Source organism: Pseudomonas sp. P2S-1, assembly GCF_057197725.1.
Genome location: NZ_CM170068.1, coordinates 3073981 through 3115000, shown reverse-complemented (window position 1 = coordinate 3115000; position 41020 = coordinate 3073981). Strand labels below are relative to the sequence as shown.

35 protein-coding genes and 2 rRNA genes (2 of these 37 running past the window's edge) are annotated in these 41020 nt (G+C 62.6%); 24 read left to right on the top strand and 13 right to left on the bottom strand.

Annotated elements, in window-relative coordinates:
- Both AC2CQI_RS13670 and rrf read left to right on the top strand, forming a co-directional pair.
- Positions 1 to 443 (top strand): 23S ribosomal RNA (locus AC2CQI_RS13670); it begins 2448 nt to the left of the window's first position.
- Between the two features lie 134 nt (positions 444 to 577).
- Positions 578 to 693 (top strand): 5S ribosomal RNA (gene rrf / locus AC2CQI_RS13665).
- Positions 694 to 793: 100 nt separating this feature from the next.
- Here the strand turns inward: rrf and AC2CQI_RS13660 are convergent.
- Positions 794 to 1093 (bottom strand): hypothetical protein, encoded by a 300-nt coding sequence (locus AC2CQI_RS13660; protein ID WP_484580450.1) that lies wholly within the window; start codon positions 1091 to 1093, stop codon positions 794 to 796.
- 195 nt (positions 1094 to 1288) lie between these two features.
- Between AC2CQI_RS13660 and AC2CQI_RS13655 the strand changes: the two genes are divergently transcribed.
- The 3 genes from AC2CQI_RS13655 to AC2CQI_RS13645 all read left to right on the top strand — a co-directional run bounded on the left by AC2CQI_RS13655 (position 1289) and on the right by AC2CQI_RS13645 (position 5291).
- Complete coding sequence (locus AC2CQI_RS13655; protein ID WP_075803658.1) at positions 1289 to 1792, top strand: sigma-70 family RNA polymerase sigma factor; 504 nt, start codon at positions 1289 to 1291, stop codon at positions 1790 to 1792.
- Entirely contained in the window at positions 1792 to 2745 is a 954-nt protein-coding gene (locus AC2CQI_RS13650) for a FecR domain-containing protein (protein ID WP_484580449.1), read from the top strand. The genes AC2CQI_RS13655 and AC2CQI_RS13650 overlap by 1 nt, the downstream gene beginning before the upstream one ends.
- Before the next feature lie 89 nt (positions 2746 to 2834).
- Complete coding sequence (locus tag AC2CQI_RS13645; RefSeq protein ID WP_484580448.1) at positions 2835 to 5291, top strand: TonB-dependent siderophore receptor; 2457 nt, start codon at positions 2835 to 2837, stop codon at positions 5289 to 5291.
- Positions 5292 to 5409: 118 nt separating this feature from the next.
- On the opposite strand, the gene AC2CQI_RS13640 is transcribed toward AC2CQI_RS13645, so the two are convergent.
- The 3 genes from AC2CQI_RS13640 to AC2CQI_RS13630 all read right to left on the bottom strand — a co-directional run bounded on the left by AC2CQI_RS13640 (position 5410) and on the right by AC2CQI_RS13630 (position 9333).
- Entirely contained in the window at positions 5410 to 7800 is a 2391-nt protein-coding gene (locus tag AC2CQI_RS13640) for a TonB-dependent siderophore receptor (protein WP_484580447.1), read from the bottom strand.
- Positions 7801 to 7876: 76 nt separating this feature from the next.
- A complete protein-coding gene (locus tag AC2CQI_RS13635) occupies positions 7877 to 8821 on the bottom strand; it encodes a FecR domain-containing protein (protein ID WP_484580446.1) in 945 nt (314 codons plus the stop codon).
- Positions 8818 to 9333, bottom strand: a complete 516-nt coding sequence (locus tag AC2CQI_RS13630; protein WP_484580445.1) for a sigma-70 family RNA polymerase sigma factor — start codon at positions 9331 to 9333, stop codon at positions 8818 to 8820. The genes AC2CQI_RS13635 and AC2CQI_RS13630 overlap by 4 nt, the downstream gene beginning before the upstream one ends.
- A gap of 257 nt (positions 9334 to 9590) precedes the next feature.
- On the opposite strand from AC2CQI_RS13630, the gene AC2CQI_RS13625 reads away from it, so the two are divergent.
- From AC2CQI_RS13625 to AC2CQI_RS13570, 12 genes are all read left to right on the top strand, one after another.
- Positions 9591 to 10718: a phosphoribosyltransferase domain-containing protein gene (locus AC2CQI_RS13625; protein WP_484580444.1), complete on the top strand. Its 1128-nt coding sequence runs from the start codon at positions 9591 to 9593 to the stop codon at positions 10716 to 10718.
- Positions 10708 to 11466, top strand: coding sequence for an HAD family hydrolase (locus AC2CQI_RS13620; protein ID WP_484580443.1), 759 nt, complete (start codon positions 10708 to 10710; stop codon positions 11464 to 11466). The genes AC2CQI_RS13625 and AC2CQI_RS13620 overlap by 11 nt, the downstream gene beginning before the upstream one ends.
- The gene (locus AC2CQI_RS13615) at positions 11459 to 12556 is read left to right on the top strand and encodes a cysteine protease StiP domain-containing protein (protein WP_484580442.1); all 1098 of its coding nucleotides are present in this window, start codon (positions 11459 to 11461) and stop codon (positions 12554 to 12556) included. The genes AC2CQI_RS13620 and AC2CQI_RS13615 overlap by 8 nt, the downstream gene beginning before the upstream one ends.
- A complete protein-coding gene (locus tag AC2CQI_RS13610) occupies positions 12553 to 13518 on the top strand; it encodes an HpcH/HpaI aldolase/citrate lyase family protein (protein WP_484580441.1) in 966 nt (321 codons plus the stop codon). The genes AC2CQI_RS13615 and AC2CQI_RS13610 overlap by 4 nt, the downstream gene beginning before the upstream one ends.
- Positions 13502 to 14092, top strand: a complete 591-nt coding sequence (locus AC2CQI_RS13605; protein WP_075803667.1) for a TerD family protein — start codon at positions 13502 to 13504, stop codon at positions 14090 to 14092. The genes AC2CQI_RS13610 and AC2CQI_RS13605 overlap by 17 nt, the downstream gene beginning before the upstream one ends.
- Positions 14089 to 15249 carry a TerD family protein gene (locus tag AC2CQI_RS13600; protein WP_484580440.1) on the top strand — a complete coding sequence of 387 codons (1161 nt, stop codon included), beginning with the start codon at positions 14089 to 14091 and terminating at the stop codon, positions 15247 to 15249. The genes AC2CQI_RS13605 and AC2CQI_RS13600 overlap by 4 nt, the downstream gene beginning before the upstream one ends.
- 50 nt (positions 15250 to 15299) lie before the next feature.
- Positions 15300 to 15749: a tellurite resistance TerB family protein gene (locus AC2CQI_RS13595; protein ID WP_484580439.1), complete on the top strand. Its 450-nt coding sequence runs from the start codon at positions 15300 to 15302 to the stop codon at positions 15747 to 15749.
- Between the two features lie 45 nt (positions 15750 to 15794).
- Complete coding sequence (locus AC2CQI_RS13590; protein ID WP_484580617.1) at positions 15795 to 16793, top strand: TerC/Alx family metal homeostasis membrane protein; 999 nt, start codon at positions 15795 to 15797, stop codon at positions 16791 to 16793.
- Positions 16794 to 16814: 21 nt separating this feature from the next.
- Positions 16815 to 17393: a TerD family protein gene (locus AC2CQI_RS13585; RefSeq protein WP_484580438.1), complete on the top strand. Its 579-nt coding sequence runs from the start codon at positions 16815 to 16817 to the stop codon at positions 17391 to 17393.
- A 245-nt stretch (positions 17394 to 17638) separates the two neighbouring features.
- Positions 17639 to 19777: a catalase/peroxidase HPI gene (katG, locus tag AC2CQI_RS13580; RefSeq protein WP_075803672.1), complete on the top strand. Its 2139-nt coding sequence runs from the start codon at positions 17639 to 17641 to the stop codon at positions 19775 to 19777.
- A gap of 117 nt (positions 19778 to 19894) precedes the next feature.
- A complete protein-coding gene (locus AC2CQI_RS13575; protein WP_484580437.1) occupies positions 19895 to 20638 on the top strand; it encodes a class I SAM-dependent DNA methyltransferase in 744 nt (247 codons plus the stop codon).
- Positions 20639 to 20764: 126 nt separating this feature from the next.
- A complete protein-coding gene (locus AC2CQI_RS13570; RefSeq protein ID WP_075803673.1) occupies positions 20765 to 21631 on the top strand; it encodes a prohibitin family protein in 867 nt (288 codons plus the stop codon).
- Between the two features lie 369 nt (positions 21632 to 22000).
- On the opposite strand, the gene AC2CQI_RS13565 is transcribed toward AC2CQI_RS13570, so the two are convergent.
- From AC2CQI_RS13565 to AC2CQI_RS13545, 5 genes are all read right to left on the bottom strand, one after another.
- Complete coding sequence (locus AC2CQI_RS13565; protein WP_484580436.1) at positions 22001 to 22306, bottom strand: helix-turn-helix domain-containing protein; 306 nt, start codon at positions 22304 to 22306, stop codon at positions 22001 to 22003.
- A gap of 210 nt (positions 22307 to 22516) precedes the next feature.
- Positions 22517 to 23029 (bottom strand): BRO-N domain-containing protein, encoded by a 513-nt coding sequence (locus AC2CQI_RS13560; RefSeq protein WP_484580435.1) that lies wholly within the window; start codon positions 23027 to 23029, stop codon positions 22517 to 22519.
- A 907-nt stretch (positions 23030 to 23936) separates the two neighbouring features.
- Positions 23937 to 25559: a TIGR04141 family sporadically distributed protein gene (locus AC2CQI_RS13555; protein ID WP_484580434.1), complete on the bottom strand. Its 1623-nt coding sequence runs from the start codon at positions 25557 to 25559 to the stop codon at positions 23937 to 23939.
- 158 nt (positions 25560 to 25717) lie between these two features.
- Positions 25718 to 26965: a ribonucleotide-diphosphate reductase subunit beta gene (locus tag AC2CQI_RS13550; protein ID WP_484580433.1), complete on the bottom strand. Its 1248-nt coding sequence runs from the start codon at positions 26963 to 26965 to the stop codon at positions 25718 to 25720.
- Positions 26966 to 27138: 173 nt separating this feature from the next.
- Positions 27139 to 30045: a ribonucleoside-diphosphate reductase subunit alpha gene (locus AC2CQI_RS13545; RefSeq protein WP_075803676.1), complete on the bottom strand. Its 2907-nt coding sequence runs from the start codon at positions 30043 to 30045 to the stop codon at positions 27139 to 27141.
- A gap of 764 nt (positions 30046 to 30809) precedes the next feature.
- Here AC2CQI_RS13545 and AC2CQI_RS13540 point away from each other — a divergent pair.
- The gene (locus tag AC2CQI_RS13540) at positions 30810 to 31535 is read left to right on the top strand and encodes a response regulator (RefSeq protein ID WP_075803677.1); all 726 of its coding nucleotides are present in this window, start codon (positions 30810 to 30812) and stop codon (positions 31533 to 31535) included.
- Positions 31532 to 33142: an ATP-binding protein gene (locus tag AC2CQI_RS13535; protein ID WP_075803678.1), complete on the top strand. Its 1611-nt coding sequence runs from the start codon at positions 31532 to 31534 to the stop codon at positions 33140 to 33142. The genes AC2CQI_RS13540 and AC2CQI_RS13535 overlap by 4 nt, the downstream gene beginning before the upstream one ends.
- A gap of 3 nt (positions 33143 to 33145) precedes the next feature.
- Here AC2CQI_RS13535 and AC2CQI_RS13530 read toward each other — a convergent pair whose 3' ends face one another.
- The gene (locus AC2CQI_RS13530; RefSeq protein WP_075803679.1) at positions 33146 to 33847 is read right to left on the bottom strand and encodes a 4'-phosphopantetheinyl transferase family protein; all 702 of its coding nucleotides are present in this window, start codon (positions 33845 to 33847) and stop codon (positions 33146 to 33148) included.
- A 160-nt stretch (positions 33848 to 34007) separates the two neighbouring features.
- The gene (locus AC2CQI_RS13525) at positions 34008 to 34796 is read right to left on the bottom strand and encodes a dienelactone hydrolase family protein (protein ID WP_484580432.1); all 789 of its coding nucleotides are present in this window, start codon (positions 34794 to 34796) and stop codon (positions 34008 to 34010) included.
- 139 nt (positions 34797 to 34935) lie between these two features.
- On the opposite strand from AC2CQI_RS13525, the gene AC2CQI_RS13520 reads away from it, so the two are divergent.
- The 4 genes from AC2CQI_RS13520 to AC2CQI_RS13505 all read left to right on the top strand — a co-directional run bounded on the left by AC2CQI_RS13520 (position 34936) and on the right by AC2CQI_RS13505 (position 39264).
- Positions 34936 to 35535: an outer membrane protein gene (locus AC2CQI_RS13520; protein ID WP_484580431.1), complete on the top strand. Its 600-nt coding sequence runs from the start codon at positions 34936 to 34938 to the stop codon at positions 35533 to 35535.
- Positions 35536 to 35618: 83 nt separating this feature from the next.
- Entirely contained in the window at positions 35619 to 36296 is a 678-nt protein-coding gene (locus AC2CQI_RS13515) for a response regulator (protein ID WP_484580430.1), read from the top strand.
- Positions 36293 to 37639, top strand: a complete 1347-nt coding sequence (locus AC2CQI_RS13510) for an ATP-binding protein (protein WP_484580429.1) — start codon at positions 36293 to 36295, stop codon at positions 37637 to 37639. Before AC2CQI_RS13515 ends, AC2CQI_RS13510 begins: the two co-directional genes overlap by 4 nt.
- A gap of 296 nt (positions 37640 to 37935) precedes the next feature.
- The gene (locus AC2CQI_RS13505) at positions 37936 to 39264 is read left to right on the top strand and encodes a dicarboxylate/amino acid:cation symporter (protein WP_075803684.1); all 1329 of its coding nucleotides are present in this window, start codon (positions 37936 to 37938) and stop codon (positions 39262 to 39264) included.
- A 149-nt stretch (positions 39265 to 39413) separates the two neighbouring features.
- Here AC2CQI_RS13505 and AC2CQI_RS13500 read toward each other — a convergent pair whose 3' ends face one another.
- Positions 39414 to 39908 (bottom strand): SprT family zinc-dependent metalloprotease, encoded by a 495-nt coding sequence (locus AC2CQI_RS13500; RefSeq protein WP_484580428.1) that lies wholly within the window; start codon positions 39906 to 39908, stop codon positions 39414 to 39416.
- Positions 39909 to 40015: 107 nt separating this feature from the next.
- Positions 40016 to 40615: a Yip1 family protein gene (locus tag AC2CQI_RS13495; RefSeq protein ID WP_075803686.1), complete on the bottom strand. Its 600-nt coding sequence runs from the start codon at positions 40613 to 40615 to the stop codon at positions 40016 to 40018.
- 270 nt (positions 40616 to 40885) lie between these two features.
- On the opposite strand from AC2CQI_RS13495, the gene ttcA reads away from it, so the two are divergent.
- Positions 40886 to 41020, top strand: the 5' portion of a protein-coding gene (gene ttcA / locus AC2CQI_RS13490; protein WP_484580427.1) for a tRNA 2-thiocytidine(32) synthetase TtcA. 690 nt of this gene lie beyond the right edge of the window; 135 of the gene's 825 nt are visible here — the first part of the coding sequence; its start codon is at positions 40886 to 40888; the stop codon falls past the right edge of the window.

Sequence of the window (41020 nt, the reverse complement as noted above, 5' to 3'; positions counted from 1 at the left end):
CCGCCCAAGAGTTCATATCGACGGCGGTGTTTGGCACCTCGATGTCGGCTCATCACATCCTGGGGCTGAAGCCGGTCCCAAGGGTATGGCTGTTCGCCATTTAAAGTGGTACGCGAGCTGGGTTTAGAACGTCGTGAGACAGTTCGGTCCCTATCTGCCGTGGACGTTTGAGATTTGAGAGGGGCTGCTCCTAGTACGAGAGGACCGGAGTGGACGAACCTCTGGTGTTCCGGTTGTCACGCCAGTGGCATTGCCGGGTAGCTATGTTCGGAAGAGATAACCGCTGAAAGCATCTAAGCGGGAAACTTGCCTCAAGATGAGATCTCACTGGAACCTTGAGTTCCCTGAAGGGCCGTCGAAGACTACGACGTTGATAGGTTGGGTGTGTAAGCGCTGTGAGGCGTTGAGCTAACCAATACTAATTGCCCGTGAGGCTTGACCATATAACACCCAAGCAATTTGTGCGTAAGCCGAATTGTGGTGGTGAAGACGCAATGAACCGAAAGTTCGTGCAAACCACAAATGTCACATACCCGATTTGCTGAAGCGTCGAAAGACGATTTGGCACACAGAATTTCTTGACGACCATAGAGCATTGGAACCACCTGATCCCATCCCGAACTCAGCAGTGAAACGATGCATCGCCGATGGTAGTGTGGAGCTTCTCCATGTGAGAGTAGGTCATCGTCAAGATTCAATTCCGAAACCCCTATCTGCGAATGCAGGTAGGGGTTTTGTCTTTTCCGGCCCGAAAAAGGCAAAAAAACACGGGGCCTTGAGGGCCCCGTGAGATTTATACGAATGCCTGGGGCGCAACGCCTCGTGGCAGACGGCAACGATCGGGAAGGGCGGCCAGGCGGGTGCGCCAGTTGGCCCTGAAGCAGAAGGCGGCGGCTTTCGCTTGTACCTGACTCACCTGGCGCTGCTTGCGCAGTTCAGCCAGGGACGGTGCTTTCTTCACCGGCGCGGCCTCCACCTTGGCCAGCGAGCGCTGGCACGATTTGCAATCCACTTCGGCTTCTACCGCGCTGACGCTCAGGCTGTTACCGACGCGACCACAGGCGACGCTGTCGCCATTCGTTGAGTAATGCATTACCAAAACAGTACATCTCCATGCTGCGGAACAAAAAAGCCGGGCATTTTCTCACAGCCGGGCGACGAGATGCCGCGTCCCGTCGGTCTGTACTCATCTTGTTGCAATTGCCAGCGCGGCCTCGGCACAGATAGAATTGATAGCAATTCTTACTTACATTAATGCCGTCCCTTCAGCCGGCGCCCAGTGGTCTCTATGTCGTTGACTGATCGCGCCTCCCATCCGCATATCGAATCCCTGTATTGCGAGCATCACGGTTGGCTGCATGGCTGGCTGCAGCGCAAGCTGGGCAACACCTGCGATGCTGCTGACCTGGCCCACGATACGTTCATTCGCCTCCTGGTCAGACCGACGCGCAGCTTCGGCAGCGAGCCCCGGGCCTTGCTGACCCATATCGCCAAAGGCCTGGTGGTCGACCGCTGGCGACGCCAGGATGTCGAACGCGCCTACCTGGAAAGCATTGCCCACTTGCCCGAGGCGGAAGTGCCGTCGCCGGAAACCCGCTGGCTGATCCTCGAAGCGCTGCAGCGCATCGACGCCATGCTGCGCGAAATGCCCGGGCGCACGCGCCAGACTTTCCTCCTCTCGCAGATCGACGGCCTGACCTATCAGCAGATTGCCGACCAGCTCGGCGTATCGCTGATCACGGTCAAACGCGATATGCGCGACGCCTTCATCGCCTGCCTGAGCGTCGCCTGATGAGTCCCAACATCGACCCGCTGATCCTCGGCGAAGCGGCCGACTGGCTGGTGCAATTGCAATCCGGCGCCGCGACCGAGGCGGACCACCGTGCCATCCAGTTGTGGCGCAACCGCAGCCCGCAACATGCCCTTGCCTGGCAACGTGCCGAAGCCCTGCTCGGTGATCTGCGCGCGGTCCCCGGCAGTCTTGCCAGCGAGACCTTCCAGCGCCTGAACACCAGCAAGCGTATGGGGCGCCGCCAGGCCCTGCACCGCCTTGGCCTGTTCCTGCTGGCAGGACCTGCATTGTGGATGGCCTATCGCGAACTTCCCTGGCAGCAGTGGAGTGCCGACCAGCGCACCGCCACTGGTGAGCAGAAAAACCTCGTCCTGCCGGATGGCACGCAGCTGCTGATCAACACCGGCAGTGCCGTGAACATCGTCTTCGATGCCCGGCAGCGGCGGATCAAGCTGCTGGAGGGCGAAATCCTGATCACTACGGCCAAGGACCCGGTTCGCTCCTTTATCGTCGAAACCCGCCACGGCACTGCACGTGCGCTGGGCACCCGCTTCAGTGTCCGGGTCGATGGACAGCACAGTCAGGTGGTCGTCACCGAAGGTGCCGTGGAAATGCGCCCGGCCCACGCTGACAAGTCGCTGATCGTCAACGCGGGGGAACAAAGCACCTTCAGCAGCGAAGCGCTTGCCGCGGCGCAGCCCCTGGACGCCGCCGCCCTCAGTTGGGAACACGGCATGCTGCTCGCGCGCAACATGCGCCTGGACGATCTGCTCTCCGAGCTTGGCCGCTACCGCTCCGGCGTGCTGCGTTGCCACGACGAGGTCGCCGGGATGACCGTCTCCGGTGCCTTCCCCCTGAAAGACACCGACGCCAGCCTGCGCCTGCTCCAGGACACCCTGCCGATCCGCATCAGCAGCCTGACCCGTTACTGGGTGGCGATCGAGCCGCGCTGAAATAAATCGCGATTGGCCTGATACCTTTTTCCAGCTCCTTCGGTGAGGAAGTGAATCCTCACTTTTCCTTTTGCCGACAGGAGCTTTGCATGACGTCCAGGCCGTTGCAGTCCGTTTCCCGAATCAGCCCTCCACGTGTTGCCATGAAGGCGCTGAGCCTGGCTGTCGCCCTGGCGGCCCTGATCCCTGCCTACAGCGTTACCGCCGCTGAAGCGCAGCAGAACAGCGTCACTCGCAGCTACAGCATCGCCCCGGGTGCATTGGGTGATGTCCTGGCCCAGTTCGCCGTGATGTCCGGCGTGCCCTTGTCCTTCGATGCCAAGCTGCTTAACGACCGGCACAGCGCCGGCCTGCAAGGCAGCTACAGCGTGGAAGGCGGATTCGCACAACTGCTGCAGGGCAGCGGCTACGTTCTGCAAAGCCTCGGCAGTAACGGCTATACCCTGGCTCCGGCCGCCAGCGACGGTGTACTGCAACTGGACGCCACCAACGTCAATGCTTCCACCGGCTTCGCCGACGATACCTATGCCGGTGGTCAAGTGGCCCGTACCGCGCATCTCGGTGTACTGGGCAACCGCTCGATCAACGACGTGCCCTTCAGCGTCGTCAGCTACACCTCGAAGGCCATCGCCGATCAGCAGGCCCGCACCGTTGGCGACGTCCTGCTCAATGATGCCGCCGTGCGCCAGTCGGCCGGCTTCGGCAACTTCTCCCAGGTCTTCACCATCCGCGGCCTGCCGCTGCAGAGCGACGACATTTCCTTCAATGGGCTTTACGGCGTTCTGCCCCGGCAGATCATCAATACCGAGGCGGTCGAGCGGGTCGAGCTGTTCAAGGGCCCCAATGCCTTTATCAACGGCGTAGCCCCACAGGGCAGCGGTATTGGCGGCAGCGTCAACCTGGTGCCCAAGCGCGCCGAGGACACCCCGACCCGCAGCGTGACCCTGGACTACACCAGCGACACCCAGGCTGGCGGACACCTCGATCTCGGCCAGCGCTTCGGCGAGGACAACCGTTTCGGCGCGCGGATCAACCTGGCCCAGCGCGGTGGGGAGACCGCCATCGACGACGAGAAAAAACGGACCTCGCTGATCGCCGTCGGCCTCGACTACCGCGGCGAGCGCCTGCGCCTGTCCACCGACTTCGGCTACCAGAAACAGCGCATCGACAACGGTCGTGCGGTGGTCTACCCCAATGGCACCAAGGTCCCCCACGCCCCCTCGGCGAAGAACAACTACGCCCAGGACTGGAGCTGGTCGGAGCTGGAAGACACCTACGGCATGCTCAACGGTGAATACGACCTCAACGACAACTGGACGGCCTACGCCGGCATTGGCGCCAAGCACACCCGGGAGAACGGCGTTTACTCCTCGTTGTATGTGGGCAACGACGGCAGTGGTCGTACGGGCTTTCTCTATCCGCCCCATGACGAAGACAACAAGAGCGCGGTCGCCGGCCTCAATGGTCGCTTCAACACCGGCTCGGTCAGTCACCAGATGAACCTTGGCCTGTCCGGCATGTGGGGCGAGCAGCGTTCGGCGTACGAAGCGATCCTGGTGGCCAATCGCCCGGTGGGCAACCTATACGACCCGATCCCGGTGCCGCGTCCGACCAATACCTATTTCGGCAGTGATATCCACGACCCGCGTATCGTCGGCAAGAACCGCATCAAGAGTGTCGCCCTGTCCAACACCTTCGGCTTTATCGACGACCGCGTACTGCTGACCCTCGGCGTGCGTCGCCAGACCCTCGAGGTCGATGCCTGGAACACCGCCACCGGGGCGCGCAACAGCAACTATTCCGAATCCATCACCACTCCGGTCTACGGCCTGGTGCTCAAGCCGTGGGAGCATGTGTCGTTCTATGCCAACCGCATCGAAGGCCTGGCCCAGGGCCCGACCGCGCCGCTGACCAATGTCACCAACCCTGGCGAGGTCTTCCCGCCCAAGCGCAGCAAGCAGACCGAGGCCGGGGTCAAGCTGGACTGGGACAGCTACGGCGCAACCCTCGGCGTGTACCGTATCGAGCAGCCCAACAACTCCACCAGCTACACCCCGGGTGTGGCTCTGGGGACCTTCAATGTCGATGGTGAGCAGATCAACAAGGGCGTCGAGCTGAATGTCTTCGGCGAGCCGCTGGAGGGCCTGCGGGTGCTGGCTGGTGCAACCTGGATGGACACCGAGCAGAAGAACACGGCCAATGGCGCCACCGATGGCAACCGCGCCGCCGGCGTCCCGCGCTTCCAGTTCAACCTCGGTGGCGAATGGGATGTGCCGGGTATCCAAGGCGCCGCGCTCAGCGGACGCTTGCTGCGCACGGGCGGTGAATACGTGAATGCGGCGAATACCTTGAGCATTCCGGCCTGGACCCGGGTCGATCTCGGCGCCCGCTATGGCTTCAAGGCGGACGACAAGTACATCACCCTGCGCGCCAATGTGGAGAACGTGGCGAACAAGGCGTACTGGGCGTCGGCGTCGACGGCGAACAACTACCTGACCCAGGGTGAGCCGCGGACCGTGAAATTATCCGCGACCGTGGATTTCTGAGACACCGTCGGGGACCGCTTTGCGGTCCATCGCGGGCAAGCCACGCTCCTACAGGAGTACGCGATAATCTGTAGGAGCGTGGCTTGCCCGCGAAGGGCTGCAAAGCAGCCCCGGCTTTTTAGAATCCAGCGCTGATCGAAGCCACCACCGAAGCCGGCTCTCCCGCATAATTCCCCGAACTGGCAATCGTCTCGATGTAATCCCGATCCAGCACATTGCGCGCATTCAACGACACCCGCAGGTGCTCGTTGATGTCATAGAACAGGCTCATGTCCACCCGCGCATACCCACCCGTGCTGTAGCTGTTGGCCAGGTCGCCATAGCGCTTGCCGGCAAAGAACACCCCGGCACCGGCGCCCAACCCGCGCCAAGGCCCTTCCTGCAATTGATAGGTCGACCACAACGACCCGCTCACCACCGGCACCCCCTCCAGTCGATTGCCTTCCTCCAGCCGGGTGTCCTTCACCAGCTTCGCATCCAGCAATGCGATGTTTCCGATAACGTTCCAGCCATCCTGTAGTTCGCCGCTGACATCCAGCTCCACCCCGCGTACCCGCTGTTCACCCGTCTGGATCGAGTAACTGCTGTCCAGCGGATCGGTAGTGGACAGGTTCTCACGACGAATCTCGAAGGCCGACAGGGTGGCCGCCAGCCGCTCAGGAATCAGCTCGTACTTGGCGCCAATCTCGTACTGCTCGCCCGTCTCCGGATCGATCACGCTGCCATCCCGGGTCAGGCGATTCTGTGGGGCGAAGGAGGTGCTGTAGCTGGCATACAGGGCCAATCTCTCACTGGGCTGCCAGACAATTCCCGCCCGGGGCGAAGTGTCCGACGGATCGATATGGATATCGCTGTAGCTGCCACTGGCGGTGTAGTTGCGGTTGCGCTGGGTGACCTGGTCCCAGCGCACGCCGAGCAACAGCTTCCACTGTTCCGTCAGGTCGATCTGATCCTGCAGATACACGCCGTAGCTTTCCTGATCGAAGCGCGAGTCCTCGCCGAAGGTGAACGGCCCCGGCTGCGCGCCGTACACCGGGTTCCAGATATCGATGGAGGCCACGGAGGCCCGCAGCATGGTCACGGCGCGGCGCCCCTTGACCGTTTCCACGCCACCCAGCAGTTGATGGTGCAACCCGGCCGTGTCGAAGCGGGCGACGGCTTCGAACTGGGCACTGAGGGAGCGCGCGGTTTCGTCGAAGTCGGTAGCGCGCCGCACCAGGGTGCGGCCGTCGGCCTGCAAGGTGCGCTGGGAGATATTCAGCATGGTCTTGTTCGACTCGTCCCAGCGGGTGATCTGGCGCAGGGTCAGCCAGTCGTTGAGGTCGTGCTCCAGGCGAAACCAGGCGGCGCGCTTGTCGCTGTCGCTGTGGGACCACGGCTCCTCGAGAAAAACCTTGTGCCGTGAATCGACCCGATCGCCGATCACTTGTAGTCCGCGGTCGTAGGGCGCGTCGGTCTCGGTGTATTCCAGGCCCATGTCCAGGCGCGTGCTGTCGTCCGGGTTCCAGGACAGGGAAGGGGCGAAGTGACGGCGATGACTGTCACGAAAATGATCGCGGAAACTGCCCTCGGTCTGGTAGGCCATGGCCAGGCTTCCTGCCAGACCGTGCTCTGCGGACAGCGGGCCGCTGAGCCAGGCTTGGCCGCGCTGATAGTCGAAGGAGCCGGCTTGCAGCTTGACCTGCGCCTCGGCCGTCAGCGTCGGCCGGCGGGTCACGATATTGATCAGCCCACCCGGATTGCCTCGCCCGTACAGTACCGAGGCCGGGCCCTTGAGCACTTCGATGCGCTCGACGCCGACCAGGTCGGTGAGGATCTCCGGGCGCACCGCCAGGGAGTTGGTGAGGATCCCGTCGATGGCATAGGTGGTGCCCTGGAAGCCGCGCACGATAAAGCTTTCGACGCTGCCGCCATGGGTATTGCCGCGCTGGATGCTGCTGACGTTGCTCAGGGCGTCGGCCATGCTGTTGGCCTGCTGGTCCTCCAGGACCTGGCGCGGCACCACCTGGATCGACTGCGGGATATCGCGAAGGGCGGCGTCGGTCTTGGTCCCGACCGTGCTGTGCGAGGCCGTGTAGCCGGTTAACGGGCCGATGGCCGAGTGCTGCACACCGTGCAGGCCGGAGATGGTCGTCGCGTCCAGTTGCAGCGCCGAAGATGTGGCGCGCGAGCGCAGGATCCAGGTATTGCCCGTCTGTGGTACGGCCTCCAGCGAGGTGCCCCGCAATAATTGCTCGAAGCCCTGGGCGATGCTCCAGTCGCCTTGCAGGCCAGGGCTGCGCAGGTCGCCGAGCATGGCCGGATCGAGGGGCAGGTTGACTCCGGCGCGGGCGGCGAAGGCAGCCAGGGTTTCGCTTAACGGGCCGGCAGCGATGGCGTAGCGCTGGGTGCCTTCGGCCAGGGCCAGGGGCGCGGCCAGCAGGCTGCCACCCGTCAGCAGCGGTGTGGCGATGGCCCGGGCGAGCAGGGCCAGGCGGAACAGGGAAGAAGTCGGAACGGGCTTGCGCATGGGGGATTCCTGATCGCGAAAAATGACGGTTTCAGGAAGAGGACACCCCGCTCCGGAAAAACCCGACACGGTTTTTTCAGGCGGCTACCAGGGTGACCCAATAGCGTGTCATGTACTGCACCCGCACGGGGAAGGCCAGGGCGAGGGCGGCGAGGGCGGCATCCGTATCAGCCAACTGGAAGGCCCCGGAAATCCGCAGCTCCGCCAGCTCCGGTGCGCAGCGGATCCAGCCATGGCGGTAGCGGTTCAGTTCCTCGGCGAAATCTGACAGACGCATCCTTTCCACGCGCAGGACGCCATCGGTCCAGTCCATCGATTTCACCGGCGTGGTCAGCTTCGTCACTTGTCGGGCGGTCAGGGTCGCCTGTTCGCCGGCGGCAATGCGCAGCCCGCCGTGGCTGGCCTCTCGCGGAGTGGCCATTACCGCGCCTTCGATCACCTTCAACAGCTCGTTCCCGGCCTGCTGGTGCACCGAGAACTGCGTGCCCAGCGGGCGGAACGAACCATGGTCGGTGGTCAGCAGGAAAGGCCGGGGATCGCCGGCGGTCTTCACGAAGACTTCGCCACGGCGTAGTCGCACGCTGCGTATGTCCGCGTTGAAATGGATATCGACGGCGCTGTCGGTATTCAGGTGCAGTTCAGTGCCATCGGGCAGGCTGATGCGCCGGCGTTCGCCGACCCCGGTGCTGGCGTCGGCCATCAAGGTGTCGAGGGTGCCGCTGCGCGAAAGCGTCAGGCCCAGCGCGCCCAGCACCACCAACGAGGTCAGGGCCTTGAGCGCGGTCCGCCGGTCCAGGCTGGCGGGGCGTTGCAGGGTGGAACGGCCGATGGCGGTCGGTATGCAGCGCACCTGGCTGCTGAAGCGGCTCGCCAGTTGCCAGGCGCGTTCGTGCTCGCTATTCGCGGCTCGCCAGCGGGCGCAGTCCGCGTGTGCCTGCGGGTCGGCATCGGCTGCTTGCAGACGCAGGAACCAGTGCGCGGCCTCGTGGGCAATTTCCCGGGAAATGGGCGCAGCGCTCATGCCCATTCACCCGATGCCAGCACGATGCACTCCGCGTAGCCCTGCACCAGCCAGCGCTGCACCGAGCGCACATTGACCGCCATCAGCACGGCGATTTCCTCTTGGGTATGGCCCTCGATCTGCGACAGCAGGAAGGCCTGGCGGGCCTTGCGCGAAAGACGTGCCAGCACCTGCTCCACTGCATTCAGCGCTTCGAGGATCGCCGCATGGTGCTCGGCACTCGGGGCCTCTTCCTCCGGCAGCGTTGCCAGTGCCTCCAGATACGCCCGCTCCAGCGAGCGCCGGCGGTAGAGGTTGGCCAGCAGGCGCCTGGCGATGGTCGCCAGGTAGGCCCGGGGTTCACGCAAGCGCGGCTCGGGCTGTGGTGCGCAGAGCAGGCGCACGAAGGTGTCCTGGCTCAGGTCCGCCGCATCGCAATGGTTCTGCACGCGGCGCTGCAGCCAACCGAGCAGCCAGGCGTGATGGCTGCGGTAGAGCTGTTGCACGGGAGCGTGATGCGGTGGTGGTGGCATAGGGCAGGGCTGGAACTGCTATTTGAGAATGGGTTGCATTCTATGGTCTTGCCGGGAATGCTGGCAATGACCTGTTGCGGCCTTGCCCTGGCGGACGATGTTTATCCCCGGGACCGTTACCGGGGAGGCGGTCCCCACGAAAATCCCCTTTTCGCCACTGTCTTGCGGAATCGTCCTACGGCCCGTCCAAGGGCATACGGCTTACCCTGTTCGCCCGAATGAACGCCGCCAGTGCGTCATCTCCAACAGGAAGCCGTATGGACACCAACGCAGTCGCTCCCACCCTTGGCACCCGGCTCAAGCGCGGGTTGCTGGAGGTCTTCGTCGATGGCGACGCGGACTCGGCGCACGCCCTTTTCGGCATCGCCGAGCGGCGCAATCCCCGGCGCGCGTTCCTCTTCGTTTCCCGGGTGCTGGGTCGGCATGTTCCGGTACGGCCCGCAGTCATGGCGGCCAGCTTCGAACGCCTGGCGGCGGGGATTCCCGCCGACCTGCCCGGTCCGGTGCTGGTCCTGGGCCTGGCGGAAACTGCCGTCGGGCTCGGTGCCGGCGTGCACCGTGCCTACAGCAAGCGCCGTGGCGACAGCGTCTATCTTGTCACTACCCGGCACCCGTTGGGTGGCGAACTGCTCTGTCGTTTCGAGGAGGAGCACAGCCACGCCAGCGCCCACCTGATCCACCTGCCCGATGACCCGGGGCTTCGCGAAGCGGTACTGTCCGCCCGTTCGCTGATCCTGGTGGATGACGAAATCTCCACCGGCAAGACCTTCGTCAACCTGCACCGGGCCCTGGTCGGCGCCGGCCTGTCACGGATCGAGCGGGTGGTCACCTGCGTACTGACGGACTGGTCCGCAGGGGCGGTTGGCGATGCGATCGGCGGCGGGGTGAGCAGCGTCTCGCTGGTAAAGGGCGCATACCGTTTCCATGAAGATCCGGTGGCTGCCTTGCCGGACATGCCCGAGGTCGCTGCGGTGTCCGTGGGTGAGTGGCCCATCGACCCGCGCAACGACTGGGGGCGCCTGGGCGTGCGCCATGTCGACGACAGCCTGGTGCCGGGCCTGCAGGTCCAGGCTGGCGAGAAAGTCCTGGTGCTCGGTACCGGCGAGTTCGTCTGGCGCCCCTTCCTGCTGGCCGAGCGCCTGGAGCGGGCGGGAGCCGAGGTGCATTTCAGCGCGACCAGTCGTTCGCCGATCGCCCTGGGGCATGCCATCGGGCATGCGCTGTCGTTCCCTGACAACTATGGCCAGGGGATTCCCAACTTCCTCTACAACGTGCGCCCCGGTCAGTTCGACCGGGTCCTGCTGTGCAGCGAAACGCCTGCCGCGGCGGTATCCGCCGAGCTGGTCGGGTTGCTGGGCGCCGAGGTGATCGTCGATGGTCACTGAGCGCCCGCTGATATTCGTCGACCTCGACGACACCCTGTTCCAGACCGCCCGCAAGATGCCCGAAGGCGAGCCACGGATTGTCGCCAGCCTGGATGTGCAGGGGCAGCCCAACGGTTTCATGAATCCGGTACAGGACCAGTGGGTTCGCTGGTTGCTGTCCTGCGCCGATGTCGTGCCGGTCACTGCCCGCAGCCGCGAGGCCTGCAGCCGGGTCAGACTGCCATTTCGTCACGGCGCGATCTGCTCCCACGGCGGGAGCCTGCTGCATGCCGACGGCTCGCTGGACAGCGACTGGCAGGGGCAGATGAGCGAGGCCCTGAACACAGTACAGGCGCGCTTGCCGTTGCTCAGTGAAACCCTGCTGTGCATCGGCGAGAAACTGGGCCATTCGCTGCGTAGCTGGGTGGCGGGGGAGGCCGGCCTGCATCACTACGTGGTGACCAAGCACAACGGCAACGACGATGGCGTGCTTGCCGGGGTGCTGGCGCGGGCCCGGGAGCTCGGCCTGGTGGAGGGGCTGCAGGTTCATGCCAACGGCAACAACCTGGCGTTCCTGCCTGTGGGCCTGGGCAAGCGCCTGGCGGTAGCCGAGTGGCTACGTCGCGACCGGGCCTGCCACGGCGATCGTCCGGTCGTGGGCATCGGCGACAGCATCACCGATCTCGGCTTCATGGACCTCTGTCATTTCTGGGCGACCCCGGCGCGCAGCCAGTTGGCCCAGGCCGTGGAGGGCCTTCTCGGTGACTGATGCGATGCCATCCCTGGACACCGTGGGAAGCGGCAGCTATGCCCGCGACGATGTGCATGTGCTCTTGCGCCCGGTGTGCCTGCCGGCGACCGATGTGCGGGAAAAGGAACGCCTGATCCAGACCAACCGCAAGCACTATTCGGAAATGATCGGCCAGGAGCTGGCGCCCGGTGAGCTGCACCAGCAGCTGTACGTGAGCGCGCTGGCGCGCAATGGTGCACGCATGGCCGCCGAGGTCCAGGGGCTGGCGTTGGCCCTGGCCCGCGATTGCGTTGGTCCGGCCATCGTCCTGGTGTCCCTGGTCCGCGCCGGCCTGCCCCTGGGTGTGTTGCTGCGCCGGGCATTGCTGGACCTGGGACGCGAGGTGCATCACTACGGCATCAGCATCGTCCGTGACCGGGGTATCGACCAGGTAGCGCTAGAGGCCATCGTCCTGGCGCATGGTGCTGAAAATATCGTCTTCGTCGACGGCTGGACCGGGAAGGGCGCGATTGCCGGTGAGCTGGAGCGCAGCCTCGCGGGCGATCCGCGCTTCCCCGGCAGGCCGCGCCTGGTGGTGCTCGCCGACCCTTGCGGACGCGCCTGGATGGCGGCTTCGGCCGAGGATTGGGTGATTCCTTCCGGCCTGCTCGGGGCCACGGTATCCGGACTGTTGTCGCGCTCGATCTGGCCCGCTGCCGGGGGCCTGCATGGCTGCCTGATGTACGAGCACCTGCGTGGACATGACGTCACCCGGGCATTCATCGAGCGCATCGAATCGGAGCGCCATGGTCTCGGTGCCATCCAGCGGGCCCGGCCTTGGACGCACGCGCAGCGCGAAGCCCAGCAGGCGGCGGCTGACACGGTGGTATCTAGCTGTTCCGAACGCTTTCGCATCGACAACCCGAACCGGGTGAAGCCCGGTATCGCCGAGGCGACCCGGGCCGTCTTGCGGCGTGTCCCCGAGCGGGTGTTGGTGCGTGATCGCCGCGACCCCGACGTTCAGTTGCTCCTGCACCTGGCCCGCAGCCTGGATGTGGCAGTCGAGGAGACGGGTACCGAACTGGGGCCGTACCGCGCACTGACCCTGATCCGGAGCGCGAATCGATGAGCACGATTTCGCCCTTCGCCCTGGGTGCGACCCTGTATATGCCGGCCACCCGCCGCGATCTGCTGGATGTGGTCCGTGGCCTGCGGATTCCTGGCTTGCGCTCGCTGGTCGTGTGCCTTGAGGACGCCGTGTCGGCAGGTGATGTCGAGCATGGCCTGGCCAGCCTGCGTACTCTTCTGCAGGATCTGGACGCACGGGGTGGCCGCAGTGGACATGGCCCGTTGCTGTTCGTTCGTCCGCGCGATGCGCAGATGGCTGCGCAGCTCAACGACTGGCCCCTGATGACGCATGTCGACGGTTTCGTCGTGCCCAAGCTGACCCTCGTGTCGCTACCGGCCTGGGCCGCTGCGGTGAGCGATCCGCGGCTGTGCCTGATGCCGACCCTGGAGACTGCTGAGGTCTACCAACCGGGGGCGATGGTCGAACTCGGCCTGGCCCTGAAAAGCACGCTGGCCCAGCGCATCGTCGCCTTGCGCATCGGTGGCAACGACCTGCTGGCATGTCTCGGGCTGCGCCGCAACCCGGCGACCACGCTCTACAGCACTCCTCTGGGCTACGTGATACCGATGCTTGCCGGCGTGATGGGGGCCCAGGGCTTCGCCCTGACCGCGCCGGTGTTCGAGCAGCTCTGCTCACCTCGCCTGCTTGAAGACGAACTGGCACTGGACCTGGCCCATGGCCTGGTCGGCAAGACCGCGATCCATCCCAGCCAGATCGGCGTTATCCAGGATGCCCTGCGGGTGTCCCGCGAAGACCTCGACAGCGCGCGCCGGATAACCACCGACGCAGCCCCCGCGGTGTTCCGCCACAACGATGCCATGTGCGAGCCGGCCACCCATTGCCAATGGGCACTCAACATTCTCGAACGCGCCAGGTGGCATGGGCTCAAGCCCGGCGGCCTGTGCGGCAAGCAACAAAAAACAATGACCGACATGGAGCCTGAACATGGCACTCACCCTTAGCAAGAACCAGAGCATTTCCCTGGAAAAAACTGCCGGCAGTGGCCTGACGGCGGTCAGCCTCGGGCTGGGCTGGGACCCGGTCAAGCCGACAGGTCTCTTTTCCCGGATGCTGGGCGGCGGCACGGCCATCGACCTCGACGCGTCGTGCATTCTGCTGGACAGCGCGCTGGCGCAGGTCGATCTGGTGTGGTTCCGCCAGTTGAGCTCCCGTGACGGCGCCGTCCGTCACTCCGGTGACAACCTGACCGGAGAGGGTGACGGCGACGACGAGGTGATCCAGGTCGACCTGCAACGTCTGCCCTCCAAGGTCCAGCACCTGGTCTTCACCGTGAACAGCTTTCGCGGGCAGACCTTCGACAAGGTCGAGAATGCCTGTTGCCGCGTCGTCGACCAGAGTGGGCAGCAAGAGCTGGCGCGCTTCGACCTGGCGGAAAAAGGTGCGCATACCGGTGTCGTCATGGCCAGCCTGAGCCGCAGCGGCAGCGACTGGATCTTCACGGCCATTGGCCGCTGCACCCTTGGCCGGACCGTGGACGACCTGGTCAGCCTGGCCGTCCAGGCGGTGCGCGGATGAGCACGCTGACCCCAGGTGGCAACGTTGCTGTGACGGGCGGGCAACTGCGGGTTGCCGTGCACTTCAGCCCAGGCATCGACCTCGATTGCTCGGCCTTCGCCCTCGACGCCAGCGGCAAGGTGCGGGGTGATGACGACATGTGTTTCTACGGCCAGCCCAGCATTCTTGGCGGTGCCGTGCAGCTCGGCGCCAACGCTGCCGGCAAGGCGCAGTTCGATATCGATCTGCAACGCCTTGACCCGCAGGTAGAAAAGATCGCCCTGACCGCCACCTTTCACGAGAACAAAGGCTGTTTCGACCAGCTCGCCACGCTCGCGCTGAGCGTGACCGGTGGCATCGACGCGCAGATCCCGACCCGGGGGATGAGTGAAAGTGCATTGATCCTGGGTGAGCTTTACCGCCGTCAGGGCCACTGGAAACTGCGCTGTGTCGGGCAGGGCTTTGTCGGTGGCCTTGAGCCGCTGGCACGGCACTTTGGTGTCGATATCGCGACCCCGGCGCCAGCTCCAGTTCCGGCCCCGACGGCAAGCGTCAGCCTGAGCAAGGTCTCCCTCGACAAGACCCGCTCCAGCATCAGCCTGGACAAGTCCCCCACCGGCTTCGGCGAGATCCGCGTCAACCTGGACTGGAACCGCAGCCCTGGCGCTGAAAGAGCCAAGGGAGGCCTGTTTGGCGGCCTGCTGGGCAAGCGCAGCACGGCGGTCGACCTCGACCTGGGTTGCCTGTTTGAACTGCGGGACGGCTACAAGGGTGTGGTCCAGGCGCTGGGTAACAGCTTCGGCGACCTGGTTTTCGAACCCTACATCAAGTTGATGGGTGATGACCGTACCGGCTCGCAGGCGGGTGGCGAGTGGCTGCATATCAACGGCCAGAAATGGAGCGAGATCCGGCGGATCCTGATCTTCGCCTACATCTACGAGGGCGCGCCGGACTGGAAGGCCACCGACGGCGTGGTGACGCTCCACGTCCCCGGCCAGCCGGACATCGAAGTGCGCATGAACGAGGAGGGCGGGCGCCACGGCATGTGCGCGATCGCCCTGCTGGAAAACATCGATGGCGCGGCGAAGGTGTCGCGCCGGATCGATTTCCACCGGGGCCACAAGGACCTGGATCGTGCTTATGACTGGGGCATGCGCTGGACGGCCGGCTCCAAATGACAGTGACCGGGCGGGACCTGCCTGGTGCCGTCCATCGAGGAAAAACCTGAATGCTCGAATGGCTTAAAACCAATGCGGCCAAGGCCCGTGGAACCCTGGCGGCCGAAGTCGCGAAGTACCGCAACCGCACGTTCATGGAGGCCGTCGCCAACGGCTGCGCGCTGATGTCCGCAGCCGACGGCGAGATCAAGTCGCAAGAGAAGCTGAAGATGACCGGCTTCATCAAGGGCTCCGCCGAACTCAAGGTCTTCGACCTCGACGAGGTGATCGGGGTGTTCAGCGCGGCTTGCGGCAAGTTCGAATTCGACTTCCAGATCGGCCAGGCCGAGGCCCTGAAGGCTATCGGCAGGATCAAGGGCAAGGACGGCGAGGCGCGCCTGCTGGTGCGGGTGGTCTGCGCCGTCGGTGCGTCCGATGGCGACTTCGATGCGAAAGAGAAGGCGGTTGGCCGCCTGATCTGCCTGGAGCTGGGCCTGGACCCGGCCGATTTTCAATTGTAAGGAACGCCCACCTTGGAAACGACTCTCGGTTTTCCACCGCTGACCATGGCGGTCTTCGTCGGCCTGGCGCTTGCCGCGCTGTTGCTGGACATGCTCACCCACCAGAACGACAAACCCATCACCCTCCTGCGCGCCTCGCTCTGGTCGGTGTTCTGGGTGGCCATTTCCCTGGCTTTCGCCGGCTTCCTCTACGTCCAGCACGGTGCCGAGATGGCCAGCCTGTTCGTTACCGGCTATGCCCTGGAGAAGGTCCTCTCGGTCGACAACCTGTTCGTCTTCATGGCGATCTTCGCCTGGTTCAAGGTCCCCGACGGCCTGCGCCACCGCATCCTGTACTGGGGCATCATCGGCGCCATCGTGTTCCGTGGCGTGTTCGTCGTCATCGGTACCGGCCTGCTGGCATTCGGGCCCTGGGTCGAGATCCTCTTCGCCCTGATCGTGGCCTGGACGGCGGTGATGATGCTCAGGAGCGGTGGTGACGACGACAAGGAGGAGGACTACTCCGACCACATCGCCTGTCGCTTTGCCAGGAAGCTCTTTCCGGTCTGGCCGAAGCTCCATGGCAACAACTTCTTCGTCAGCCGCAAGACGCTCGAAGTAGAGATTCGCAAACCGGAGCACCAGGGCATGACCCTGGCCGCCAAGGGCGGTCTGTTCGCCACGCCGCTGTTCCTCTGTCTGGTAGTGGTGGAGGTGTCCGATGTGCTGTTCGCCTTCGACTCGGTACCGGCGGTGATCGCGGTCAGCCGCGAGCCGCTGATCGTCTACTCGGCGATGCTCTTCGCCATTCTCGGCCTGCGCACCCTGTACTTCGTGCTCGAAGCGCTGAAGCGCTACCTGGTCCATCTGGAAAAAGCCGTGGTCGCCTTGCTGTTCTTCATTGCCGCCAAGCTCGGCCTCAACGCCACGGACCATCTCTTCCACCACGGTATCAGCATCGACCCGAACACCAGCCTGCTGGTGGTCATGGTCGTCCTGACCCTTGGCATCCTCGCCAGCGTGATCTTCCCGCAGAAGGAAGAGTCGCCGGCCAATCCCCAGTAGCACTCATAAAGGAAACACAACATGGCTGTAAGTCTGTCCAAAGGCGGCAACGTCTCCCTCTCCAAGGAAGCACCTGGCCTGAGCGAAATCATCGTTGGCCTCGGCTGGGACCCGCGCGTCACCGATGGCACCGAGTTCGACCTCGACGCGTCGGTGTTCATCACCGGTGAAAGCGGCAAGGTCCTGAGCGACGCCAGCTTCATCTTCTACAACAACAAGCTCTCCGCCGACGGCTCCGTCGAGCATCAGGGCGACAACCGCTCCGGCCAGGGCGAAGGTGACGACGAGCAGGTCAACGTCAAGCTCACCGGGCTGGCGGCCGAAGTGAAGAAACTGGTATTCGCCGTCACCATCCACGACGCCGAGGCGCGCAAGCAGTCCTTCGGCCAGGTGAGCAACGCCTACATTCGCGTGGTGAACAAGGCGGATGGCAAGGAAATCGCCCGCTACGACCTGTCCGAAGACGCCTCCACCGAGACCGCGATGATCTTCGGCGAGCTCTACCGGCACAACGACGAGTTCAAGTTCAAGGCGATCGGCCAGGGCTTTGCCGGCGGTCTCAAACCGCTGGCCGAAGCGCACGGGGTGAGTATCGGCTAAGCCGTATTCGTCCTGTTGGCGAGCCCCGAATGTCCGGGGCTCTGCTTTACTTTCTCCCGCAACCTTTACCGCCTGTCGTGACTTCCCACGATGCAATGGAACTTACGGATCGGGTGCAAAGAAGAAAATCGCTATCGATCCCATAATATTCATAAATTTGTTCCATAAAGGTTGCCGTTTTAGTCTTTGCCTATCGTCGGTCGCAGCACAGGGCCGGTCTGCTGAGGAAAAAGGAGAAAGCAGCAATGTCGAACCAAGGTAAGTGCCCGTTCCACAACACATCCGGCAGTGGTACCAGCAACCGCGACTGGTGGCCGAATCAACTGCGTGTGGACCTGCTCAACCAGCACTCGGATCGTTCGAATCCGCTCGGGGAACAATTCAACTACCGCGAAGAGTTCAAGAAGCTCGACTACTCCGCGCTCAAAGCCGATCTGAAGAAGCTCCTGACCGATTCCCAGGACTGGTGGCCGGCTGACTGGGGCAGCTACGGCGGCCTGTTCATCCGCATGGCCTGGCACAGCGCCGGTACCTACCGCACCGTGGACGGCCGTGGTGGCGCCGGTCGTGGCCAGCAACGCTTCGCGCCGCTGAACTCCTGGCCGGACAACGTCAGCCTGGACAAGGCCCGTCGCCTGCTGTGGCCGATCAAGCAGAAGTACGGCCAGAAGATCTCCTGGGCCGACCTGATCATCCTCGCCGGCAACGTCTCCCTGGAGGCCTCGGGCTTCCGCACCTTCGGCTTCGGTGCCGGGCGTGAAGACGTCTGGGAACCGGACTACGACGTCAACTGGGGCGACGAGAAAGCCTGGCTGACCCACCGCAACCCGGAAACCCTGGCCAAGAATCCGCTGTCGGCCACCGAAATGGGCCTGATCTACGTGAACCCCGAAGGCCCGAACGCCAGTGGTGACCCGGCCTCCGCTGCGGCAGCCATTCGCGCCACCTTCGGCAACATGGCCATGGACGACGAGGAAATCGTCGCCCTGATCGCTGGCGGTCACACCCTCGGCAAGACCCACGGCGCCTCTGCGGCCAGCCATGTCGGTGTCGATCCGGAAGCTGGCGGTATCGAGTCCCAGGGCCTTGGTTGGGCCAGTGGCTATGAAAGCGGCGTCGGCGCCCACGCCATCACTTCCGGCCTGGAAGTGATCTGGTCGCAGACCCCGACCCAGTGGAGCAACAACTTCTTCGAAAACCTGTTCAAGTTCGAATGGACCCAGACCCGCAGCCCGGCCGGTGCCATCCAGTTCGAAGCGCTGGACGCCCCGGAGATCATGCCTGACCCGTTCGACCCGTCGAAAAAGCGCCGGCCGACCATGCTGGTGACCGACCTGACCATGCGCTTCGACCCGGGCTTCGAGAAGATTTCCCGTCGCTTCCTCAACGACCCGCAGGCCTTCAGCGAAGCCTTCGCCCGTGCCTGGTTCAAGCTGACCCACCGCGACATGGGCCCGGTGGCTCGCTACCTCGGTCCGGAAGTGCCGCGTGAAGAACTGATCTGGCAAGACCCGCTGCCCAAGGCGGTGCACAACCCGAGCGCGGCGGACATCGCCGACCTCAAGGCGAAGATCGCCCAGGCCGGCCTGTCGGTGGGTGAACTGGTCTCGGTGGCCTGGGCTTCGGCCTCGACCTTCCGCGGCGGTGACAAGCGTGGTGGCGCCAACGGTGCACGCCTGGCCCTGGCGCCGCAGAAGGACTGGGCGGTCAACCAGATCGCTGCCGGTACCCTGGATCGCCTGAAAGCGGTGCAGCAGGCATCGGGCAAGGCCTCGCTGGCTGACGTCATCGTGCTGGCCGGTGTGGTCGGTGTCGAGCAGGCGGCGAAGGCGGCGGGTGTCAGCGTCCAAGTGCCGTTCGCACCGGGCCGTGTCGATGCGCGTCAGGACCAGACCGACGTCGAGTCCTTCGAATTCCTCGAACCGCTGGCCGATGGTTTCCGCAACTACCGTGCAAGCAGCAGCGCCGCGACCACCGAATCGCTGCTGGTGGACCGTGCGCAACTGCTGACCCTGACCGCGCCGGAACTGACTGCGCTGGTGGGTGGCCTGCGGGTACTGGGCACCAACTTCGATGGCAGCCAGCACGGTGTGTTCACGGATCGCGTCGGTGAGCTGAGCAACGACTTCTTCGTCAACCTGCTGGACATGAACACTGTCTGGAAAGCGGCGGACGAGACCACCGAAGTCTTCGAAGGGCGTGACCGCAAGACCGGTGAAGTGAAATACACCGCGACCCGCAACGACCTGGTGTTCGGTTCCAACTCGATCCTGCGGGCTTACGCCGAGGTCTATGCCAGCAGCGACGCCAAGGAGAAGTTCGCCAAGGACTTCGTCGCGGCCTGGACCAAGGTCATGAACCTGGACCGTTTCGACCTCGCTTGAGGTGATGTGCTGAGGTAAACCAAGGCCCGGTGAAGTTCTGCTTCACCGGGCCTTTTTTCGTCCGTGCTTCCGGCTACAATGCCGCCCCCTCGAACCCCTTTGAATGCCCAGGTGCCCATGTCCGGCAATGCTCTCTACACCGACCTGTCGGGCTACTACGACCTGATGTGCGCCGATATCGACTATCGCGCGCAAAGCCACTGCGTGCATCGTCTGCAGCAGTTGTTCGGCAATGGCGGCCAGCGCCACCTCGACCTCGCCTGCGGGACCGGGCCGCATGTCCGCCACTTCATCGATGCGGGTTACCAAAGCGCTGGGCTGGATATCAATCAGCCGATGCTCGACAAGGCGGCGTTGCGCTGCCCCGAGGCGCAGTTCGCGCTGGGTGACATGTGCGGTTTCAGCGTGGCGGAGCCGGTGGACCTGATTACCTGTTTCCTCTATTCGGTGCACTACAGCGGTTCTGTTGAACGGCTCAAGGCCTGTATCGCCAGCGTGCATGGGGCGTTGGAGGAGGGTGGGGTGTTCTGTTTCAACAGCGTGGACCGGAGGCGGATCGACAATGGTTCGTTCGTGTCTCACACCGCGATGCTGGATGATGCGCACTTCACTTTCCGCTCGGCCTGGAATTATCCGGGGGAGGGTGAGCGCCAAGCGTTGCGACTGTACATCGAGCGCACGTTGGCGGGGGAGACGCAGGTCTGGAATGACGAGCACCCGATGGTGGCGGTGACATTCGATGAGCTGCGGGAGCTGCTGGCGCCGTATTTCGACGTGCATGTGCTGGAGCATGACTACGAGAAGCTGGTGCCGTGGGATGGCGTCTCCGGGAATGGTTTGTTCGCCTGCGTAAAGCGCTGAAATCAGCGGCACGACACGATTCTGCAAGAAAGCAGGCCCGCACCCTAGTGTGTCGTGGCATGCTCGACCTTGCCGCGCAACGCGGAATAGACAGGTCATTCGATTTACCTTCAAAAGGAACTGAAGATGCAAAACCCCAACCGCCGCTGGATTGCGACCAGTGCTTCCGTCGTTCTGGGCCTGGCCTTGCTCACTGCAATCCTCGGCAGTTTCTACACCGTGGACGAAAAGGAGCGCGGGGTCGTCCTGCGCAACGGCGCCTTCATCGAAGTGGCGGAGCCGGGCCTGCACTGGAAGATCCCGTTCATCGACACGGTGAAGGAGATCTCCATCCAGAACCAGGCGTCCAAGTGGGAAGGTCTGCAGGCCTACAGCCGTGACCAGCAGGCTGCGCAACTGGTGGTGTCGGTCTCCTGGCATGTCACCCCGGGCGAGGTGGCGGATGTCTACAAGGGTTACAGCGACCTCGACGGCCTGCTGTCCCGCGCCATTGCCCGGCAGGTGCCGACCCAGGTGGAAAACGTGTTCGGCCAGTACACGGCGGTCAATGCGGTGCAGAAGCGTGGTGAGCTGGTGGCGGCGATGTCCCAGGCGATCAAGGCGAGTGTCACCGGCCCGGTGGTGATCGACAGCGTCCAGGTGGAGAACATCGACTTCAGCGATGCCTATGAAAAGTCCATCGAAGAGCGCATGAAGGCCGAGGTCGCGGTGAAAACCCGCGAGCAGCAACTGGAGACCGAGAAGATCCAGGCGCAGATCAGCGTCACCCAGGCCCAGGCTCAAGCGGATGCCGCATTGGCCAAGGCCAAGGCTGAAGCCCAGGCGATCGAGCTGCGCGGCAATGCCGAGGCGGCGGCGATCGAAGTGCGAGCGAAAGCGCTGGCCAGTAACCAGAACCTGGTCGAACTGACCAAGGCCGAACGCTGGGACGGCAAGCTGCCGACCACCGTGCTGCCGGGTGGGACCATGCCGTTTATTGATGCCAGGAAGTGAGGCTGGAACACCCGAGTCAGCCACAGGGTTTGTGTTCGGTACGGACCCTGTGGGAGCTGGCTTGCCAGCGATGAGCATGGGTATCTACACATCTATCGTCCAAGCCCAGATGCCGACTCTGCGCAGGACTTGTAGGAGCGTGGCTTGCCCGCGAAGGGCCGCACAGCGGCCCCAAAACCATCCAGCACGAACTGGCTAGTGAATGGTTTTCTGGATTCAGCGCCTGGTTGGCCTCAGTGTCCCAGATGCTCGGCGTGGCAGGTTTTGGGGCCGCTTTGCGGCCCTTCGCGGGCAAGCCACGCTCCTACCTGAACTGCGTCGGCCATCAGACCGAGGTGTGCAGCGATTAGCCCCTTCAAGTCGTACTTTTCAGAAGTCTTTTTCCGAGACTTTACGCAGCCGAACCCGGTGTTCCGTCACACGTGGAGGTACGACGGGAACGCCAGGATCCTGAAAAGCATCGTCCAGCAGACCCAGATGCCACAGGGCGGTCATGTAGCTGCGCATCTCGACATTCGGTGCGCCGGATTCGATCTTGCTCAGCGTTGCAGTCGACAACCCAGTCTGCGCAGCCAGGTCTTTCTGCCGGATTTTCCTTTGTAGGCGCCTGGTCCTGACCAAAAGACCTATTTTCTCTAGCCTGTCGGCGCAGGCGAGGGGAAAAACGCTAATCATAAGAGCTCTTTTAGCATGGCTTAATCACGTTAAGGCTAACTATAGCAGCTCTTAAGAAATGACTTTTTGGCGGCTGTCACAGGTGATGCGGCGCACGCGGTCCCTGTGGGAGCTGGCTTGCCAGCGATTACGATGGTGGGCTCACTACCGCAATCGCTGGCAAGCCAGCTCCCACAGGGACCGCGCAATGCCCTCACCCTATAGCTGACTTCAAAACCGCAAAACCCGCCCCACCCACCCGCGCCACCGAGTCTCCCGCAGGTCAGGCCCCACCTCATCCACCACCACCGGCATATCCCGCAACCTCACCCAAGGCTCGCTCTGCCAGTACAACAAACTCACCACCCGCGCCCCACCCCAGCGCATCTGCCCCAACCTCGGCCCATCATCCCCAGCCGCTTCCTGCCCATCCCGCAACACCGCCACCACCTCATGGGTCAGCCAATGTCGCAACGACCGGTTCTCCGGCACATAGTGATGCGCCAGCAACGTATAGGCCCCGGACTCACTGACCATCAGCGCCTCCACCTCCCGGCCATAGCGCAGCAGCTTCAGCGTACGCCACTGATCCGGATCGAGCCGGCCGATACAGCGCTCATCCACGAAGCGCCCCATCAGGCGACCGAGTTCGCGGGCGCAGAACCAGGCCTGGGATTCGAGCCAGAGGGTATGGAGAGGGCGGTTGTGGCGGGTGAAGAGCGTTGGTTCGTGGAGATCAGTCATGGCTGGCCTCCGGGGAAAGGAGCACAAATAGGAAAGCAGGTTGCGTCCGCGAAAGGTCTGTGAGCATCTGCTGTGTCAGGCATTCCATAAATCTCCGTGTGATGACAGCTTTCTTAGGGCTGGGCGTCGGGAGTTAAGAAACCTCACACGGTAGGCCGGACGTATTCCCCTTGCGGGTCTTGTATTAGTCCACTCCCGACATAACAGAGTTTTTCGCGCGCAGCAGTAAACCACAGGCAAAAAAAAGCCGCATCTGTCGGGAGCGGATGTACCGCCGTGTGTGGCGTTTCTTAGGCGCCGGTAGCCAAATTAGAAGGCGCGGACTCGGGAGTCAAGGCAGAGTTATGTAGGAAATTTCAGAAACTTCAGAGCAGGAGAAAAGCTCCTCCTTGAGCTTCCATGGGCAGCCTTTAGGAGGAACGCTAGCGTGCTCCAGCCGCTGAGTTCGCCTTCCTTTCTCGGCCGCCATTCGTTGAATTCGTTTCGTTGTGTACACAACCGGATTCTCATCGTTTTGCCAGGCACTGGATTGCGCAGCGCCTAGAACCGCGCGGTCTCCGACTGTTTCAGTAAGAAAAGTACAGGTATACAGCCGCCGGGAACCGCCACAAATGGGACATGCTGACGTTTGAAAAGCCATTGTTCTCGGAACTGATAAGCGTTCTTGAGGCTTTTCAGCCATTCCGGTGGTGCAGCCAAAAGAGTTTGCGAACGCATAACCACGCCTAGGGCTTGAGCCAGAGAGGGATGAGTGTGGTCGCAGCGGGCGAAGAAAGTAAGTTTTCAGGTAATAGCCGTGATTGGTCTACCAGCGATGGAAGAACCATTCATTTCGCGAGTGGAGCATCACTGTGTGAGAGCTCAAGTATTAAAAGTAGAATTCATTAAGGGTTTAATTAAATTATTTTTATGGTTGCTTGGGTTTTATTTTTTTCTTTATTAAAATTCTCGGGTCTACCGCGATGGCGGCTATAGAAACTTTATAGTTTAATCCGTGAAGTGTTCGTATGGCATTTTTTAGTGTTACTTTTGAAAAAAATGGAAGCTCGCTGGGAAGGTTTTTGGTGGTTGCGATAGCGTAAACAATTTCGTACCTATTAGGGTCTGGTCGTACCGCTGGGTCCAGAAGTTTTATGCTTTCAGGTAGCTTTGAATTTAACTTCTCCCTGAAGTAAGGGTCTACAATGAATGCTTCTGCTGAAACACACCCTTGCGAGAAGAGATGGCTTAGTGTGCTTGAGCTTCGATAGTATTTCACGTGTATGAGGTCTGTTCCGTTTTTTATTAAGTCGCAAAACTCCATTTTGTCATAAGATCCACCGAATTTAACATTTTTCTTATCGAGCAAGTTGAATGAGGAGTCTGCTGACGCAAGGTGGTCATTGTATTCTTCTTCTCTGTCGTGATTGTAGTCGGGGAGGGAATGGCAGTAACTTGGAATTTTCTCAAGTTGTTGATCGATTCGGCTTATGAAGCTTTGGTTTACTCTATGCCAAACGCCATTTCTCAATATATATTTCTCACTTCCGTAATCCACCTCTGCATAGAGGCATCGGTAAGCCGGCCAATTTTTAACAGCTTGGTATTCGTTGTTGTTTATGTGTATAGGTGTTTGTTTAATGCTCTCGATGCTGAGCGGCTGGCTTTTACTTGCTAGATAGTTGGTTAGGTCATCAAGATTGAGGACTACATGTCTTTCGGTTCGTGAGTAGAGGTCGAATGAATAACCAATATGATTTTCCCAGTCAACTATTTCTGGTTCGCCTAACCAAATATTTGAAAGATTATTTGTCTCGATTTTTTCTTGGAGCTCCATGTCTAATATTTCTATTTCGTCAGAGTCTCGTACCTTAGAAATGTTATCTACCCATTCAAAAGCTTCAGGGAGTTTCTGCTCGTATCTCAAGATTGCTTCAGTGAGAATATCACTTAGAGAATCTAGAGTTGCAGAGACGATTATTGTGAGTGCATCCCTCCCGGTCACATGGCTGCCAAAAGACTTCACCGATGAAGCGCCCGTTACGGCATATAGCATCTCAACTTCGGAGTTCATGTGAAGGTCGAAGATGTCGACTTCCCTTGTGCTCTGGGTCCTGTAGTTTAAAGGATTGTGATCATAACTTGCTTTATCTAGACTTCTAAGTTTTTCTGGCTCTACTGAGTTCAAGGTCACTTTTAGCCCGAAGTCGCGCTCAATGCATTCTTCATTTATTAAGTGGTGGCCGGTGCCAAAGGAGAGTATGAATTTATAGCTATTTATAGTGGCTAAAAAAACGGCTCCTACAGATGATGAGTTACCAAAGCAGTTTTCCCGGACTTCATTCCTCGAGGTGAATAGGCGTGTCCAAGGTGGAGAATGATCTGGAGGAGGTCTTTTTATATAAAGTCTGGCATGCTCAAGATCTTTTACTTCAAGATCAATGGGTGATTGAGTATTTTCCAGTTTGAGAAGTATGTTGTCAGGTGGTGTTGGTTTCTTAATCAAATATATTGAAAGTTTTTCCTTTCTCTCTTTAATTGCTTTCTTCATACGTCATCGTCCCTAATGATTCAGGATAAGATGGTAGCATAATGATGCTTCGGGAAGCTGGCGTTTGCGTTTGCGTTTGCGTTTGAAGCACTTTTTGGAGCAAGAAAAAAGGCTGCCCGAAGGCAGCCTTTTCCATAGAGCAGTGTGATGCGAGCCAATCAATCCCAGCTCAACGCCCCACCCGTCTGATACTCGATCACCCGAGTCTCAAAGAAGTTCTTCTCCTTCTTCAAGTCCATGATCTCGCTCATCCAAGGGAACGGGTTGGTGGTCCCCGGATACTCTTCCTTCAGACCAATCTGCGACAGACGACGGTTGGCGATGAACTTGAGGTAATCCTCCATCATCGCCGCGTTCATGCCCAGCACGCCGCGTGGCATGGTGTCACGGGCGTATTCGATCTCCAGCTGGGTGCCCTGCAGGATCATCTGCGTGGCTTCTTCCTTCATCTCGGCATCCCACAGGTGCGGGTTTTCGATCTTGATCTGGTTGATCACGTCGATACCGAAGTTCAGGTGCATGGACTCGTCACGCAGGATGTACTGGAACTGCTCGGCCACGCCCGTCATCTTGTTGCGGCGACCCATGGAGAGGATCTGGGTGAAGCCGCAGTAGAAGAAGATGCCTTCCAGGACGCAGTAGTAGGCGATCAGGTTGCGCAGCAGTTCCTTGTCGGTCTCGACGGTGCCGGTGTCGAATTCCGGGTCGGAGATCGCGCGGGTGTAGCGCAGGCCCCAGGCGGCCTTTTTCGCGACCGACGGGATCTCGTGGTACATGTTGAAGATCTCGCCTTCATCCATGCCCAGCGATTCGATGCAGTACTGGTAGGCGTGGGTGTGGATCGCTTCCTCGAAGGCCTGGCGCAGGATGTACTGGCGGCACTCGGGGTTGGTGATCAGGCGGTACACGGCCAGCGCGAGGTTGTTGGCAACCAGGGAGTCGGCAGTGGAGAAGAAGCCAAGGTTGCGCATGACGATGCGACGCTCGTCGTCGGTCAGGCCTTCCGGGCTTTTCCACAGGGCGATGTCCGCGGTCATGTTGACCTCTTGCGGCATCCAGTGGTTGGCGCAACCGTCCAGGTACTTCTGCCAGGCCCAGTCGTACTTGAACGGGACCAGTTGGTTGAGGTCGGCGCGGCAGTTGATCATGCGCTTTTCGTCAACCGCGACACGGGCAGCGGAGCCTTCCAGCTCGGCCAGGCCTTCGGCGATGTCCAGTTCGTCCAGGGCCGCCTTGGCGCGCATCACTGCGGCCGAGTCGTTGGAGGTGACGGCGCGGGCTTCGAGGGCGGCAGCGCCACCGGCGCTGTCCAGCTTGTCGATGCCGGCAGCAGCGGAGTGGCCGGCAGCGCCGGTCTTGGCGACGGCTTCGCCGTCTTCTTTGTCGAATTCGTCCCAGCTCAGCATGGTGGGGTCTCCTGCTTGAGGGCCATGTTCAAAGTATGGCCGGTGGATCTTGGTTGCGTTGCTTGCGTCGGGGTACAGCAGTGCACGCAAAATCTGAGTGCCGAAGCGCAGGCTTCGGTTTTGTTGTTTCTGGCCCAGGCAACGAGGCGCCCCGCAGGACGCCTCGATTCACCTTACTGGCAGGCCTCGCAGTCCGGCTCGTCGATGGCGCAGGCCTTCGGCACTGGCGCTGGAGCCGGTTCTGCGGCCGGTGCGGCCTTGGCCTGGACCGGGGCGCTGCTGTCGCCACCACTGGACACGGCGTTGAGCTTGCCGGTGGTGATGGTCGACTTCTCGGTGCTGGTCGCGGCCAGGGCACGGAGGTAGTAGGTGGTCTTCAGACCACGGTACCAGGCCATGCGGTAGGTCACGTCGAGCTTCTTGCCCGAAGCGCCGGCGATGTACAGGTTCAGCGACTGCGCCTGGTCGATCCACTTCTGGCGACGGCTGGCAGCGTCGACGATCCACTTGGTTTCCACTTCGAACGCCGTGGCGTACAGGTCTTTCAGCTCTTGCGGGATACGCTCGATCTGCTGCACGGAACCGTCGTAGTACTTCAGGTCGTTGATCATGACCGAGTCCCACAGGCCGCGGGCCTTGAGGTCGCGAACCAGGTACGGGTTGATCACGGTGAATTCGCCGGACAGGTTCGATTTCACGTACAGGTTCTGGTAGGTCGGCTCGATGGACTGCGACACGCCGGTGATGTTGGCGATGGTCGCGGTCGGCGCGATGGCCATGATGTTCGAGTTACGGATACCTTTTTGTACGCGCTCACGGACCGGTGCCCAGTCCAGGGTCTCGTCCAGGTTGACGTCGATGTATTTGGCGCCACGGGCTTCGATCAGGATCTGTTGCGAGTCCAGCGGCAGGATGCCCTTGGACCACAGCGAACCCTGGAAGGTCTCGTAGGCACCGCGCTCGTCGGCCAGGTCACAGGAGGCCTGGATGGCGAAGTAGCTGACCGCTTCCATGGAACGGTCGGCGAACTCGACGGCGGCGTCGGACCCGTAGGCGATGTGCTGCAGGTACAGCGCGTCCTGGAAGCCCATGATGCCCAGGCCGACCGGACGGTGCTTCATGTTCGAGTTGCGCGCCTGCGGCACGGAGTAGTAGTTGATGTCGATCACGTTATCCAGCATGCGCACGGCGGTGTGCACGGTGCGTTGCAGCTTGGCGTGGTCGAGCTTGCCGTCGACGATGTGGTTCGGCAGGTTGATCGAGCCCAGGTTGCAGACCGCGATCTCGTCCTTGTTGGTGTTCAGGGTGATCTCGGTGCACAGGTTCGAGCTGTGGACCACGCCCACGTGCTGCTGCGGGCTGCGCAGGTTGCACGGATCCTTGAAGGTCAGCCATGGGTGGCCGGTCTCGAACAGCATCGAGAGCATCTTGCGCCACAGGTCCTTGGCCTGGAGGGTCTTGAACACCTTGATCTTGTTGTACTCGGTCAGGGCTTCGTAGTACTCGTAGCGCTCTTCGAAGGCCTTGCCGGTCAGGTCGTGCAGGTCCGGCACTTCCGATGGCGAGAACAGGGTCCACTTGCCGTCTTCGAAGACGCGCTTCATGAACAGGTCAGGGATCCAGTTGGCGGTGTTCATGTCGTGGGTACGACGACGATCGTCACCGGTGTTCTTGCGCAGCTCGATGAATTCTTCGATGTCGAGGTGCCAGGTTTCCAGGTAGGCGCAGACCGCGCCCTTGCGCTTGCCGCCCTGGTTGACCGCGACGGCGGTGTCGTTGACCACTTTCAGGAACGGCACGACGCCTTGCGACTTGCCGTTGGTGCCCTTGATGTAGGAGCCCAGGGCACGCACCGGGGTCCAGTCGTTGCCCAGGCCACCGGCGAATTTCGACAGCATGGCGTTGTCGTGGATCGCGTGGTAGATGCCCGACAGGTCGTCCGGAACGGTGGTCAGGTAGCAGCTCGACAGCTGTGGACGCAGGGTACCGGCGTTGAACAGGGTCGGGGTCGAGGCCATGTAGTCGAAGGACGACAGCAGGTTGTAGAACTCGATCGCACGGGCTTCACGGTCTTTCTCGCCGAGGGCCAGGCCCATGGCGACGCGCATGAAGAACACCTGCGGCAGTTCGAAGCGCACGCCATCCTTGTGGATGAAGTAGCGGTCGTAGAGGGTCTGCAGGCCCAGGTAGGTGAACTGCTGGTCGCGCTCGTGGTTGATCGCCTGGCCCATGCGGTCCAGGTCGAAGCCGGCCAGGGCCGGGTCGAGCAGTTCGAATTCCACGCCCTTGGCGATGTAGGCCGGCAGTGCCTTGGCGTACAGGTCGGCCATTTCGTGGTGGGTGGCGCTGTCGGTGACTTCGAGGAAGCCCAGGGCTTCGGCGCGCAGGGTGTCCATCAGCAGGCGGGCGGTGACGAACGAGTAGTTCGGCTCGCGCTCGACCAGGGTACGGGCGGTCATCACCAGGGCGGTGTTGACGTCCTTGATGGCCACGCCGTCGTACAGGTTCTTCAGGGTTTCGCGCTGGATCAGGTCGCCATCGACTTCGGCCAGGCCTTCGCAGGCCTCGGAGATGATGGTGTTCAGGCGGTTCATGTCCAGCGGCGCGAGGCTGCCGTCGGCCAGGGTGATGCGGATGCTCGGGTGCGGCTGCACGGCGGCGTCGCCATTGTTGCCACGGGTGGCACGCTCGCGGGAACGCTGCTCGCGGTAGATCACGTAGTCACGGGCGACTTTCTGCTCGCCGGCACGCATCAGGGCCAGTTCGACCTGGTCCTGGATTTCTTCGATATGGATGGTGCCGCCGGACGGCATGCGGCGCTTGAAGGTGGCGGTGACCTGTTCGGTCAGACGCGCGACGGTGTCGTGGATGCGCGACGAGGCGGCAGCGGTGCCGCCCTCAACTGCGAGGAACGCTTTGGTGATGGCTACGGTGATCTTGTCGTCGGTGTACGGAACGACAGTGCCGTTACGCTTGATCACGCGCAGTTGGCCAGGGGCGGTCGCTGCCAGATCCTGAGTCGAATCGGCGGCCTGCGGCGCCTTGGCCTGCGGGTTCTCGCGAGTTGTGTCGGTGTGCATGGGTGTCTCCACGTTCTCTATGTTTGTTCAGGCGCCTTTTGGGCGCCCACCGTTCCATCCAAAGGTCCGACAGGCACCTGGCGCAGGCGTGGCTCGAAAGCACTCGCGCCGCGGCAGGGCGTGTACCCGACTTCGGGACGGATCAGGAAAAAGGGGCATTCGCATGCCGCTCCCTGGCCGAAGTCAAAAGTCCTGGGTCGAAAACCCAAAATCTGTTGCTGTGCGGATGCGCGGCACTGGCCTGCTGCATCCATACCCGGAACAAGGCCCCCCGAGGGCTTGCAACGGTCGCCTCCGCAGGAGCGGTTTGGCTGCTGGATTCACTTAAAGTTCAAGCAAAAAAAACAGCCGCTGAAGGGCTTGAGTTCGCTGCCTGACTTGTGCTTGGGATTTTGATGAAAACCCAAGATGTAGTGTTTTGTTGTGCGTGAGATACAAGATAATGCGGTATCGGGCCTATTGCAAGGCGACGATCTGTGGATAACTTGTGAGTAGATTGTGTGTGAATCGGGACAACTGGCTGTAGGCCCCGTCCTATCAAGAGCGCGCCGCCTGTCATCCTTTTTTCATGTAGGAAAAGGCGACTGAGAGATTTTGGCGGGCGCGAACCCTATCACAAAAAGCGCGCCTTGCCGCCGCGTCTGGCAGGCAATTTGCCTTACCCGGTCGGGCGGTTGGCAGTACCCGGGGCGCCACGTAGTATCCGTGGCCGATGTTGCCCTTTGGCGACACTATTCCAATAACAACGATGCAGGAGTGGGGCCGTGGAGCAGCGAAGCTGTCAGGTATTGATCGTCGAGGATGACCAGCGGCTCGCCGAACTGACCCGCGAATACCTCCAGGCCAACGGCTTCAGCGTCGAGGTCGAAGGCGATGGCGCCAAGGCTGCGGCGCGCATCATCAATGAACAGCCGGACCTGGTGATCCTCGACCTGATGCTCCCCGGCGAAGACGGCCTGAGCATCTGCCGCAAGGTACGCCAGCGCTACCCCGGGCCGATCCTCATGCTCACCGCGCGCAGCGACGACCTCGACCAGGTCCAGGGCCTGGATCTGGGCGCCGACGACTATGTGTGCAAGCCGGTGCGCCCGCGCCTGCTGCTGGCGCGGATCAACGCCCTGTTGCGCCGGGCCGAGCCGCCAGCGGTCGAGGAAGAGGTGCGCAGCGTGCAGTTCGGCCCGCTGCGGGTCGACAACACCCTGCGCGAGGCCTGGCTGGACGAGGCCGGCATCGAGCTCACCGGCGCCGAGTTCGACCTGCTCTGGCTGCTGATCAGCAATGCCGGACGCATCCTCTCCCGGGAAGAGATCTTCACCTCCCTGCGCGGCGTCGGCTATGACGGCCAGGACCGCTCCATCGACGTGCGCATCTCGCGTATCCGTCCGAAGATCGGTGACGACCCGATCCATCCCCGCATGATCAAGACCATCCGCAGCAAGGGCTACCTGTTCGTCCGCGAGGCCGCCGAGGCCCTGGGCAGCAAGGCATGAACTCGATCTTCCTGCGCATCTATGGCGGCATGCTCGGCGTCCTGGTACTGGTGGCGGTGCTCGGCACCCTGAGCCTGCACCTGCTTAACGAAGTGCGCGCCGGGCAGTACCGCGAGCGCCTGGCGCACGGTACCTTCACCCTGATGGCCGACAACCTGGCGCGGATGAACGGCGTCGAGCGCACCCGCGCCCTGGCCTTGTGGGAGCGCTTGCTGGGTATTCCGCTGAATGTACAAAGCAGCACCGACGCCCACCTCGACGGCGGCCAGCGTACCCGCCTGCAACGCGGCCAGGTGCTGGTCGAGCACCTCGGTCCGCATCAGGCGCGGATCGTCGCCCAGCTCAAGAACCGTGACCTGGTGCTGACCGGCGAAGTGCAGCAGATCAGCGAGCAACTGGCCCGGGCCACCATCTACCTGCTGGTGGACGAGCTGGTGCGGTATCCCGTGGCCGAGCAGGGTCGGCGCCTGGCGGAGCTGAAAGAGAGCAAGGGCTTCGGCTTCGACCTGCGCCTGCTGGCGCAGAACGATGCCGATATGGATGACGATCAGCGCCGTCGGGTCGAGGAGGGCGACACGGTGATGGCCCTGGGCAAGGACGGTGACTCGATCCGTGTCTTCGCCGGCATCGCCGGCACGCCCTGGGTCCTGGAAATCGGCCCGCTGTACCAGATGAACCCCTATCCGCCGCAGTTGCTGATCCTGATCGCCGCCCTTGGCCTGAGCCTGATCGGCCTGGTGGTCTACCTGCTGGTGCGCCAACTGGAGCGGCGCCTGTCCCAGGTCGAGGTGGCCGCCACCCAGATCGCCCAGGGCAGCCTGGATACCCGGGTGGTCGCCGAGGGCGCCGACTCGGTGGGGCGCCTGGCCGAGGCCTTCAATGGCATGGCCGAGCACCTGCAACGCTCGCTGACCATCCAGCGCGAACTGGTCCGGGCCGTGTCCCACGAGCTGCGCACCCCGGTGGCGCGCCTGCGCTTCGGCCTGGAGATGATCGCCAGTGCCAGCACCGAACAGGCCCGGGACAAGCACCTGGCCGGGATGGACAGCGATATCCAGGACCTCGACAAGCTGGTCGACGAGATGCTGATGTACGCCCGCCTCGAACAGGGCGCGCCGGCCCTGCATTTTCAGCGGGTCGACCTGGATGCGCTGCTTGACCAGGTGATTGCCGAGCTGGCGCCGCTGCGCCGTGAAGTGCAGGTGTTGCGCGGGGTGTCCCAGGGCGGCGGCGAGGGCGCCTGGGTCGAGGCCGAGCCGCGCTATCTGCACCGCGCTTTGCAGAACCTGGTGAGCAATGCCATGCGCCATGCCGAGTCGCAGGTGACCCTTAGCTATCAACTGGGCCTGCAGCGTTGCCGGATCGATGTCGAGGATGATGGCCCCGGGGTTCCGGAAAGCGCCTGGGACCGGATCTTCACGCCCTTTACCCGGCTCGACGACAGCCGCACCCGCTCGTCCGGCGGGCATGGGCTGGGGCTGTCGATCGTGCGGCGGATCATCTACTGGCACAACGGCCGGGCGCTGGTGGGCCAGAGCCAGCGGCTCGGCGGGGCCTGTTTCAGCCTGAGCTGGCCGCGGGAGCAGCAGGGGCCGGGCGGGGAATAGCGTTCAGACCGCGATCAGGCTGAGCAGGTGATCGCCCATCAGGCAGAACTGGCCTTCCAGCTCGCGGCCGTGGTGCCACTCTGGCGACAGGTCGGTGAGCAGGCGCAGGCGCGCGGTGCCGTCGTCGGACCATTCCAGCACTTCGGCGTGTTCGAAGTAGAAGCGCTTGAGCACCAGCGGGTAGAGGGCCTTGAACAGGCTTTCCTTGAGGGAGAAGGTCAGGGTCACGGCCAGGCTGCGGCGAGCCGGGTCGAGGCGCTGGAGTTCGGCTTCGGTGAGGATTTCGCCGGCCAGGCGTGCGGCGCGGTCGTCGTCGAGCAGGGTTTCCTGATCGAGACCGAGGCCCTGGCAGTCGTTCTTGTAGGCAACTACCGCAGCTGCCCAGCCCTTGCCGTGGGTGATGGAGCCGGCGATATCGGCTGGCCATACGGGGGCTCGGTCATCGCCGGTGGCGGGGACGTAGAGGCGGCCATCCAGGTGTTGCAGGGCGGCGCGGGCGCAGGCGCGGCCGGCGAGGTATTCGGCCTGGCGCTTGGCCACCGAGCGTTGCAGGGCGGGTGTCTGTTCGATGGCGGCGCGCTGGAAATCGTCGGCGCGCAGGGCGGCCGGGTCGAAGGTGCAACTGACCAGCTGCGCGCCGGGGACCGGACGGGGCAGGGGCCAGTGGTGCTGGAGCGGGGAGCAGCAGGTGGGGAGTCGGTTCATGGCGGGTATTGTGCCGTGGGCCATGCTGGCTGGATAGGCTGGCATAGAACCCTGTGGGAGCTGGCTTGCCAGCGATAGGGCCCGATCTGACACCGATGTTGTCATTGGTGGCCTCATCGCTGGCAAGCCAGCTCCCACAGGTCTTGTTGTGTGCCCGGAGTCAGAAGATCTTCTTGAAGAACGCCTGCAGATCCGCCCACGAACTCTCGTCCGCCGCCTTGTTGTAGCCGATATCCGGCCCACCATGCTCGCCATGGCTCAAGCGATCGGCATCCGGGTTGGTAAAGCCATGCTTGGCCCCCTGGATACTGACGAACTCATAGGTCGCGCCCGCAGCATCCATCTCCTTCTTGAAGTCCAGCACCTGCTGCGGCGTGACCATGCTGTCCGCCGCGCCATGCTCCACCAGGATCTTCGTCTTCACGCTGCCGGGCGTCGCCGGTGTGCTGGTGACCAGCGCACCATGGAAGCTCGCCACGCCGGCCAGGGATTCACCCCGGCGCGCCGCATCCAGCACCACCTTGCCGCCGAAGCAGTAACCGATGGCCGCGATCCGTTCCTTGTCGGTCTGCGGTTGCAGCTTGAGCAACGCCACGCCGGCATCGAAACGCTTGGCCGCCGCCGCCGGATCCTTGAGCGCCGCCTGCATGAAGCTCATGGCATCCGCCGGGTGCTCGGTGTTCTTGCCGTCGCCGTACATATCGATGGCCAGGGCGCTGTAGCCCAGGGCCGCGAGATCACGGGCGCGGCGCTTGGCGTAGTCGTTCAGGCCCCACCATTCGTGCACCACCACCACGCCCGGCACCGGGCCCTTCACCGCGTCGTCGTAGGCGTAGTAGCCGACCAGGCGCTTGCCGTCGGCATCCTGATAAGGAATCTCTCGGGTCTGCACGGCGGCCTGGGCCAGTCCGGCGGCGCCCAGCAGGGCGGCAGCAAGCATCAAACGCATGATCGGTACTCCTGTTCTCGAAATCATGAAGAAGCGAAACGTTCAGCCCAGGTTCAGGCGGGGTTCAGCCGCGGTTCAGGGCCGGGTTCCTACTCTAGCGCCCAGACCCCAACCGCGCATCACCGTGGAGAACATCATCATGAAAAGCCTCAACACCCTGCTGGCCGCGCTGACCGTCCTCGGCGCAAGCATGAGCGTCCAGGCCGACGATACCTTTGCCGGCCTCACCTACGGCCAGACCAGCGACAAGGTCCGCAAGTCCAGCGGCCTGGAGCAGGCCCTGGGCAACCAGAACACCGACGGCATCATCGGCAAGGACGACACCTGGGGCATCCGCCTCGGCCGGATCAACGACGAGGGTCGCTACTACGCCACCTACGACAATGTCTCCGGCACCCACAACGGCCTGAAACTGCGTCAGGAAAACCTCCTCGGCAGCTACGACCTGTTCTACCCCGTGGGCAGCACCACCAAGCTGTTCGGCGGTGCCAGCGCCGGCCTGACCAAGCTGACCCAGGACTCGCCAGGCGCCAGCCGCGACAGCGACATCGGCTACGCGGTCGGCCTGCAGGGCGGCGTGCTCCAGCAAGTCACCGACAATGCCTCGGTCGAGCTGGGCTACCGGTACCTGCGCAGCAACGCCAGCACCGACCTGGGCGAGCGCGGCGACAGCAAGCTCGGCGCCCTGCGCCTGACCAGCAGCGCGCAGACCTACCTGTCGGCCAACTACAAATTCTGAGCCACAGTTGCCGGAACCGGCCCCTAGGAACGGGCCGGTTCGCTGCTATTCTGCGCGTCACGCACTACCCAGGAGCGATGCCAATGAAATTGCTGGTGGTCGAGGATGAAGCGCTGCTGCGCCACCACCTCTATAGCCGTCTGAGCGAAGGCGGACATGTGGTCGAAGCCGTGGGCGATGCCGAGGAGGCGTTGTACCAGGCCGAACAGTTCAACCATGACCTGGCCATCGTCGACCTTGGCCTGCCGGGCATGAGCGGCCTGGAACTGATCGGCCGCCTGCGCGCCCTCGACAAGACCTTCCCGATCCTGATCCTCACCGCCCGTGGCAACTGGCAGGACAAGGTCGAGGGCCTGGCCGCCGGGGCCGACGATTATCTGGTCAAGCCGTTCCAGTTCGAAGAGCTGGAAGCCCGCCTGAATGCCCTGTTGCGCCGCTCCAGCGGCTTCACCCAGGCGACCATCACCGCCGGCCCTCTGCGCCTGGACCTGAACCGCAAGCAGGCGGTGCTGGACGAGCAGCCGCTGGCGTTGACCGCCTACGAATACCGCATCCTCGAATACCTGATGCGCCATCACCAGCAGGTAGTGGCCAAGGAGCGGCTGATGGAGCAGCTCTATCCCAATGATGATGAGCGCGACCCGAATGTCATCGAAGTGCTGATCGGTCGCCTGCGGCGCAAGCTCGAGGGTGACTGCGGCTTCAAGCCGATCGATACCGTGCGCGGCCTCGGCTACCTGTTCACCGAGCGCTGCCGGTGATCCGCTCCCTGCGGGTCCGCCTGATGCTGGCGGCGGCGCTGCTGGCGCTGCTGTTCATGCTGGCGTTGCTGCCGGCCTTGCAGAAAACCTTCAGTCTGGCCCTGCAGGAGTCCATCGAACAGCGCCTGGCCTCGGACGTGACCACCCTGATTTCCGCTGCCCGGGTGGAAAACAACCGCCTGATGATGCCGGTGCTGCTGCCGGACGAGCGCTTCAACCTGCCCGACGGCCGCCTGCTCGGCTACATCTATGACCGCGATGGCCGGCTGGTCTGGCGCTCGCGGGCCACCGCCAAAGAGAACATCAACTACCAGCCACGCTATGACGGGCGCGGCAACGAGTTCGCGCGGATCCGCCAGGACGACGGCGAGGAGTTCTTCGTCTATGACGTCGAGGTCAAGCTGCTCGGTGGCAAGAATGCGGCCTACAGCATCGTCGCCCTGCAGCCGGTGCGCGAATACCGGGAAACCCTGAATGGCCTGCGCGAGAAGCTTTATCTCGGTTTCGGTGCAGCGCTGCTGGTCCTGATGCTGCTGCTCTGGGCCGGGCTGACCTGGGGCCTGCGCTCGTTGCGGCGGATGACCGTGGAGCTGGACGAAATCGAGTCCGGCGCCCGTGAAGGCCTCAGCGGCGAGCATCCCCGCGAGCTGCTGCGCCTGACCCGCTCTCTCAACCGCCTGCTGCGCAGCGAGCGCGAGCAGCGCGGGCGCTACCGCGACTCCCTGGGCGACCTGGCCCATAGCCTGAAAACCCCGCTGGCGGTGTTGCAGGGCGTCAGCGAAGGCATGGCCCAACGGCCTGCGGACCGTGAGCAGGCGCGGGTCCTGCAAAGCCAGATCGAGCGCATGAGCCAGCAGATCGATTACCAGTTGCAGCGCGCCAGCCTGCGCAAAAGCGGCCTGGTGCGCCATCAGGTGCAGTTGCGGCCGCTGCTGGAGAGCCTGTGCGGCACCCTGGCCAAGGTCTATCGCGACAAGCAGGTCGAGGTCGCCTTCGACCTGGCCGACGATGCCCGGGTGCCGATGGAGCGGGGCGCCCTGATGGAATTGCTCGGCAACCTGCTGGAAAACGCCTGGCGCCTGTGCCTGGGCCAGGTGCGCATCAGCCTGCACGAGACGGAGGGCGCGCTCGAGTTGTGTATCGAGGACGACGGCCCCGGCGTGCCGCCTGACCAGCGCGAGCGCATCCTCCAGCGCGGGGAGCGCCTCGACCGCCAATACCCGGGGCAGGGCATCGGCCTGGCGGTGGCCAAGGACATCATCGACAGCTATGACGCGCGCCTGACCCTCGACGATTCACCGCTGGGCGGCGCCGCGTTCCGCATCCGCTTCACCGCCGACTGACGGCTAATTCCCTGCGTTTCGTAGGCGGATATCCGCCAACCTGGGCTGGCGAAATTCCGCCCCGGGCGGAAATCCGCCAACTCTGATCTTCAAGCGTGCCACCTGATTGTGCGAGAAAACCCCGTAAACACGGGGTCTGCACCGCGAAAGCGCAAATTGGCATCGGGCTTGCTATGAACCTCGCAGAGTTCTGCCACGCAGCTCGACACAACAAATCCCTCCAGTGCAGGAGGGTTCGCGATTCAGGTGCCACGCGTCCTGGGAAGGACCGGCCGGTACCCTTGAGGAACATAGCCATGACGACAGCCCGTCAGCCACTGTACAAATCGCTGTATATCCAGGTGTTGGTAGCGATCACCATCGGTATCCTGCTCGGCCACTACCTTCCTGAAACCGGTGTCGCCCTCAAGCCGTTGGGTGATGGTTTCGTCAAACTGATCAAGATGGTCATCGCCCCCATCATCTTCTGTACGGTGGTGAGTGGTATCGCCGGCATGCAGAGCATGAAGTCGGTAGGCAAGACCGGCGGCTACGCGCTGCTCTACTTCGAAATCGTCTCCACCATCGCCCTGATCATCGGCCTGGTTGTCGTCAACGTGGTCAAGCCGGGCGCCGGCATGCACATCGACGTGTCCACCCTGAACGCCAGCAGCGTGGCCGCCTACGCCGCCGCCGGTGCGCAGCAGACCACCATCGGCTTCCTGTTGAACATCATCCCGGCCACCGTGGTCGGTGCCTTCGCCAACGGCGACATCCTGCAAGTGCTGATGTTCTCGGTGATCTTCGGCTTCGCCCTGCATCGCCTGGGTTCCTACGGCAAGCCGCTGCTGGAAATGATCGACCGCTTCGCTCATGTCATGTTCAACATCATCAACATGATCATGAAGCTGGCCCCGATCGGTGCCTTCGGTGCCATGGCCTTCACCATCGGCCAGTACGGCGTGGGTTCGCTGGTGCAGCTGGGCTACCTGATGGCCTGCTTCTACATCACCTGCGTGCTGTTCATCCTGGTCATCCTCGGCGGTATCGCCCGTGCCCACGGCTTCAGCGTCCTGAAACTGATCCGCTACATCCGTGAAGAACTGATGATCGTGCTGGGTACTTCCTCCTCGGAATCCGCCCTGCCACGCATGCTGACCAAGATGGAGCGCCTGGGCGCGAAGAAATCCGTGGTTGGCCTGGTGATCCCGACCGGCTACTCGTTCAACCTCGACGGTACCTCGATCTACCTGACCATGGCCGCGGTGTTCATCGCCCAGGCCACCGACACCACCATGGACATCACCCACCAGATCACCCTGCTGCTGGTGCTGCTGGTTGCCTCCAAAGGTGCTGCGGGCGTTACCGGTTCGGGCTTCATCGTCCTGGCGGCCACCCTGTCGGCCGTAGGTCACCTGCCGGTTGCCGGCCTGGCCCTGATCCTCGGTATCGACCGCTTCATGTCCGAGGCTCGCGCCCTGACCAACCTGATCGGCAACGCCGTAGCGACCGTGGTCGTGGCCAAGTGGGTCAAGGAACTGGACGAAGACAAGCTGCACAAGGAACTGGATTCCGGTGGTTCGCCGCTGGTTGAAAGCCGTCCGGTCGACGACCTGGGCGTGGCTGAAGGTCCTGCTGTTCGCTAAGCGAATCGCGTGATGCAAAAAAAGCCCATCTTCGGATGGGCTTTTTCATTTGTGTTGTCCTCCAGGGCCTCATCGCTGGCAAGCCAGCTCCCACAGGGTTCGCGGTGCACACAAAACCTGTGGGAGCTGGCTTGCCAGCGATAGGGCCCTCATTCCACCCTCACTTCCCCGGTGAAAACCAGCGTCTGCCGGCACCGCCGACACAAATACCGCCTCCCCTTGCGCACCAGCCCATGCCGCTGCGCCGAAAACGGAAAATCACTCCCCGCACATGGGCACCGGTAGATATACCGGGTCACCGTGCGCCGCTGCACCTCATAGTTGTGGCAGCGATTCGGCGGCAGTTCATACACCCCGCGCATGATCAGTTGCCATTCCTCGCCATGAGGCTGAATACGGTCACCGAACAATTGATGGGCCACCAGGTGTGCGACCTCGTGGGCCACGGTCTGGCGCAGGAAGTCCTCGCTGTTCTCGCGGTACAGTTGCAGGTTGAAGCGCAGCAGGTTCTCGTGCAGGTGAGCGACACCGGCTTTCTGCCCGCGCAGCTTGAAGCTGACCTCGGGGCGCTGGAAGGGGCGTTTGAAAAAGGTTTCGGCTTGCTTGTAGCAATCTTCGACGCGGGTTCTGAGCAGCTCTGGCATGCGTGACGGTACTCCTGAGGCGGCCGATTATGCCGCAAACCCGGTCTGCACACGAAATCGGGCCGCCCGAAGGCGGCCCGTGGTGTTGCCCCTATGCTGGCAGTGCTCTAGTTGGTGTAGACGGGCCCCACGCCCAGTCCCCAGGTGATCACGGTAAAGGCCATGATGGCGACCAGCACCACCAGGCCCACCGCCAGCACCGAGCTGGAGAACAGGAAGCCTTCGTCCGACGGGATGTTCATGAAGGTCGGTAGCCCGACATACAGCAGGTACACCGTGTAGCAGATGGCCGCCGTGCCGACGATCATCCCCAGCCACAGGTGCGGATACAGCGCCGCAAGGCCGCCGATGAACAGCGGGGTGGCGGTGTAGGTGGCGAAGGCGATGCACTGCGCCAGGCTCGGGTTGGCATCGTAGGTGCGCGCCATCCAGTGGATGAAGGCGCCCATCACCGCAACGCCGGCGAGCATGGCAATGTACGACATGATGGTCATCCACAGGGCGCTGTCCATGGTCAGCATGACCGGGGCGCGCTCGCCGATGACCCAGCCGACCTGGGTGGTGCCGATAAACGCCGATACGGCGGGGATCGCCGCGAGTATCAGGGTGTGGGTGAGGTACATGTGGCTGATGGTTTCTTCTTCGCCACGGATTTCCCGCCATTCCTGGTCAGGATGGGTGAACAGCCCAACAACGTGATGGATCATGCCAATCACTCCTACGCCGTTTCCAATCGCCCCCCAGTGGAGCGCTTGCTAGCCCGCAAGGCACGGGCCGGACAGGACAGGCCGCTATTGTTGCGGTCTTATGTCGCAGTATAGGAAGGCGTTCGCTGCACAAATCCGCTTTTTTAGAGCAAATCGCGCTCTCAGCGGGCTGCTTCATTTCCTTGCAGTCTTTATCGGATGGGTCTGTGTCGCGCGGCGGTTTGTGCGTAAAATACGCGCCTTTTGTCACACCTCGCGGATTCAAGCGCCATGGGCACCCTTTCGGTCAATCAGAACAAGCTGCAAAAACGCCTGCGCCGTCTCGCCGGCGAAGCCATCACCGACTACAACATGATCGAGGATGGCGACAAGGTCATGGTCTGCCTGTCCGGCGGCAAGGACAGC

Excerpts from the sequence above, each read along its gene's own strand:
- AC2CQI_RS13660 (WP_484580450.1), bottom strand. The coding sequence starts at position 1,093 with ATGCATTACTCAACGAATGGCGACAGCGTCGCCTGTGGTCGCGTCGGT.
- AC2CQI_RS13655 (WP_075803658.1), top strand. The coding sequence starts at position 1,289 with ATGTCGTTGACTGATCGCGCCTCCCATCCGCATATCGAATCCCTGTAT.
- AC2CQI_RS13650 (WP_484580449.1), top strand. The coding sequence starts at position 1,792 with ATGAGTCCCAACATCGACCCGCTGATCCTCGGCGAAGCGGCCGACTGG.
- AC2CQI_RS13645 (WP_484580448.1), top strand. The coding sequence starts at position 2,835 with ATGACGTCCAGGCCGTTGCAGTCCGTTTCCCGAATCAGCCCTCCACGT.
- AC2CQI_RS13640 (WP_484580447.1), bottom strand. The coding sequence starts at position 7,800 with ATGCGCAAGCCCGTTCCGACTTCTTCCCTGTTCCGCCTGGCCCTGCTC.
- AC2CQI_RS13635 (WP_484580446.1), bottom strand. The coding sequence starts at position 8,821 with ATGAGCGCTGCGCCCATTTCCCGGGAAATTGCCCACGAGGCCGCGCAC.
- AC2CQI_RS13630 (WP_484580445.1), bottom strand. The coding sequence starts at position 9,333 with ATGCCACCACCACCGCATCACGCTCCCGTGCAACAGCTCTACCGCAGC.
- AC2CQI_RS13625 (WP_484580444.1), top strand. The coding sequence starts at position 9,591 with ATGGACACCAACGCAGTCGCTCCCACCCTTGGCACCCGGCTCAAGCGC.
- AC2CQI_RS13620 (WP_484580443.1), top strand. The coding sequence starts at position 10,708 with ATGGTCACTGAGCGCCCGCTGATATTCGTCGACCTCGACGACACCCTG.
- AC2CQI_RS13610 (WP_484580441.1), top strand. The coding sequence starts at position 12,553 with ATGAGCACGATTTCGCCCTTCGCCCTGGGTGCGACCCTGTATATGCCG.
- AC2CQI_RS13605 (WP_075803667.1), top strand. The coding sequence starts at position 13,502 with ATGGCACTCACCCTTAGCAAGAACCAGAGCATTTCCCTGGAAAAAACT.
- AC2CQI_RS13600 (WP_484580440.1), top strand. The coding sequence starts at position 14,089 with ATGAGCACGCTGACCCCAGGTGGCAACGTTGCTGTGACGGGCGGGCAA.
- AC2CQI_RS13595 (WP_484580439.1), top strand. The coding sequence starts at position 15,300 with ATGCTCGAATGGCTTAAAACCAATGCGGCCAAGGCCCGTGGAACCCTG.
- AC2CQI_RS13590 (WP_484580617.1), top strand. The coding sequence starts at position 15,795 with ATGGCGGTCTTCGTCGGCCTGGCGCTTGCCGCGCTGTTGCTGGACATG.
- AC2CQI_RS13585 (WP_484580438.1), top strand. The coding sequence starts at position 16,815 with ATGGCTGTAAGTCTGTCCAAAGGCGGCAACGTCTCCCTCTCCAAGGAA.
- katG (WP_075803672.1), top strand. The coding sequence starts at position 17,639 with ATGTCGAACCAAGGTAAGTGCCCGTTCCACAACACATCCGGCAGTGGT.
- AC2CQI_RS13575 (WP_484580437.1), top strand. The coding sequence starts at position 19,895 with ATGTCCGGCAATGCTCTCTACACCGACCTGTCGGGCTACTACGACCTG.
- AC2CQI_RS13570 (WP_075803673.1), top strand. The coding sequence starts at position 20,765 with ATGCAAAACCCCAACCGCCGCTGGATTGCGACCAGTGCTTCCGTCGTT.
- AC2CQI_RS13565 (WP_484580436.1), bottom strand. The coding sequence starts at position 22,306 with ATGATTAGCGTTTTTCCCCTCGCCTGCGCCGACAGGCTAGAGAAAATA.
- AC2CQI_RS13560 (WP_484580435.1), bottom strand. The coding sequence starts at position 23,029 with ATGACTGATCTCCACGAACCAACGCTCTTCACCCGCCACAACCGCCCT.
- AC2CQI_RS13555 (WP_484580434.1), bottom strand. The coding sequence starts at position 25,559 with ATGAAGAAAGCAATTAAAGAGAGAAAGGAAAAACTTTCAATATATTTG.
- AC2CQI_RS13550 (WP_484580433.1), bottom strand. The coding sequence starts at position 26,965 with ATGCTGAGCTGGGACGAATTCGACAAAGAAGACGGCGAAGCCGTCGCC.
- AC2CQI_RS13545 (WP_075803676.1), bottom strand. The coding sequence starts at position 30,045 with ATGCACACCGACACAACTCGCGAGAACCCGCAGGCCAAGGCGCCGCAG.
- AC2CQI_RS13535 (WP_075803678.1), top strand. The coding sequence starts at position 31,532 with ATGAACTCGATCTTCCTGCGCATCTATGGCGGCATGCTCGGCGTCCTG.
- AC2CQI_RS13530 (WP_075803679.1), bottom strand. The coding sequence starts at position 33,847 with ATGAACCGACTCCCCACCTGCTGCTCCCCGCTCCAGCACCACTGGCCC.
- AC2CQI_RS13525 (WP_484580432.1), bottom strand. The coding sequence starts at position 34,796 with ATGCGTTTGATGCTTGCTGCCGCCCTGCTGGGCGCCGCCGGACTGGCC.
- AC2CQI_RS13520 (WP_484580431.1), top strand. The coding sequence starts at position 34,936 with ATGAAAAGCCTCAACACCCTGCTGGCCGCGCTGACCGTCCTCGGCGCA.
- AC2CQI_RS13515 (WP_484580430.1), top strand. The coding sequence starts at position 35,619 with ATGAAATTGCTGGTGGTCGAGGATGAAGCGCTGCTGCGCCACCACCTC.
- AC2CQI_RS13505 (WP_075803684.1), top strand. The coding sequence starts at position 37,936 with ATGACGACAGCCCGTCAGCCACTGTACAAATCGCTGTATATCCAGGTG.
- AC2CQI_RS13500 (WP_484580428.1), bottom strand. The coding sequence starts at position 39,908 with ATGCCAGAGCTGCTCAGAACCCGCGTCGAAGATTGCTACAAGCAAGCC.
- AC2CQI_RS13495 (WP_075803686.1), bottom strand. The coding sequence starts at position 40,615 with ATGATCCATCACGTTGTTGGGCTGTTCACCCATCCTGACCAGGAATGG.